Consider the following 57,671-nt stretch of genomic DNA (forward strand, 5'->3'; position numbering starts at 1 on the left):
AAAAGAAGAGAAACGATCCCAATATTTCCACAAAGCAAAACCAGCAGCCATGATCACCGCCACAACAGCAGCAACCAAGTCCCTATTGGGGTAAAAACACCCCCCACAACAGAGGCAATACTTGCCCCAACCACTTCGATCACTGTCCCAATAAAGCCAAAAGAGGCAGAAAATGCCGCACCTGAAACCGCAACCCCTCGAAACGCTGCCACAAGTAAAGTCATCGAGCGCGAAAAGAGAAATTTTACAGCATCACAAAACATCAATTTTTTGAAGATTATAAGTAAAAAAACTGGTCGAAACAAAGAGCTTTCTTTATGAAAAGGAATAGAATTGCACACGCGTAGATATTACTGACTCTAACCACGGGTATAACTTAAATAATTATAGTGCAACAAAACAATAGAAACAGCCTTTTTGGTAATTTTGGACAATGTATGCTGGCAAAATTATCAATGTTCACTGAATATGCTCCCCTTCTTTTTAAAGACGAAACCCTTAAAAAAATAGAAAAATAATCACATAATCACTATTCTGCTTTGTATTAAAGCTCAGTTCACATTAAACCATTGCACTTAAGAGCATCCTAAAACCTTAATAGTTTTTAAAAAAATATCTGACTTTTTGTTCTATTCTTAAGTTACACTTACCCCCTCTATTGCTTCTGTAAATCGGCACACACAACGCCTTTATTTCTCATGCTTTAAAACAAAGAGAAAAAACCCTATTATAACTTACTGCAACTTGCAGAAAATTTTGTATCTTTCCCTATAACACCAAGATCTTTGATTAAAAGCGGTTTTCCTATTTCTCCATTATAGGCTTTAACGTGAATGGTCTTTCCTTTCACATCTATGAGGTAATAATCTCCATTAAAAAGCGCCCCAGCTGTATAGACAGGAATATTTCCAAAAACCTTATCATTTTTTGCACGGCAATAGGACTGATAATGTGTGTGCCCTACAAATATTGCTCTGACATTATGAGAGGTAATAATTGACTTAAAGGCCGACAAATCTCTAGCATTCTCTTTACGAATAAAAACGGATTTACCATCAATGGAAGCTGCGCGAGCATCGTGAAAATTAATGATTGTCACTTTACCTCTTGCATCAGCAGCAGCTAAATCGTTCTTAAGCCAATCCAAAGATTTATTAATTCGCACTTCTGTAGACTGCTCCTTCAAACGAACCGTATAGCTTGGATGATTGTGAAGCTGTACATAGTGAACATCTCCATAATCCCAAGAATAACTCAAACTCCCCCTTATTGAGCGAATATTTCCACCCGAAGTGGAAACCAAATTTTCAGTAACGTCTGCATTAAAATGCGATAATTGACTACGATATTTTTTGATTTCCGATACCATTCTTGAAACTGCGCTTATAGCACAGGCATCTTTGTAAAAATTGAATTCTTGAGGATTCGTACACTTACCAACATTATTGGCATAATCGTGATTCCCTAACCCCTCATAGACAGGCGCTCCAAGGGTTTTATAAACATTTTTATAATCATCATAGTTTTTTTGTTCCCCAAACTCCGTCAAATCACCATTAACAATATGGAACGCAGCTTTGTGCGCTTTTATAACACCAGCAACCTGCTCATTTATCTTTAACCATGGCTCTCTGTTTGATATTCCATTGGCATCACCAGAGTTTAAACGCCACGGTTGCGGATCAGCCATGATGATAGCCGTATAATTTTTTGCAAGAGACTTTTCTTTCAGAGACCAATCCATGAATGCATCATGATAAAGCCTCTCGTCCTTTTTTAATTTTTCAGAATCAAGATTAAAACAACCAGAGACAGTAAAAGCAATCACAGTGATTACCAATTCAACTTTATATCTCATAAATACATCTCCACCCATCAAACTTTACGTATTTTATTGTTATAAAAATCGCTCAGAAGTGATTTTTTAGATTTTTTTTGTCAAAAATGTGTCAAAAATTCAAAATAATGAAAGCAATATTCCTTCAATGAAAGTACAATTGGATGATATAAAAGTACTTTCGATTTCAAGTTTTCAACTTGAAACACTTTAATTAATTGAGATTTATGAGCTTGGACTCTGGCTCTTTCAAATGCCATCGATACATCAACAGCTTATCAAAAACTAAGCATTTAGCAGAAATCTAGCAAGTGTTCGTATATTATAAAAATATCCCCACCAGGAGAAAAAATGCATTCTGGATACTAGAGCAGCCAACTTCTTTGGATATCAAGATCAAATACATTAGAATCTTATGCTAAATCTAGAAAAAGTGTTTGAGTATTACCCTCATCACTCACTTTAATAAAATATAAAACTATAGAATTGTCACATAAATATTATCATTAATTTTATAAAAAAATAATATAATTTATATAAGTATTATAATAATATTTAAACTAAAATATTATATATTTATATTAAATTTAATTATATAATATAAATAACTATAAATACATTATGTTTTTAAATATAAATTCATACAGGTTTAATATAAATTAATTTTTAATTTTGACAATTAATCAAAAATATCTTACTAAACAAAAACAATTATCGAAATTAATAAAGACTATCCATTTTTCACTTCTTTTTATGAAGTTTTCGGGGAAATGAATATTTGGGAACTCTCATAAGGAGATACTAGTGTACAAAATATCCCTTTCATCATGCGCGGCTGCAACCGCTATCATCCTATTCAACATCCAGTTCAGTGCACAAGCTAAATCTCTTGTAGTTTCTGGTGAAGAAACAAAAGAAGTCTCTAACGAAACCTATGATATTCTTCATGCAAAAGACGGTGGAAAAATAATCGGTAAGCATTTAACTGTGATCGGAAATAAAGACACAAGCCCTCCTTTAGGCACAGCGAGTAGATCTGCTGCAGTAACAGCTGAGGGCTCTAACAGCGGGATTGAGTTATCGGAAACTACCATTAAAGGGACTGACGATATTCATTTCGGTCTAAGAGCAAAAGACGGTGGTACAATCCAAATGACCGGAGGATCCATTACAACTGAGCTAACGTCTGTTTCTTTTGAAAATAGCAAAAGTGACAAAAACAAACTGGAAAATGTAAAGATATCAGGCATTAATGATAACGTAGCCGCAGGAATGTACACCAAAAACAGCAATGTTATTGTGAAAAATGTAACTGTTACAAAAGTGTGGAACGGCATACGGGGTGATGATAATTCTCAAATAACGATTTCTGGTGGAATATTTGATACAAAAAGCGAAGCGATATATTCTACCAGCAGCACCATTACTTTAAACGACAATGTCACAGTAACATCTGGTACTTTTGGCCTCTGGGCGAGATATGATAATGCAACGATCACAATGACTGGGGGAACTGTAAAAGGGCAAAAAAGTGCTCTGTTGACAGAAAATGCCGGATATATTGATGTCATGGATATCACTCTCACCACAGATAACAAAGGAACTGGCGCAAAATCCATTGGTCCTAACAGCATGATTAATTTGCATGATAATGCAACCATTAAAGAGGCTATCATCGGACTTGAAGCAAACAGTGGTGTCATTCAAATGACAGAAGGATCTATCACTGTTTCCGGCACAGGAGCTTCTTTTGAAAACAGCAAGAGTGACAAAAACAAGCTAGAAAATGTCGTGATAACAAGTAGCAGCGATGATAAACCGATAACCACAGGTGTCAGTGCTGATAAGGAAAGCACGGTTATTTTAAAAAATGTCACCGTTAAGAACGCAGAAAAAGCTCTCTTAGCTAATGATCACTCCACAATAACAGTCTCTGGAGGATCATTCGATGGGAAAAATGATGGGGTATATGCTGGGAACGGCAGCACTATTACTTTAACCGGTGATGCTAAAGTTACATCAACTGATGGTTATGGAGTCCGTGCAGAGGGTTCAGGATCTAAGATCACAATGGCAGGAGGAAAAGTAACAATAATAGGGAATAAACAAACTGCATTATTTGCAGAAAATGGTGGACAAATTGATGCCACGAATGTTGATCTAACAACAGATGGTAAAGGAACCGGTGCACTTGCAATTGGTCCTGATAGCAGAATTGAATTGCATGGCAATACAACAATTAACAATACTTGGAACGGTCTTGGAGCAGCTGATGGTGGTAAAATCACCAGTGAAAATTTAACAATAAACGGTGGTGAAGTAATTGATAAAAACCCCAATGAAGCACGATCTGGTGTATGGACAGGGGACACTGGGAGTGAAATTCAGTTAACGGGAAAAACAACCATTCAAAATGTTGATGAAGGTTTTTATGCAGATGGTGGGGGTAAAATCATTAGCGGAGATTTAACAATAACCGGTGGTGAGTCCGAAAAAGCAACCGTTGGTGTAAACGTTGCGGAGCTTGGTAGTACAGTCGAATTAAATGGTAAAACAACCATTCAAAATTTTGATGTTGGTCTTTCTGCAGGAAATAATAGCACGATTAAGATGATTAATGGTGATATTAAAGCAACACAGAATACAATAAAAAATGAAATAGACGCAAAAAAAGTTGCACTATGGGCAGGAGCTAACGGACATATTGATGTCATGAATGCTTCCATAACAGCAGGAGTTGCTGGTTTGCAGTTCTTAGCTCTCCCTACTAACAAACCGGATGAATCAAATGATCTAGGAAAACATCATAGCAATGAGATCAATCTGACCAATGCAGAGCTTCATGCTGAAAATGGTACAGGGATTCTCATTGGGACTGTTGTTGAAAAAAGCATCGAAGATGCAGCAACTCCATCAATCGGCACAGTCAATCTTAAAAAATCAAAAGTCCATGCTGACGTGTTATTAGGAGATGGTATTTTTTGGGACAAAACATCATGGAAAGATAAAGATTTGTGGAATGGTAAAGAGGTTAAAGCGACCTCCAACGGCACCTTCACATTAAGCGCAGATCAGTCTACTCTAGAAGGCAGAGCGAATATTGCTAAAGATAGAAATTTACACTTTGATCTGAAAAACGATACAAAATGGACGTTGAAAATCAGCAAAAACGAAAAAGATGCTGATGGTGATCTCCTTGATATTTCTCAAAGATCTCGTTCTGATGTTTCTGTGCTAAACCTCAACAACAGCTCCATTATTTTTGATAAACCAACAGAAGATCATTACCAAACATTGCATATAGGTTCTGGGAAAGCAAACACACAAGCAGTCTACAATGCTTCTGGTGATGCAAAGATTTCTTTTAATATTGGATCTGTTGAGAGTTCTGATATAACCGATCAAAAAAATGATCGACTTCTGATTCAGGGGGATGTCTTAGGCACCACAACAGTTTATGTTATGAGTGATGTCAAAGATAGCAATAATATAACAGAAGCTTTTCGCCCTTCTTCCAATACCAGTGGATTTTCGCTCATTCAAGTTTCTGGAAATGCAGATGAAAATTCCTTCAAATTAGCCAATAGTTATATCCAAGCAACTGGTTCACCTTATAAATATAAGCTTACCGCTTATGGACCAACATCCAGCTATGGTGCTGCAAATGAAACTCAAAACCTGTTGGGAGAAAATGATAATTTCTGGGATTTCCGTTTGCAAAAATTGATTTTACCACAAGTAGCAAGCTATTTAGCCGTACCTAATACTCTCTTCTACGCTGGTTTTATCGATATGGCCCAACAAAGTACTCTGTTAGCTGATCTGAGAACAACAGATTTGGGAAAAGAAGAGGATAAAAAGAAGAAGGGCTTCTTCTTGTCTTCATATGGAAGTATAGCAACTTTATCATCTCAATATGATTATGAAACAAACATCCGCTATGCTGCTACACAAGCAGGTTTTACGGCTTCTGCACAAAATGGCCAAAACACAACCCTATATTGGGGACTTACCGGAACCTATGGGCAATTATCTCTCACCCCAAAGGATATAGAAGATGCAGACAAGAGTACGTTTAACAAATGGTCAGCCACAGCTTACAGCGGTATAGAGCATAATAGCGGTTTCTATATGGATACACTCTTCTCTTATGGGATATGGAAAGGAAATATCTCTACAGCCATCGCTAAAAGTACCACTAAAGTCGATGATATAAAAATGTTAATTGCCTCAACAACAATAGGTCAAAAATTCACAACGGGTATTAAAGGGCTCACGTTTGTACCCCAGGCACAGCTTGTTTACCAGCGTCTAATCTTTAACGCCTTTTCTGATGCCGATAACCTTAAAGTTGATATCGGCGAACCTTATCAATGGCTGGTGAGAATTGGTGGACATTTAACAAAAACCATTGTTAACACCAAAAAAGATCGCACTCTTTCCTTTTATGGGAAAGTAAACTTACTTCAAACCTTTGGTGATGATCATAGCATACAAATGAGCGACACCTTTTCCCTTGATCCAACGGGGTTTGCCATTGAAGGTGGGCTTGGCATCAATGCAAAATTGTCTCGCAGTTTAGCCCTCCATGGTGATGTAAACTATCGAAAAAAGCTGCAAAAAACCGGTATATCCGGAACAAACTTTTCAGGAGGAATACGCTATCAGTTTTAAAACAAAACTGTTAAAATAGCCTATTCATTCTATTTAATTTAACAAAAAAGGCAGTATACTGTACTGCCTTTTTTGTATATGAAATCTATTTTTAAGAATAGAAAAAATAGTTAAGTAATTATCATTTATTGTTGATAAAGTTTTCAAAAAAATGCTTCTTTTGAAAAGAATAAAACTTAGTATTTTTTGATAAATAAGAGCTAAAACTGTAAAAAATATTAAACAAATCAAAAATAATAAAAATTAAAATATACCCTAAAGAATAAATTTTCTTAGAAAACATAGCATTATTAATCACCTATTATTTCTTACAAGCTTAATGCTCATCTACAATGAAAACTTCTAAACATAAATTTATAATCAACAAACTATGCAAAAAATACATAATGCGCGTTATGAGTCATGCAGATGACTCATAACGTTGTACGCCTAATAAAGTGAAAAATATGAGAGCTAAAATTTCTCTTAAATAAATTATATTGATAAATATCTTACACTATAAAAAATACAAAAACTCTCTATTACAACAAAGATACTAAATACTTCTCGAAGTCTAAAACAGAAAAATGTATTTTCTCTTTTGAAAAATCGATTATACTCTTTGCTCTCTATAAACGATAGGCTCTATACTTGCTTCAAAAAACTCCTTTGTATAATCGTGTTGCGCATGTAAATTACGCAATTCATCATTGTTAAGCTCTTCAAGAATAATCCCTTTATGCATAATTCCAACACGTTCACAAATATGTGCAACAACAGCAAGATCATGGGATACCATCAAATAAGTAAGCTTTTTTCTCACGCGCAACGATTTCAACAAGTTTAAAATTTCAGCCTGTACCGACACATCCAATGCAGATGTTGGCTCATCAAGCAACAAAACCTCTGGCTCAATAATTAAAGCACGTGCAAGAGCAATACGCTGACGCTGCCCTCCAGACAGCTCATGAGGATAACGATAAAGAAATGAAGAATCTAAACCAACGGAATCTAAAGCATCCTCCACCCGCTCCTTTTGATTATCCATCCTATGGATTTTGATAGATTCAGAAAGAACCGTATGGACCATTTTTCTTGGATGAAGTGAAGCATAAGGATCTTGAAAAACCATTTGAATACGGCGTAAAAAATCCTTACTTCTTTTCTTTTCGACTTCTTTTCCAGCAAAAAGGAACTTTCCACTATAATCTGGAATAAGCCCCACCAACGTATTCAAAATAGTTGATTTTCCACATCCGGATTCACCAATCAAACCATAAGCTTCACCACGCTTAATATGAAAATTAACATTTTTAACAACTGTTACTGCCTTATGCCTATGACCAAAAGTTACAGATAAATTAGAAACATCAATAATATTCTTACAATTTGTCATGAGGAACCTCCTCAACACCATTAACAATCGTAGGATTATACAACCAATCAGGATCACGCTCAGGAACAGCCAAAACATCAACAGGATTATCAAGCCGTGGCAAACTCGCGAGCAATGCCTTCGTATAAGGATGACAAGCGTGAGACAAATCAGAAGCAGGCAATTCTTCTAACACACGGCCCGCATACATCACCAAAATACGATCACAAAAATCAGCAATCATATTCAAATCATGACTAATGAAAATAAGTCCCGTTCCAGATTTTGTCACAAGTTCATCTAATACAGATAAAACTTGTCGTCTGACCGTAATATCAAGTGCAGATGTTGGCTCATCAGCAATAATTAAATCAGGTTTTGGAATGAGCATCATTGCAATCATCACACGCTGCCCCATCCCCCCTGATATTTCATGAGGAAAGAGGCGCATCACATGTTCAGGATCACGAATATGAACAGATTCTAACATAGATATAGTCCGTTCCTGCGCTTCAACTTTTGAAACGCGGTAATGAATACGGTAAGCCTCCATAATCTGCTCACCAATTCGTATTAATGGATTAAGTGAATATTTGGGGTCCTGTAAAATCATTGAAATACGCTTCCCACGGATTTTTCGCATCTGAGGTTCACTTGCGGTCAATAAATCAACATCCTCAAAGCGCATTTTTTTAGCTTTAACAATGGCTGCTCTTGGACTCAACCTTAGTATTGCGCGCCCAGTCATCGATTTGCCAGATCCGGATTCACCAACAATTCCAATTTTTTCTTTTCCAACAGAAAAACTAACGCCACGCACAACTTCTGAAATGCCGCGCGTTGTAGGAAAAGAAATATGTAAATCTTCTACTTCTAATAATTTATTACCCATTGCGTGGATCCAATACATCACGAAGACCATCACCTAAAAGGTTGAAAGCAAGACTTGCAAATAATATTGCACAACCTGGTATTGCCGCCAACCACCAATTTGTCATCATAAATTCCCGCCCTGAAGAAAGCATCACCCCCCATTCAGGACTTGGAAGTTGAGCTCCCAACCCTAAAAACCCAAGACCAGCAGCCGTTAAAATAATTCCAGACATATCTAAAGTTAATCGTACAATCACTGAAGGAATACACATGGGCGCAACATGAAACAAAATAATTCGCCAAGCAGAAGCCCCTTGCAAGCGAACTACAGAAACATAATCAGAAGAACGTATTGTCAAAGTCTCAGCACGTGCTAAACGTGCAATTGGCGGCCATGCTGCAATTGAAATTGCAATAGAAGCATTTTCAATCCCTGGTCCCAATACGGCTGAAAATGCAAGAGCTAAAATCAAACCTGGAAAAGCAAGAAAAATATCGACAATGCGCATGAGCACAGTATCAACCCATCCCCCCATATAACCAGATACAGTTCCAACAATAAGCCCTATTGGACCTACAATAACTGTTGTAAGAAAAACAACATAAAGAGTAATACGGGAACCAAAAACAAGGCGACTAAAAATGTCACGTCCTAATTCATCTGTTCCAAAATAATGCGCCATAGAGGGTGGCTGCAACCGATGCCCTAGATCATTGCTAAGAAAATCATGCGTAGCAATCCAAGGAGCAAAGAATGCACATATGATAATAATACAAATAATAAGCAAACCAAATACAGCCGAAAAGTTATGAAAAAACTTAACCAGCGCGTGATAAATTCTTTGTATGTTCGCTTGAATTATGGAGCTTGGAACAGGGTCGTTTAACCAACAGCCCCCAAAAGATGATGATTGCGATTTATGATGATTACTTACTGTCATATTCAACGTGTCCTTGGATCAAAAATGCGATAAAGCAAATCAGAAAATAAATTAATGGCGACAAAGATAAATCCTACAAGTAAAGTACACCCTACAACTGCATTCATATCTCCGGCTAAAAGAGCATTTGTCAAGTAATGTCCAAAACCAGGCCAAGCAAAAACTGTCTCCGTTAAAACAGCCCCTTCTAATAAAAAAGCATAAGAAAGAGCAACAACGGTAATAACCTGAACAGCAGCATTCTTAAAGGCATGTCTCCATACCGTTCGCGCCCACGATAAACCCTTTACACGTGCAGTAATGATATATTCCTGATTAAGCTGCTCAATCATAAAACCACGAGTCATACGGCTAATATAAGCCATAGCACCGAAAGCTAAGATTAAAGCAGGCATGATAATGTGACTAAAAACATTACCAAAAGCCTCCCATTGTCCTTGGCTTGCCGTATCCCAAAGGAAAAATCCTGTTTTTGGTTCAAAAGAATATTCATAAAGAAAATCAATACGTCCTGGACCACCAACCCAGCCAAGCTTGGCGTAAAATATTAACAACGCCATTAATCCAAGCCAAAACGTCGGAGTAGAATAACTTACAAGTGTGAAAACACGGACAACATAATCAATAAATGAATCGCGATACATTGCTGCAAAAACACCAAACGGAATTCCAAGACTTGTGCCAATAACAATAGCAACGGTTGCAAGCTCTAATGTTGCAGGAAATACACGCATAATATCGTCTAGAACAGGACGCCCAGAAGTTAAAGCATCTCCAAAGTCAAATAAAAATACATTATGAAGATACTTCCAATATTGGACAATCAACGGCTTATCAAGACCCAACTTATAATACATTGCATCATAAGCTTCCTGACTGATATTATCACCAAGAATAGACAGAACTGGATCTAGAGGAAGAAGATGACCAAGAAAAAAAGTAATCGTTACCAACCCAAGCAATGTGATAAAAACTGAAATAAGAAGTTTCAATCCTTTGCATAAAAAATCCCATAAAAGTAATTTTTTCTGCTTTTCTGATACATCTCTTTCAGTCTCTGAAAATGGCAAAACCATTATAAAAATCCCCTCTGTAGTGACAAAACATAAAGCAAATACCTTTTTATATAACGAAACAATCTCTTACTAAGCATGTTCTACAATCCTTCTCTATAACATGCTTCTTTTTATTTTTCTGCTTCATTGTAATAAAGTCTATAACTGTTCCAAATCCATTTTTTGACATCAGGTCCCATACCAACGGTATAATATGTCTGAAATAAATAAACCATAGGACCATGCTCTAGCACATAATGCTGTAAAGTACGATATTGCATGATACGCTTATCGGGGTTTTTCTCAAACAAAGCATCCATCACCATGTTATTAATATTTTCATCATAATACCCAGCGCGCCAAGCTAAATACATATTGTGCTTTTTTGTAAATGTTGGATCAGGATTAAACACGTGATTTAATGAAGCGGGATGTCCATCAGGATCGGCACTCCCCCAACCCATAATAGCAGTATCATAATTTCCACCACGTACACGGCTCAACAATTGATTTTGTGCCATTTTTTCAATTGTCAGTTCAATACCAATTTTACGTGCATTGGCTTGAATAGACTGTGCAACAGACGACATATAACTAAGGCTTCCAACTAAAAGATTAGCTTTAAAACCGTTCGGATAACCAGCCTCAGTAATCAACTGTTTTGCTTTTTTCAAATCCAACTTAAAAGGCAGACCTTCTTTTTCATCCAAAGCACCTGGAACACCCAAGGACATATAAGTTGCCCGCGGAATAGCAATCCCCTTCAAAACAGTTTTTCCAAGACCTTTATAATCAACCAAATAACGAAGTGCCAATCTGACCTTTTCGTTTGCAAAAATTGCATTCTTATTATTTAATGATAGATAAATAATCTGGGGGCGCAAAACACGACTAATTTTGACCGGTCCTCCCTTTTTTTCAAGATCTAAAATATCCTCTGAAGAAAGATCACGCGCTATATCCACATCACCTTTTTCCAAAAGAAGTCTTTGACTTGATGAATCTGCTACATGCTGCACAACAATCTGTTTAATTTTAGGCACATCGCCCCAATAATGCTGTGTAGCCTCTAATACAACTTTATCTCCTGGAAACCAGCTCACCAATTTATAAGGTCCAACACAAGCTGAATGTGTCGCTAAATATTTATTCCCCATATCACCGTTAATACTCTGCGCTTCAATTGTTTTCCGATCAAGCAAAGCAGAAGCATAAGATTGTCCAATAACAGTCAATATGAGCTGAATGGGATAGGATTTATCTAATTTTAATTGTAAAGTCTTATCATCAAGAGCCTGAATATTTGTTTCAACATTTTTTTTGGTAAACCCATAATCCATTAAAGATTGGGCATAGCTCAATCCTAATTTAATAATCCGCCGCATCGACCACACCAAATCTTGTGCCGTTGCTGTTCTTCCATCATTGAACTTTAAATCATCACGAAGATGAAAAACTATTCTTTTGCCATTATCTAAAACATCCCAAGATTTGGCCATAGCAGGGCGAATTTTTGTAGGGTCATGCTCATCATATTGCACTAACGCGCTACAAATATTCGTCAATAACTCACTCGTCACAACCTCAACAGTTTGCGCTGGATCAAAACTATTAATTGAATCAATATTCCATGCCATTACCAATACATCTTTAGATGAAGCACTGAATACTGATATTACACCCCCATTTAAAAAAGCTATTATGCCTAATAAAACAGTAAATTGTTTCAACATTTTTTCCCCATTTTCCTTCCTATTGTATTCTTGTGCCTTTTCACACATAGCGGTTGTGATTTTGCTCTTTCATCTTTTAAACAGCATAGTATCAAACATCAACTTCATTTAATCAAACTAAGCTTCTATAAAATAATTCTCTCATACGTTAATCTATATTCGGGATGCAGAGAATCTGTAGCCACAAACAAAGATCCTCTCCAATATAACTTTCTATATTCATCCCTCCTTAACAAACGACCTCCATCATATATAGAACAAACATCCCTCACAGTTTCATCCTTTAAAAAACTGAAGGACTTTTATGTGAAAAAATATTTTCATCATGCAATTATGATCAAGCTATTTTTACCTTTGACAATACGAAAAGACACTCTTATTTTTCAATTTTACTATAAAAAATACGCGGTGCACTATTCCAAACCCATTTTTTGACATCCGGTGTCATCGCTATAACGCTATATTGCTGGTAAATAAACGCATAAGGTCCTTTTTGCATAAGTTCACGTTGTAAATCAGCGTATATTTTCGCCCGTTTTTGCGGATCTTTTTGAAACAACGCATCTTCAACTTTTTGATTCATCTTGGCATCAAAATACCCATGCTTCCAGCTAGGATAAGCAGTGTTTCTAGCTTCAAAGCGATTATTTGGATTGTAAATAAGACGTGAAGCCATTGTATGAGGATCCGCAGAATCATTATTCCATCCGACAAAAGCCGTATCAAAAGCCCGTGCATTCACTTTTGAAAACAACTGTGTACCTGCCACACGTTCAATTTTAAGACGCACCCCTGCCTGCGCAGCACTATCTTGGAGTGACTGAGCAAGTAACAAAGTATAAGGAGTGTTTGATACGAAAAAATTTGCCTCAAATCCGTTCGGATAACCGGCCTCTGCTAAAAGTTGCTTGGCTTTTTGAATATCAAGCTTAAAGGGTTGTCCTTCTTTTTCATCCAAAGCCCCAAAATTGCCAAGAGGAATAAAACTTGCCCGTGGAATACCAATCCCTTTGAGAAGCTTCTTGCCAAGACCTTCATAATCTATGAGATAACGCATCGCCAAGCGTACTTTTTCCTTAGCAAAAATCGGATTCGTCGTATTGAATCCCCAGTACATCATGGATGGTTCTAACACTTCTTTGATTTTAACATCTGTTGTTTTTTGCAAATCTGCAAGATCTTCAGGCGTCAAATTACGAGCAACATCAATATCATGTTTTTGCAATAACAAACGCTGAGTTCCAGGCTCTGCAACATGACGAATTAAAATCTGCTTTAGTTTAGGTGCTTGTCCCCAATAGTGAGAGCTTACACGCAATAAAATAGCTTCTCCAGGGCGCCAACTTTTTAACTGATAAGGACCAACACAAGCGGCATGAGTTTTCAAATACTGATTTCCCAGATCACCGTTTTTTTCATGCTTCATAATCGTCTTACGATCAAGTAAAGCTGTTGCAGGACTTGCAACAATATTATTAAGGATGAGCTCTGCTGGATAAGGCTTATCAAATTTCATCACCACCGTTTTCTCATCAAGAGCTTGCAAAGCATCATCAACATTTTGTTCTGTAATTCCATATTCATTAAAAATTGCCGCATTAGCCATCTGCAATTTGACAACCCGCTTCATACCCCAAACAAGATCATTAGCCTTGGCTGGTTTGCCATTATTAAACTTCAAACCATCACGCAAATGAAACGTAATCACTGTACTGTGATCATCACCTGAAACATCCCAATGCGTTGCTAAAGCGGGAACCATTTTAGCAGGATCATCTGTCGCAGTACTGACCAAGTTATCACAAACATTGCGAACAATTTCACTTCCATAAACATCAGTGAGCTGCGCAGGATCAAACGTACTGATTGCATCAAGATTCCAAGCCATCACAAGAGTATTAGCCGGTGTTTTTGCTGGAACCTGTTGTACAACTACCCCCAGTGCCATAAGAGCAGAAACAAGAGATCCGCTACTTTTCAATATTTTTCTTTTTAAATTCATAAACTTTTCCCTTTATTTATTTTTTATTAATTAATTACACTAAAATAACATAGTAAATTTATAATTATACACATTGAACAAATACATTCTAATCGCCTATACAGAGTTATTTACTTTATAAATTCATTGTCCCACGTCTCAATCAAAATATAGCGAACATGCAATATATGTTTTGCTAACCAATATTACATTCTTTTCATAACCTTTCTTTGCATACGATAATGCAGTATATCAGCCCCCATTAATCATCAAAATGATAAGCCTTGCAGCCCCCCAAATGGTAAGTTTAAAAAAATCATTGCACAAAGATTTATGAATTCACTATTCTATTCCTTTAGGCAGTATTTAAAATAAAATATGTACACTTTAAAAATCGTCATTCTCCTCAAATGCTCAATTTCAAGATGCGGCGCATCTTTACTACATGATCAAGACTGCACTAAAACAGCAGAAAGACATAAGATAAAGATCTTTTCTAAAACTCTATCCCTTACAAAAATCTGCTTAATCTTTTGAAAACTAAGTGTCAAAAGTCTTACGTTTTTACCAACAAAACCAAACACGTTAACAAAGATAAAGGAACAATAAGAAGAATCATCCCTTCCAAGCTTTATCTTTTGAGAGATAAAGCTTGGAATAAAAGAATACACACTAAAATACACTTCTCCATCGATAAAAACAAAATTCATTAGACCACCACCCCCCAAAGACATAACGAATATAAACCCTTCTAACCTTTAGTGTGCTTCATTGCTTTAACACTATAAAAATAGAACAGAAAACAACATACTGCAACAAAACTCTCGTTTCCAGCAGAAACATAAAGAGATTCAACTAAGCGATGTAGTGGATACAAACCTGCCTGAGCTTAATCATCTTCCAAAAAATTGGAGCGCACACGCGGCAAGATCACTCTCTAATAGAAGAAAGTTATCAGATAATAAAACCCAACACAAGCAGCTTGAGTCATTTAATTTCAATTTTTCGTCGCTGCATTTCATTTTATATTGCCTAGGTAAGTATTGAGCAATCGACCTACACACAAATAAACCAACAGTCATATAACCCAAGTAAAATATAACAATGCAACAACAGCACCCCATCTAAAAACCACTTTGCATTCGCCAATAAACACGAATAAAATATTCATTACTTATTATAACGGTCACGTCATTAACAGAAATAAAAACACCTCTTCTGAACCATTTCAAATGCCAAGGACTGTTGCACAACATTAAGAGCTCGTAAAGTGTGTGATGGTGACGATTTTCTCCTTCATAAGTGTAAAGATGGAGTGCACAATGGATTTACTATTATATCATTCACGGGCTGCATCGCAAAATGAGCTTTGGTACACGAGATGTTTCTTTAAAACATACAAGACATTACTATTATCTAACTTCAGATATATGACAGTTAAGGTATCACTCCTTTTTGCATCTGTTTTTTCATCCTCAAAATTATACCTTTATCGGTTTGAGTGCCAACAACATTAGAAAATCATTAATATTGTATTGTATTGTATAGTATAGTTTGTATATTTCAATTATCTTATATAGTGGAGTTGTATAATCTATACATTTGTTAAACAATTTGATTATTATCCTATTGATCATTCCCTTTACAAAAGAAAGTTTGCCAATTTATCGACAAAAACATCCTTCAAGATGATCATTAACAATCCCTACGGACTGCATAAAAGCATAACAAATTGTAGGACCAATAAATGTCCAGCCACGTTTCTTCAAGTCTTGAGAAAGACGAAGAGAAGCAGGGGTTATAGGATGAGCCGACAGTGTTTGAAAGTCTATCTTTTCATAACGCTCTGATTGTGGTGGTTGAAAAGACCAAAAATAGTGGGATAAGCTCCCCCACTTTATTATAATTTCCTGTGCTCTAAGTGCATTGTTAAGCACTGATTGAATTTTTCCTCGATGACGAACAATGTCTTTATTCTGCATTAACATTTGCACCTTTAGCTCATCATAATGAGCAATCTTTTCAAAGTCAAAGTGATCAAATGCAATACGAAAAAAAGAGCGTTTTTTCAAAATTGTAAACCAAGAAAGCCCCGCTTGGAAACCTTCAAGACAAATTTTTTCAAACAAACGGATATCCTCAAAAACAGGTTTTCCCCATTCGTTATCATGATAAGCACAATAAAGTGGATCCGTTCCAGCCCATGCGCAACGAACTTTTCCATCCACTCCCTTAAGAAGCCCTTCTGCAAGCATGGCATTAACCGTATTAAAAGAGAGTTCCTTGATCATCGCTTGGCGACTTTAGCTGCTTGTATTTTGAACGTTTAGAAAAAACAGGTTCTTGTATTGCAACACTGATATCACCATCAAAAAAGCGTAAATTTATTTTCCCTGTTTCAGGAAACTGAATCAACCGTTTAATGGGCTTATTATCCTTTCCCAAAGCCAAAACAAAACCACGCTCTAAAATATTTTGATAAGAAGTGCTTTTTAAAAGCCTAAATGCAAGCTCCATTTGAGCCCGTTGTTTTTCCACACTACGCACAAAAGCACGATGAAGGCGCGCCGTATATTCCTTTGTATTGCGTTGTGCTTTTTCACTATTTAACAAGCGTAGCGAAAGACGTAAACAAAGAGTATGAAAAGAAAAACGTTTTTTATCGTAGCTCACACAAAGAGCACGCTGTAATCGATTTGAAATTTCATCAAAACCACGCCGTGGTAAAGCAAAAAGTTGGTCGACAGTGGGAAGACCACGTCTGGCTGCACGCAACTTTTGTTGATGAAAATCAAAAGAACGCACAAGCCCCTTGCGCAAACGTGCCCCAAGAGACGCAACACACACTTCAAGATCAAGCCTAACGGGAACAGCCTTTTCTGCCGCTCCTGTAGGAGTTGGAGCACGCCAATCAGCGACATAATCAATTAAAGTCCAGTCCGTTTCATGCCCAACAGCAGAAATAACGGGAAGAGCAGAGGCATAAACAGCACGAACAACAGCTTCATCATTAAACCCCCACAAATCTTCTAAACTTCCCCCTCCCCGTGCAATAATAATAAGATCAGGCTTTGGAATAAGTCCTCCTGGAGCAAAAGCATTAAAACCTTCAACAGCAACAGCTACCTCTCTCCCACTTGTTTCCCCCTGAACACGTACAGGCCAAACCAAAATATGTAACGGAAAACGATCGGATATACGATGAATAATATCACGAATAACAGCACCTGTTGGTGATGTTACAACACCTATAATTCGGGGCATATAAGGCAAAGGTTTTTTCTTTGCTTCATCAAATAAGCCTTCTTCCACAAACTTTTTCTTACGATTTTCAAGAAGTGTCATCAAAGCACCAACCCCCGTTGGTTCAAGAACCTCAATGACAATTTGATATTTCGATGACCCTGGATAAGTTGTAAGTTTACCAACAGCAACCACTTCCATCCCTTCTTCAGGAGGAAATTTGAGCTTTTCCATCACTCCACGCCAAATAACAGCTTCCAACCGTGCCTTATCATCTTTTAAAGCAAAATAAGCATGTCCCGAAGCATGAGTACCACGATAACCTGATATCTCCCCACGCACCCGTACATAACCAAACTTTTCTTCAACAACACGCTTTAGAGCCCCTGCTATTTCGGAAACAGTAAATTCTGCCACATTTGTTACACCTGTTTTTTCGCTAAACAAACTTACCATTGTTCAATTCTTTACGCCCGTTTCTGTGAATCTTTTTGAAACAACACATCTTTAAACTTTTTATTTATAGCTTCATCAAAATACTCATAACACCAGCTAGAACAGCTTATATTTTCAATTTCAAACGATTATCAGGGTTGTAAAAAAGCTTGAAGCCGTTGTATGGGGATCTCCAGAGTCATTATTCCATCCGAGAATTGTATCAATAGAAGTTAAAATATTCAATCTTAACCTCTACACAAACACACCTCTAATGAGAATGAAAAATCTCCTTAAACAAATGTCTTGAAAAGACATTCAACAATATATCACGCATTACCTATTATCTTCAACGTATTGCAAAGCTTGAAAATTTATACAATACGCCGAATATATCATGACGATGTCCTGTATCTATTGAACAGCATTGAAGACACGTTTATTTTTCAATTTTACTATAAAAAATATGTGGTGCACTATTCCAAACCCACTTTTTGATATCCGGTGTCATAGCGACAACGCCATATTTCTGATAGATAAACGCATAAGGTCCTTTTTGCATAAGTTCACGTTGTAAATCAGCATATATTTTCGCCCGTTTTTGCGGATCTTTTTGAAACAACGCCTCTTCAACTTTTTGATTCATCTTAGCATCAAAATACCCGTGCTGCCAACTAGGATAGGCTGTATTTTTTGCCTTAAACCGATTATCTGGATTGTAAATAAGACGTGAAGCCATTGTATGAGGATCCGCAGAATCATTATTCCATCCGACAAAAATTGTATCAAAAGCCCTGGCATAAAGTTTGGAAAACAACTGTGTACCTGCCAATCGCTCAATTTTAAGACGCACCCCTGCCTGCGCAGCACTATCTTGGAGTGACTGAGCAAGTAACAAAGTATAAGGAGCATTTGACACAAGAAAATTTGCCTCAAATCCATTCGGATAACCGGCCTCTGCTAAAAGTTGCTTGGCTTTTTGAATATCAAGCTTAAAGGGTTGTCCTTCTTTTTCATCCAAAGCCCCAAAATTGCCAAGAGGAATAAAACTTGCCCGTGGAATACCAATCCCTTTGAGAAGCTTCTTGCCAAGACCTTCATAATCTATGAGATAACGCATCGCCAAGCGTACTTTTTCCTTAGCAAAAATCGGATTCGTCGTATTGAATCCCCAGTACATCATGGATGGTTCTAACACTTCTTTGATTTTAACATCTGTTGTTTTTTGCAAATCTGCAAGATCTTCAGGCGTCAAATTACGAGCAACATCAATATCATGTTTTTGCAATAACAAACGCTGAGTTCCAGGCTCTGCAACATGACGAATTAAAATCTGCTTTAGTTTAGGTGCTTGTCCCCAATAGTGAGAGCTTACACGCAATAAAATAGCTTCTCCAGGGCGCCAACTTTTTAACTGATAAGGACCAACACAAGCGGCATGAGTTTTCAAATACTGATTTCCCAGATCACCGTTTTTTTCATGCTTCATAATCGTCTTACGATCAAGTAAAGCTGTTGCAGGACTTGCAACAATATTATTAAGGATGAGCTCTGCTGGATAAGGCTTATCAAATTTCATCACCACCGTTTTCTCATCAAGAGCTTGCAAAGCATCATCAACATTTTGTTCTGTAATTCCATATTCATTAAAAATTGCCGCATTAGCCATCTGCAATTTGACAACCCGCTTCATACCCCAAACAAGATCATTAGCCTTGGCTGGTTTGCCATTATTAAACTTCAAACCATCACGCAAATGAAACGTAATCACTGTACTGTGATCATCACCTGAAACATCCCAATGCGTTGCTAAAGCGGGAACCATTTTAGCAGGATCATCTGTCGCAGTACTGACCAAGTTATCACAAACATTGCGAACAATTTCACTTCCATAAACATCAGTGAGCTGCGCAGGATCAAACGTACTGATTGCATCAAGATTCCAAGCCATCACAAGAGTATTAGCCGGTGTTTTTGCTGGAACCTGTTGTACAACTACCCCCAGTGCCATAAGAGCAGAAACAAGAGATCCGCTACTTTTCAATATTTTTCTTTTTAAGTTCATAGACTTTTCCTTTTAAAGTTTATTGTATAAATTCCCCACGCAACAAGAATGCGCAAAATAATAAAATTAGACGAACCATCGGCTCTGAGAGATAAAGTATTAAAACTTTCAAACAACACCACTTACCAACCACTCCTCCTGCCATAGTTATAAACAACCCTCAATATGCACCGAAAAATAATCTAATATATGATGAATGACATAACCCATCACAAATCTATTGATAATATTACAACATCTACCATTGAAAGCTATACGACAAAGATTTTTTCTCTCTTGTCGGACAAGTTTTCCTCTTCATTTACTCTAGCGTTTTTATGCCATTAAAGGACTATCCCCTGTTAGCTCAAAAAACCTTAAGAACAAAGAGCTTTCATAATAATTTTATATTTCAACAAAACAGAAAAATTTGCCCATCGACCAACATCAACCACCTCTACCCCTTCTGTAAAAGGAATTTTGAATTTTTCCATAATTCCCCACTAAATAACGGCTTCTAATTATATTTTATTTCCAAATAAAAGGAGCACAGTCACCATAAACCTCTGACATTCCCTCACGTGTCTGTACATAACAAAACTTTTTTCAATATCGTATTTTAAATACCTTTGCTCCTTTAACAACACTCAATTCATTGCTTGCATTTTTTCAGAAAAAAAGATCTTTCCAATGCACTAAAGTTGAAATACCTAAATATAATACCTATCTAAACACACCCTAATCAGAATAGATAGTCTTTTTTTAAGTAAACTGTCTTGAAATATTATTTCTATACACAACAACAATAAGTCGGTTGCAAAATCTTCAACGAACAAAAACTCTCACCCTGACGCGACATATCGCAACGTTATAAATTTCTCTACAAATTCTCAGAAACAAAAGGATATCCCTTCATTTAATGAAAGAAGCGCCATAAAAATATCGCGAAAATGCAATAAAATACGCGTATATTTCAAAAAACAGCACTGTTATTACACCAGTACTAAGGTAGTGAACTCAAAAAAGTAAGAAAAAATAAAAAAATGTTTTTATTTTATGATAATAACATCGCTGTACTATGATATATAATAAAAACACGATCTTCGAAAGCATATTAAAATGAACCGAAAGAAAAAATTGTTGTATTCTTCTCATGCTTTTCTTGGAGGAACATTAAGCAGTGTTAGTCTAAAATTGCTTATCCTTTCATTCTTCATTGGCATCGTAATGAATTTTTTAGAATGGACACCTCAAAACCTCATACAAAAAATAGTAGATTTTTTTCAATCACTATGGGAAGCAGGATTTATAACACTTACAAATTTCTTCCATATAACTATGACGGGAGCTATTATTGTTGTGCCTATTTTTCTTATCTTACGAATTTTTCATAAAAAATAAGCGCCTTAACATTTCCTTGCACTAATCTTTTCGAAAAATCAAACGACATAAAAATCCTGTAGTAATAGCAACAATCACTGCAACAATACCATATAAAAAAGGATACTTGTGCGCCGCATAAAAAATTGTATAAGCGATATGTGCTTTAACAATTTCAAGAGTCGTTGTCGCACTATCAATAAACTGTCCATCACGAAAAAGATAAGCACGAACTTTATAATGTCCAACAGGAATATTTGCTGGCAAACGAAAATGTGCTGTGAAAAGCGTATCTGAACCAAAACGAACACCACCTACTTCCTCATAATAAAGGCTTTTAGCTTTTTGCAATTTTATAAGTTCATCGCGAAAAATTTGTATTTTTTTCTGATCTTGTTCATCTGTCTGCAATAGCAAATAGAGTAATCCTAACCCCAAGCGTTTATAGTCTTCAATGCTCGTAATATCGCCAATTTCACGTGTTGTGACCATAGAGTAAAAAAGAGGAACCTTTTTAAAAATAAGAGAATCTGTATTAACCCATACACCGGCATTGCGTTTTTTTTCTCGCATCACCATTGTCCGATCTTGTCCCTCCAAGCTTACAATAATATCATAACGGTTCTGTCGAGAATATAACGGATCAATATTTTCCAAAACACCAGCAATATAAAGATCACGACCAGCAAAATTTGCATCCACAGTAATCGTATTCGTTGTTACGATAATTTGGACAGTTTCGTGATCAACTTGATTAATGAGTGTAGCCGGCGTCCCAACATGTGACCATGTAGAAAAAGGAATAAAATAAAAGCAACTTGCAATGATACATAAAGAAAATAATCTACCCATTTTTATCTCATAAGAATATCCAAAGAGAAAAGATTATCAGGGCGTATAAATAATTGAAAAGCAAGACGCATACATACAATCAACACTAAAAATGCAAGTGCCATACGCAATTGTTCAGCCTTTAATTTCCGTCCAGCTCTTATTCCATATTGCGCACCAATACTTCCTCCAAGCATTAACAAAAAAGCCAAGACAATATCAACGGACTGATTTGTCATACTTTGCAAAACTGTCGTGAAAGAAGACACAAATGTAATCTGAAAAAGTGAAGTCCCAATCACCACACTGGTTGGAACACGCAGAAGATAAATCAATGCTGGTATCATAAAGAACCCCCCGCCAATTCCCATAATAGAAGACAACAACCCCACAACGAGACCAATCCCTAAAACTGGAATGATGCTAACATATATCATAGATGTCCGAAAACGCATTTTTAAAGGTAAGCGATGAATCCAGTTATGTCGACCAGCAAGACGAATATTGGCTTTTCCTGCCTTACGCTTGCGCATCATATCATACCAACTTTCAACGATCATTAAGCTTCCTACACTTCCAAGAAGAATCACATAAAGAAGCGAAATTATTAAGTCTAATTGACCTAACTTTTTCAACAAAGAGAAAACCTGAATCCCGATTAAAGAACCAACCCCTCCTCCAATCGCCAAAAGAATACCAAGTTTAATATCGAGCGTACGTCTTCTAAAATGTGTAATCGCTCCTGTTACAGATGACGCAATCATCTGGTTAGCACCTGTTCCAACAGCAATAGCAGGAGGAACATTATAAAAAATCAATAACGGTGTGATGAGAAACCCACCACCGATTCCAAAAAGGCCTGAAAAAAAACCAGCAACGACTCCCATACCAATCAAGATCAGCATATTGAGTGACATTTCAGCAATTGGTAAATAAATACTCACTTACAGAACCTTCAAGATAATTTGAGGTTTTTTAACAATTAGAGAATCCTTCTCCAATTATCCTCTTTTCCAATAATCTCTATTGCGTGTTTAAAAAGATAATTTTAGTTGCTATAGCTTTCGCACAAACACGAATGCGCAATACATTTCACATCTATTAACATCAACATCATAAAAATTAAAAAAAACAAACCCCTTTTAAAAAGCTATAAAAACATAACGTTATCGCTACCACAAATACAACGGTTAAAAAACAGAGAACACTTTTTTTACCAAATAAGATAAAAACGAGACATGTTCCCGAGACTGCGCCTTTAAAGAAGAAAAATCATTCTCAATGCAATGATTAGATGCCTGAACACCCATCATACCCTTTTCTTCTATCACAGCACGCTTCACTACTCCCTCATCCTTTTTAAAAGAAGATTTCAGAGCATCACTGGGCAAAGAGCTTCCATTTTCTTGCTGCAACGTATTTTCAACATTTGTTTGGAGTGGAATTATATCGTTTTGTTTTGAAAAATTTTGCACCTTTTGAAGGAATAAACCTTCTTGATTTCCCTTACATTCCATATGAGCAAGTTTTTGTACAACAGAATCAGGTGATTTTGAACGAGACACCCGTCGTGTGACCGTTGCTTCTTCTAAGCTTTTTTTTTCACTCTGCAAACTTTGAACAATTGTTTTAATCTGCTCTAAAGACTCAAAAAGCTTTTTTTCTCTTTGACGACGTATATAATGTTCAGCCAAAATGGCCCGACTAATATCATCTAAGTAAGATTTAAAATGCTCTTCTACAGAACTCTGCTGCATCAAAGAACGAGGCGAAGGCTTCATTTGCATTTGCGCATAAACGGTGCGTAACTTTTGAGCAATATCCGACATCGTTACTTCTACAGAAGTATCCATTCTCTCTTTCTGTTCAACAAAAGAAAAGAATTTACCGTTCCTAACCTGATTGGTCGCCTGATCGATCGTATGACCCTTCGTATTCACAAACGCCTACCCCTCATAACTTTTTTGAAAAGAATCGCAACAAATGATAAGAAAGTGTGCTCTATTTTAGTAAATAGAGCTTTAAGAACTCCCAAAAACTTTTTTGTTAGAAATATTTTCCCCCAATCTTTATCCAAAATATTTGAAAGAAAGATCTTTAATTTTTCTGTCTTCAAGATTTGAAGAGCAAAATCATTCCCTCATTTTTATCTTTTTCACTCAATTTTTCATTGCATAAAGAATCTATTGCTTCATCATAGACAAAGCATAAGAAACTAAAAAAGAATATTCTCATAAGAGAGATTGTTTTTTACTTCTTATTCACTTCTTATTCAAGCAAATAAGACCAATTATGGAAATGCAAAAATATGAAGATTGAAAATGACGACGAGAAAGTACAAATAAATGTAGAAAAAGCTTATATGAAAGAGAACACAAGTTATAAATGAGACTTCATTCTAAACAATTTGGTTTCTTATGAGTATTGCTATAAACTTGTGATTATACAAACAAAGAGGATCATTATGAAGATAATTGTCGCTGTCAAACGTGTTGTTGATTATAACATCAAGATACGCGTCAAACCCGATAGTACAGGCGTTGATCTGTCTCACGTAAAAATGTCTATGAATCCTTTTGATGAGATAGCCGTGGAGGAGGCCATTCGCCAGAAAGAATCCGGTAAAATTTCAGAAGTTCTTCTTGTTTCAATTGGCCCAGAAGCAGCCCAAGAAACTCTACGAACAGGACTTGCAATGGGAGCTGATCGCGCACTTCTTGTTACAACGGATCAAACACTTGAACCTTTAGCAATTGCTAAGGTTCTCAAAGCTCTTGTTGATGAAGAAAAACCCGATATGGTCTTTTTAGGAAAACAAGCAATTGATGACGATAGCAACCAAACAGGACAGATGCTCGCTGCTCTTCTTGGTTGGGGACAGGCAACTTTTGCCTCACATCTTAACATAGAAAATGGGCATGCTACAGTTATTCGTGAAGTTGATAATGGAACACAAACCCTTTGTCTTCCCCTTCCCATGGTTATGACCGCCGATCTACGGCTCAATGAACCGCGTTACACCTCTCTCCCCAATATCATGAAAGCAAAAAAGAAAATCATTGAACAAAAATCTCTTGCTGATCTTGGCATCAATACGGAAGCACGCTTAACAATTTTAAGCGTTGAAGAGCCAAAACCTCGTCAATCCGGTATTAAAGTGGCGAATGTAGTAGAGCTTGTCAGTGCACTAAAACAAAAGAACTGCATTTAATATTCTCACCACTAGAGTAAAAGCAACACTCACATAAAAGGGCAAAAACTTATGGCAATTCTTTTATTGGCTGATCATAATACAGACGAAACAGCAAAAGTGCTCACCGCTGCACGCGCACTCAGTAATGATATCGATATTCTGATTTGCGGAGAAAAAATTCAAACTATAGCGAAAAATAATGCTAAACTTAATGGTGTGCGGCAAGTTCTTATTGCAAAAGCAGACTATTTAGCCCATCAACTTGCCGAGCCTATAGCAGATACAATTCTTACCTTAGCAAATGATTATGATGTGATCATGGCTGCATCCAGCAGCACTGGGAAAAATGTGATGCCACGCGTAGCAGCCCTTCTTGATCTTATGCAAATTTCAGATATTACCGCCGTTCTTTCACCCGATACCTTCAAACGCCCCATCTATGCAGGCAATGTACTTGAAACTATACGCACCAATGATCATAAAAAAATTATAACAGTTCGCACAGCTTCTTTCACACCAACGCCTTCCCAAAATAATTCTGCTCCCATTAAAATAATAACACCAGCTCCCAATCCAAATCTTTCCTCTTTCGTAAAAGCAAAAACCAACAAAAGTGATCGTCCTGATCTTACCTCTGCACGTGTTATTATATCAGGCGGGCGTGGTCTTGGTTCTCAAGAACAATTTATGGCACTTCTTCTTCCCCTTGCAAACAAGTTAGATGCCGCTTTAGGTGCCAGCCGCGCAGCAGTTGATGCAGGCTATGCTCCCAATGACTGGCAAATTGGACAAACAGGAAAAGTTGTTGCCCCTGAACTCTATATCGCCGTTGGCATTTCCGGTGCAATCCAGCATTTAGCCGGTATAATGGATGCACAAATTATTGTTGCCATTAATAAAGATGAAGAAGCTCCCATCATGAAAATTGCCGATTACACCCTTGTAGGTGATCTCCACCAAATTATTCCAGAATTAGAGAAAGCTTTATAAGCCATGAAAGCACCTTTGCATAACCAACGTGAAAGTATGGAGTTTGATATAGTCATTGTCGGAGCAGGACCTGCAGGGCTTTCTGCCGCAATTCGTTTTAAACAAATTAATCCTGAGCTTTCTGTCACAATTGTTGAAAAAGGGACCGAAGTTGGTGCACATATTCTCTCGGGCGCAGTTGTTGACCCCATTGGTATCGATACACTCTTACCAGAATGGAGAAATGAAAACGACCATCCCTTCACAACCCCTGTCACCCAGGACCAATTTTTTTTTCTAAAGCCTCAAAAAGCGACACTATTGCCCAATATTTTGCATCCCAGAATCTTATCAAATAACGGATGTTATATCGTTTCGCTTGGGAACGTCTGCCGCTGGCTAAGCAAAAAAGCTGAAGCATTGGGTGTTGAAATCTATCCTGGTTTTGCAGCAACAGAGCCTATCATCCAAAAAGATAACGGAGCTATCATTGGTGTTCTCACCAGTGATATGGGGCTTAACAAAGATGGAACCCCTGGAACAAATTATATGCCTGGTATGGCTTTATTGGCAAAATATACTCTGATTGCGGAAGGAGCACGCGGCTCAATTGCAAAACAACTGATACAACATTTCAATCTTAGCAAAAATCGTGAACCACAAAAATTTGGTCTTGGCCTCAAAGAACTCTGGGAAATTGATTCCAACAAACACCAACGTGGTTTAGTGCAACATTTCACTGGTTGGCCCTTAGAGAATAATACCGGTGGTGGTGGCTTTCTTTATCACCAAGAAAACAATGTCATTTCTGTCGGTTTTGTTGTGCACTTAGATTACAAAAATCCTTATCTTTCTCCTTTTGACGAATTTCAACGTTTTAAAACACATCCAAAACTCTATGAAATCTTCAAAGGTGCAAAACGTCTTTCCTATGGTGCACGTGTTATCAGCGAAGGAGGTTGGCAATCTGTACCAAAACTCACCTTTCCTGGTGGAGCACTTATTGGCTGCTCTGCTGGCTTTGTCAATGTTCCTCGTATCAAAGGGTCACACAATGCCATCTTATCTGGCATATTAGCTGCCGATAAAATCGCTACCGCTCTCGCGCAAGGACGTGCCCATGATGAGGTCAAAGAAATCGAAGAACAGTGGCGAAAAGGTCCCATTGGCAAAGATCTTTATAAAGTGCGAAATGCCAAACCGCTCTGGGCAAAATATGGAACAAAATATGGAATTAAACTTGCCGGTTTTGATATGTGGTGGCAACAGCTGTTCGGGTTTTCCTTATTTAAAACATTCCCCCACAGAAAGGAAGATTATGCATATCTTGAACCAGCAGAAAAATTTCAACCCATTGCTTACCCAAAACCAGATGGTGTTGTAACTTTTGATCGCCTTTCAAGTATTGCGCTTTCCAATACGCACCATGAAGAAAATCAACCTTGCCATTTAAAAATAGCCTCATTAAGAAAACAAAAAGACTCCGAATATGCAATCTATGGAGCACCTTCCGCACACTATTGCCCCGCCGCTGTCTACGAGTGGCTAGAATATAATAATCATCTGACTTACATTATCAACGCTTCAAATTGCATACATTGTAAAACATGCGATATCAAAGATCCGAACCAAAATATCACTTGGACCTGTCCGCAAGGCAATGAGGGGCCCTTCTATCTCAATATGTAATGCCCCAATATATAATCATTGTTCATTCTCCCAAAATTGAAATATACAAAACGCAATGAATAAAAATATTTTCCTCAGATCACAAACCTCTCAATCACCTTCCTGCATACGTTCTTTCACAATGTAAAAAGAACTCTATTCTTATATAAAATACTCTTCCTACCACATAACTTTTTTCAATAGAAAAACAAACATATCTTCATTAAAAATTTTTTATCTAGATGACAAAACAATAATGAATATATCTTGACAATTCTGCGATAAAGAAACAGTCGTGGTTCTCGAAAATATGAAGGAAAATAAGCTTGCTCTACTTTACCCTCTCTGCCACATGATCGAAAATGCTTTTAGCCCCCTCATAAAAACATCAATCGTTTTAACTAGCCAAAAGCACAACCCACGAAGATGCGCTTCAAGTTTATTTTTTCTCCTACACTTTACCAAGTAATGCTCACTAAAGAAAACCACAGACAAATGTAGAAAAAACATTGCGAGATACAGAACATGCTTGTTCAAGCCATTTCAATGTTTCTACTAATAATGACACAAAAAAATCTTTAATCTCACATTAACCTTTTATTTTTGCATCAAGGATAATCGCCTTGCATCTAATCTTTACCAATATACAGCAATGTATGTGCACAAACACCATAAGAATAAGCAGATGCCAAACCATGGAGACTATCGCTATTAGCAAAACATTTGATAAAAGCCAAATAGCTTTCATGACCACTTTATGACGCGTTTTATAGGGTTGTTTTTCTTATAACGCTTGTGCTTTCGTTGTTGTTTGTAAATCAACATCCAAATGTAACACAAGTGGTATATTTAAAAGAAAGATTAAGGTAAGTGAAAGCTCTGTGCGCCGTTCCAGCTTTTGTAGCTGTAGCTAGAGCAAAAATATTGCGTATTCTATTTGAGTAATCTCTGAAACGAAAATACAACTTCATTTAGCAAGAACAAGAATATGAAATCGGAAAGGAATAAATCTGTTTTCCTCTTTACTATTATCTGTCCATTCAGTTTTAGAACTTTCAAAAGCATCACAATATCTTTTAAAAAGAAGAGATTACGGATTGTCCTCGCTTTTATTACTTACGTTTTTTATGGAAGCATATCCTTCAGAAAAAATAAGGCATCCAAAATTAAAACAGACTTGTGTTTTTCATTCATGGACTTGTTTTAAGAGATAGCTCTCAACACATATGGAACAATTATTTTACGACACTATCCCAAAAAGGTATAACGTACTCCTTTGAATAAACACTTCTCATATTTACGAAATAAAAAGTACAAGCTAAAAGCGTCATTTTCTCTGCGAGCCCAATGATGCGATAATCTTTGTTTTGAGAAGGTTTCAAAACGCACGAAAATGATTTTGATTAATTGACTATAAATTGACTATAAGAAGAGTAGAGATGGAATAATTTTACGATATTTAAAGCTCCTAATCAATATGCAAATAATAAACTCTCCATTATAAATCAAATCTTTAAGATAAAAATTCGCCTCAAATATTTCTAAGGTGCTCATTAGACTGTTAAATCTGTAGAGAATATGACAAAATGAAGTATTTTGCTGATAAGGGCTTATATTTGATCAATAACAATACAGTTAGCTGTTTGTGTTTAAAAAGGAGCTGTTTACATTTGTTCAGAAAAACAGTTTGGATATCAATAGATATATTTGAAAGATCGGCGTTATGGAAATAATCTAAAAAGCTTAGCTTTTAAAAGAGCACAGCCAAGCGCGAGGTGATGTCATGAGTAATATTGTTTTTTGATTCTCGAAGAAAAAACTTTATAGAAAATCATGGGGCTGATAGAATATTGGTTACATCTGGAATTTGTTTTACTGGAAAAGATAACGCGGATCAAAATAGATAATCATGTTAGATTAAGACGTTAAATATGAGATTATCTTATTGTGGTGTAATCGACTATTCGAGTAAGGTAAGCCTTTATAATGATAAAAAAAGAGCCCAAATGGCTTATGAGTATGGATAAAAAACTTGTGGTAAGGGGAATTTGATGAAAAGAAAAGAGCATGTGTGAAAAAGCATATTTTATAGGTACGCATGCTTATTCTGCACCCGTCATAGAATCAGGGCTTTATCTTGTGGCAACGCCTATCGGAAATCTTGCAGATATTACGCTTCGTGCTTTGCAAGTGCTTGCAGGAATTGATATTTTAGCGTGTGAGGATACGCGGGTAACGCGTGTTTTGTTGGAACGTTACGGTATTCAAAAAAAACCTTTTCTCTATCATGAATATAATGCACAAAAAGCGGGTCCGAAGCTCTTAGCAGCTTTAGCAGAAAACAAAACAGTAGCGCTTGTTTCAGATGCAGGAACACCACTTATTTCTGATCCCGGATTTCGATTGGTGGAAGAGGCCCGTAACGCTGGTCATAAAATTATTCCTATTCCTGGAGCATCCGCTCTTTTAGCCGCTCTTATACCGACAGGGCTTCCTACTGATAGCTTTTTTTTTGCAGGTTTTTTGAGTGCACGCAAGCTACAGCGCCGAAAACGGTTGGAACAATTAAAAGAGATTCCAGCAACTTTGATTTTTTATGAATCACCGCATCGTCTTGTTAAAACTTTAGAGGATATGGTTACTCTTTTTTCGGCTGATCGACCTGCTGCCATTTGTCGTGAATTAACAAAGAAGTTTGAAACAGTAGATGTTTCCAATTTGGGGAATTTGTTGGAAAATTACAGAAAACAAGCACATATTCGTGGGGAAATTGTTCTGCTTGTTGGAGAATTATCTTCTTCTTTAAATGCGATAAGTGATCAAGAAATTGATGAAATGCTATTAGAACGCGCACGGACACACTCCGCTGCTCAAGCAGCAGCTTTGGTTGCAAAAAAGACCGGTTTTAAAAAGCAGAAACTTTTTCAGCGATTAATTTTTTTAAAAAATGCGTAAGATGATACAAAAAAAACGCAGACAAAAGTCTTTTTATCGAGGGATTCGTGCAGAAAAATTGGCAGCTTGGTGGCTACGTTGTAAAGGGTTTCACATTGCCGAAACGCGTTTTAAAACAAAATGTGGAGAAATTGATTTAATTGCACGACGCGGAAATCTTGTGTTAATTGTTGAAGTTAAAGCACGTTCAACGTTGGCTGAAGCAATGGAAGCGGTTTCCCGAATGAATGAAAGGCGAATTGAAGCGGCAGCCGATATTTGGCTCGCACGGCAAAAAGATTATGCCCTTTTGTCTGTACGCTTTGATTTGATTGCAATTTTACCTTGGCGCTGGCCACAGCATATCCCTGCATTTTTTACATCTGATCAATAAGAGGCAGCCCCCATTTTAACCATGCTCAATAAAAAATATTTCGTTTTTATGTGCATATGCGTTAAAAAGTGTGTAACTGTTTGAGCGCTATAAGGAGTGGAATATGGATGATTATGAAAAGTTTGCAACAGGTTTACTTATTGTTTTTGGAGCGCTGATTATCGGTGGTTTAATGGCAATGCATATTGTGCTTATGAATAAACCAGGTTTTTTATTTGCATTAGCCGCCGCTATTGTTGGTTGGTTTTCTGCTTTTTCCGTTCTTTTTGACAAACCAAAAATCTATTTGGGCTTGATTATTCTTGCTATGGTATGTGTTGCTTCTTCAATTAGCGTTTATGTTAGTTAAAACACCTAAGACGTTGATTGAGATTCCTTTTAAAATATAAAACTGAGAAATAGAAATGAAACTTGGCTTTTTGGGAACGGGTACAATCGGTGCTTCAATAGTGAATGGACTCATGAAAAGCACCTTTGATGTTTCTTCCATTATTGTTTCACCTCGCAATGCACAAACAGCAGAGCGCCTTTCAAACACTTATGATAAAGTGATAATTGCTGAAAATAACCAAACGTTGCTCGATGTTAGTGATTGTGTTTTTCTTTGCTTGCCCAACCAAGTTGCAGGAGGCGTTTTGCGCTCTCTTCGTTTTCGTCCAGAACAGCTGGTTATTTCCGTACTTGCTATGGCAAAAGCAGCAGAAATAGAAGAGTGGATTAATCATAAAGTTTATCGTGCTGTTCCATTGCCTTTTGTTGCAGAATGCAAAAATTTGACACCAATCTATCCCGATCATCCCTTTTTACGCACTTTATTTGATGCATTGGGAGGCACATTGGTGCTGGATAAGGAAGAGCAATTTAATCTTTTTATGACAGCTGGTTCTCTGATGGGAGTATATTTTAATTTTATAGAAACAGCCCATCAGTGGTTTATAACACAGGGATTAAAAAAACAGCAATCAGCAGAATTCCTTACCATGATGTTTGGAAATCTTACGGATGAAATGCATAAAATTATAGCAACGAATCGTTCTGCATTTCTCGATTTTGCACTGCTTGAAAAAGAATTTTCAACAAAGGGTGGAACAAATGAATTTTTGTCAAATTACTTTTCTCATCAAGGGGGAAGAAATGCTTTAACAGCGGCTCTTGAGGCTACTTTGCAAAAAATGAATGCTTCTAAAAAGACTTGACCAACATTTTTTATCATCTCAATAAGAAAGAGCTAAATGTTGAAGATTTATATCAAAAAAAACTCATAACGAAAAATGCTTTTTTACACCTGAAAAAGATACCATTTTATGAAAATGATTGATTTTTTAAATATTTTTTATAATCTTTTACAATTTTTTTAAATTATTTTTATTTTCTATCTTCTTCTTTTAGCCTCAATACCAATATTTTTTCTACCTGATGACTCTATCTCTTCAATTTTATTCCCCTTCAAGTTATCCAAACACATGAATAATTTTTTGTTTATTTAACTTACCTACTCCACTCACATATTAACACTTCCCCTTACAAAGAAGCAACTATTTTTATGTCTTCTATGATTGTGCTTTAATAAACTCTCTTAAACAAACATCCATTCAAAAGAGTTGATTTTTTATTTGATCAACAATTTTACGATACAGTTTAGTATGCTCTTTACTAGGCTTAGCAACAAAAATAGGGATCCCCTGATCTGAAGAAAATCGTAAAGATGCATCAAGCGGTATTTCCGCTAAAAAAGGGACTTCTCGACGTTCCGCTTCTGCCCGTGCACCACCATAGCCAAAAATATCATAGCGTTTTCCCGTATCCGGGGCGATAAAATAACTCATATTCTCAATGATTCCTAAAATAGGAACATTGACTTTTATGAACATTTCTATTGCTTTACGCGCATCCACTAAAGCAAGATCTTGGGGCGTAGAGACAACCAACGCACCTGTTAATTGTACCTGTTGAGCAAGCGTTAATTGTGCATCCCCTGTCCCAGGCGGCATATCAACGACTAAAACGTCCAGAGGTCCCCATACAACATCTCGTAACAATTGCGTTACAGCTGCCATAACCATGGGACCACGCCATACTACCGGCTTTTTTTCCTCAACCAAAAATCCCATCGACATCAATTTAAGTCCGAATTTTTCAAGAGGTTGAATCTTTTTTTCTCCAATGAGCTGTGGTTTTTGATTAACAAGCCCTGTCAAACGTGGCAAAGATGGACCATAAATATCAGCATCCATCACCCCCGTCTTGAAACCAGAATCTTGTAAAGCTAAGGCGATATTTATTGCCATCGTAGATTTTCCGACTCCTCCTTTTCCAGAAGCAACAGCAATCACATGCCGCACACCTTCTATAGGCATTTTGATAGGTAAGAGATTTGCTCTCCGTCTAGGTGCTGCCTTTGTTTTTTTTTCTGCTGTAAGTGTGACAACAACAGATTCCACTCCCTCCAAAGCACATACCACCTTTTCAGCAGAACGACGCAATGATTCCCATTCTTGCACACCTCCATCAGGAACTGTAATGGAAAAGAAAACCTTACCATCAGCAATCAATATTTCTGAAAGAAGCCCCAACGACACAATATCGCTTTCAAGATCTGGTCCTTTGATTTTACGTAATACGTTGCGGACAGTCTCACTTGTGATAGGATCCACGTTCTTTCCTCTCTATAAAAATACCAGCAAATACAAGCATAAGAACGAAAAATACTTACAGGTTCATCAGCTGACAATTTTCTACTTTACTCAGAAGTATAAAGTATAAATTACTTATATCTTATCTCTTTAAAAATATGAAACCATCCTTGAAATAAAGAAGCTCAAACATAAAACCTGTTATAAAATCCTATCAATCATGTTTGTGCTACAACCACTTTAATGAATGTTCTGATAAAAATTTTGTAAAAACAAAAACTGAAAAAAACTCTTAATATTAAAGGATATTTTAAATTGGGCATACAGTAATCAGTCACACTTTCTTTAATTCTTTAACGCCCTAATCATATATTTTCTGTAGACTCAATCGTTATTTCTGAAACTCTTAACAGTATCGCAAAAAAGTTCACAGACAGTTATAAGGTGCTTTGTATTCTTTCAAGAGAGAGAAAAACAATCTAAGATTGACTTTTTTTATATTTTTCCTTATGGGTTAACAGCCGTATGATAGGATAAAATTGTTCCTCTCACGCATAACTGCCATAAAACGAAGATTAAGAAGGGCCGCACTCCGCGGTATTTAAATAAATGAAACGTACTTACCAACCCTCTAAACTTGTCCGTAAACGCCGCCATGGGTTTCGTGCACGCATGGCTACAGCTGGAGGACGTAAAGTTATTGCTGCAAGACGTGCTCGTGGACGTAAGCAGCTCTCTGCTTAACCATTTAAATTTTCACAACCGTTGAGGATTGCTCTCCATTTCTTCGTTGTGAAGCTTTTGTCATGAACTTCTAATGCCTTCTTGCAGGCATTTAGTGAAATTGCGAAATGTTCTTTTATGAAGAAAAAACATCCCTGCCGTATTCGCAAAAGAGCAGACTTTTTGGCTGTCCGTACAGGAGAAAAACGACGTGGTCCTTTATTTTTGCTCGAAGTTAAATCTCGTGAACAAATAACAGAAAGAAAAGATTCTCTTGTTGCACGTGTAGGCTTCACTGTTACCCGTAAAAACGGTAATGCTGTGAAACGTAATCGTATCAAAAGGCGCTTGCGTGAAGCCGTAAGAGTTGGTGTAACAAACCACATGGAAGCAGGAACAGACTATGTCATTGTGGCGTATCGCGATGCGTTACATGCGCCTTTTACATCCTTGATTAGTGAATTAAATCGGCGAATAAAACCAAAAATAAAACATCAGCAACAACAAGGGTGTACGGATGGAATATAACCGCAATTTCTTTATCGCTATTGGCTTATCTTTCGTAGTGCTCATCGCATGGCAATTTCTTCATGTTGCTCCCAAACAAGCAAAGTTACAAAAACAACAAGTCATCACGCAGCAATTGTCAAAACAGCAATCAGCCCTTTCTACTACCACAACGAATTTTTCTGACGATACCTTAACGCATCAAGCAACATCTATCATCGAACAGCCAATGACACCTGAAATCCGGAAAGCTGTATTGGCCAAAACAGAGCGTATTGCGATCAAAACCAATGAACTGGAAGGCTCTATTAATCTTGTTGGTGCACAATTCGATGATCTTCACCTCAAAAAATATCGTTTAACAGTCGATAAAAAATCACCGGAAATCGATTTGCTGAATCCTAAAGGTTTCAAAACGACCTACCTTGCTGAATTTGGTTTTGCAAGTGCATCTTTGCCAGCAAAAGCCTTGCCACAATCGGATACACAATGGCAAATAGAGGGAAACAATACAATCCTGACCCCTTCAACACCCATCACTTTAATTTATAATAATGGACAGGGACAAATCTTCCGGCGTATCCTTTCTGTTGATGATCATTTCATGTTTACCATTGAGGATTCTATCAGCAATGAAAGTGATCAACCAATATATCTCTCATCCTATGCCCGCGTTGCACGTGCAGCACCACCAGAACATACAAATGCAACTTATTTACTTCACGAAGGTATGATAGGTATTGCAGGAGATTCGCTCAAAACTGAAAAATATAAAACCTTAGCAGAGCTTGATCCAAATCCTGCTAATGGGCAAAAGAGCATGACTTTTTCCAAAGTAACAGGAGGTTGGATTGGTATTACCGATAAATATTGGGCTGTAGCAGTTATTCCCCCGCAAAATAAAGAATATACAAGCCGTTTTATTTATTTTGATCGTTTGCAAACGCATTATCAGTCTGACTTGCTAGGATCACTTTTAACGATTGCTCCAAATGAAACAAAAACTATTACAAATCGTCTTTTTGCTGGTGCAAAACAAGTTGAAATTATTAATAACTATCAAAATGACCTAAAAATCAAAAAGTTTGCTCTTTTAATTGATTGGGGCTGGTTTGATTTCATCACCAAACCAATGTTTTCTCTCATTGATATTCTTTATAAACAAACAGGAAATTTTGGTATCGCCATCCTTCTTGTCACAGTGCTCTTAAAAACTCTTCTTTTCCCTCTAGCCAATAAATCTTATAAATCTATGGCACGCATGAAGCTTTTACAACCGCAGTTGCTAGAAATAAAAGAAAAACATCCTGATGACCGAACTAAACAACAACAAGCAATAATAGAACTATATAAAACCGAAAAAATTAATCCCCTTGCAGGTTGTTGGCCAATGCTGATTCAATTCCCAATATTCTTTGCTCTTTATAAAGTTCTCTATATCACCATTGAAATGCGCCATGCCCCTTTCTTTGGCTGGATTAAAGATTTAGCGGCACCCGATCCAACTTCTCTTTTTAACTTGTTTGGTCTCTTGCCATATACAACGCCAACATTTCTTATGATTGGTGCATGGCCTTTGATTATGGGAATAACGATGTTTTTACAAATGCGTATGAATCCCGCTCCTCAAGACCAAACCCAAGCGATGATATTCACATGGATGCCTGTTGTCTTTACTTTTATGCTCGCCTCTTTCCCTGTTGGTCTCGTCATTTATTGGGCATGGAACAATATATTGTCAATCATTCAGCAAGGTATCATGATGAAGCGCCAAGGAGTTAAAATTGAGCTTTTTGATAATCTGAAAGCCATGTGGAGAAGATCACCTAAAAAAGAAGTGCATGAATGAAAAGAGATTCTTCCCTTTCCGGAATTTTTTCTCACAATTGGATTTTTATTCGTGGTGTACCAGCGATACGCTTTCTTCCCCCTGAAGGACCACCAGAAATTGCATTTGCAGGACGTTCCAATGTTGGAAAATCATCTTTAATTAACGCACTTGTCCAACAAAAAAGCTTAGCACGTACCTCAAATACACCAGGACGGACTCAAGAGCTTAATTATTTTGTCCCTGATGGCTGTAGTAAGCAACTAGGAGAGCTTCCCCCTCTAGCATTAGTAGATATGCCTGGTTATGGTTTCGCTGCTGCTCCTAAAAATCTGGTTGATGCGTGGACAAATTTGATTTTTAGCTATTTACGGGGGCGCACAACGTTAAAACGTGTATATATCTTAATTGATTCACGGCACGGAATCAAAAATAATGATGAAGATGTTCTTGCTCTCCTTGATAAAGCAGCCGTTTCTTATCAAATTGTTTTGACAAAGAGTGATAAAATCAAATCAAATGCCTTAGAAAAATTAATTATGAGTACACAAACAAAGCTTCTCAGACGTCCGGCAGCTTATCCTGAGCTTCTTGTAACCTCTTCAGAAAAAGCTCTCGGTTTAGAAGAATTACGTGCTGCCATTTTGCAAACCATTACATAAAAGAACAATTCCTATTATTAATAATTTATTAATTATAATTGCTAGCAGCTGCTAATGATCTTGTACTTCTAGTCAAGCATCTTTATAAAAATGATTACTTGAAAGAATTCTCATCAACTCTATCTGATAGTGTAAATTATGCTGACACTTTTTCACTCTCCTCTATCCTCTGCCTCGCGCTTCATACGCCTCATTCTTGGGGAATATGGTGTGACCACTCAACTGATTGAAGAATATGAATGGGCAAGAAGACACGAATTTCTAGCCCTCAATCCCGCTGGTCATGTTCCTGTTTTTCTCGATGAACACGAGGTTCCATTATCAGGTCCTCTTGTTATCTGCGAATATTTAGACGAAACACATGGAAGTTTACGACAAGAAAATAAACTCTTTCCAGAAAATCCTTTAGATCGTGCAGAAGTACGCCGTCTCAATGACTGGTTCTTAAATAAATTCGAAAATGAAGCAACGCGCCATATCGTACGAGAACGAATCCACAAACGCGAAATGCCACTTGCCATTGGCGGTGGTGCTCCTAATTCACAAATTTTACGCAATGCACGTGCCAATATTTTACCACATATGAACTATCTCAATTGGCTCTGTGCCTCTCGCGATAGCTTAGTCGGTTCTGCCTTGTCCTATGCAGACTTAGCAGCAGCAGCCTCTATTTCTGTACTTGACTTTCTAGGGGAAATTGACTGGGAACAATCTCCTGCTGCCAAAGACTGGTATATGAGAATTAAATCACGCCCTTCTTTTCGTTCTCTTTTAACAGATCGCGTCCGCGGAATTGTTGCAAGTGCTCACTATGCAGATCTTGATTTCTAGCCTTCTCTCACAAACAAAAGTAAAAGCGATATTTTATCTAAAGGATATTTATAGATTTATGAATTTTGCGTATAAACAATATAATAATACATTGACTTATAATCATATTAAACAGAGAATAAGACCCCACCATAATATTTTCTTATTTCACCACCCCTTATAATGCATTAAAAAAATCACTTTCTCGTCATGTTACAAAAAAGATTGGCACAAGGATAGAAAGTATTTAAGAAAGGATTTTAAAGACTCTCTTTAAATACAAGAACTGTAGTATCATTGAAAGCTAAGAAAATAAAATAATAATACTTAACGCATGTTATCCTCCATTCTTTCCAATATATGAAAAAACGCATTGCATAACATATATACTATTTTCTCTATAATAAACAAAGCCTCATTATGCGTTTTTACAACATAACAGTTTTTCAACTGACTTTCTTAAAAGATGAAGAATCCAACCAATTCTCGAGTGTAAAAAATTCAACTTCTTGTTAGTCCCTTGTTTCTACCCCCTTTTACGTAATTTTATTGATGAATAACATATTGATATACAATGATAAATAATCGTTTTTTTTAACTTAAATCATCAATTTCAAATACCTTTTTTTATTACCTTCATCATATTTAAAACAATCAAAATCGCTTTCTTATGCGTTACAAATGGAATTGGGGCGTGAAAAAATATTAAAGAAAAGAATGAAAATACCTAAGTGCTAAGGATTGTTAAAACATTAAAAGCTAACAAAACGTATGATAGTGCTGATTTTCTCTTTTATGAAGCATAAAGATAGTGGCGCAGAATAGATGTTATATTATTCATGGATATTCTCTCGTGATACCACTCACGAGCACTATCATAAAATAAGTTTAGAAGTATTGAGAAATATTTCTTTAAGACAAGCGCATGAATTGACAAGATAGGTGTATTTTGTTTGGCAGATCTTGTTTTGCATGAAGAACGCTCCCCTCCTTAAAGAACGAAAGAAACAAAAGCGTAAAATAATACACAATCTCTATTAGGTTTCATAAGCAAACCTTACTTAGGAATATTCATCACACACTCTAACGAAAAACATCTCTGTTTAAATTTGTATAGATCTTAATCACTTGCTCTAAACAACAGTGTTTTAGAGATAACAGGATAAATTAAAGCAGGAAAAATTTTTTCCTATAAAGAAAAAGAACCATTGGAAAGAAGGAAAAAATTTGTTTATACTGCACAGTGAAGTATCATAAGGAGATAAGAATGCGCCTTACAGTTGTTGCTGCAAATGGGAGAATGGGACGTGAACTCATTACAGCAATCCAGCAGAGGAGAGATGTAGAGCTTTGTGCTGTTCTTGTACGCGAAGGCTTACCGTTTGTAGGAAAAGATGCCAGTGCCTTAATTGGTTCAGATTTTCTTGGGATTGGCATCACTGACGATCCCGAAAGTGCCTTTTCTAACACAGAAGGTATTTTAGATTTTTCACAACCAGAAGCCAGTATTCTTTATGCTAACTACGCTGCTCAAAAAGGTCTTGTCCATATTATTGGCACTACAGGATTTAGCAAAACAGAAGAAGAAAAAATTGCAGATTTTGCGAAATATACAACAATTGTCAAATCCGAAAATATGAGCCTTGGAATAAATCTTTTAGCCAACCTTGTAAAGAAAACCGCTAAATCATTAGAAGCCGATGATTTTGATATTGAAGTTTATGAAATGCATCACGCTAACAAAGTTGATGCCCCTTCTGGAACAGCCCTTCTTCTTGGCCAAGCAGCAGCTGAAGGGCGCAATGTTATGCTTAAAAATGTGCGTGTCAACGAACGCAATGGTTATATAGGTAAACGCGAAAAAGGCTCCATTGGCTTTTCTTGTTCACGTGGTGGAACAGTTGTCGGAGAACACAGCGTCATTTTTGCCGGTTCCCATGAGCGCATTGTTCTTTCACATACAGCGCAAGAACGCTCTATCTTTGCCAATGGCGCATTAAAAGCAGCTTTGTGGGCAAAAAATCATGAAAATGGTCTTTATTCAATGCTCGATGTTTTGGGATTGAATGATGAATTTTAAACAATCAATAGAATAAAAGCAATTCATAATGGGGCGCATACTTATACTAATTCGTCATGGACAAAGTGAATGGAATCTCAAAAACCTTTTTACCGGTTGGAAAGATCCCGATTTAACAGAAAAAGGCCATGCAGAAGCGATAGCAGCAGGAAAAAAACTGAAAGAATATGGTGTGAAGTTTGATATCGCTTATACATCTGCCTTACAGCGTGCTCAAAAAACGGCTCAGCACATTTTAGAGCAAATGGGACAATCAGATTTAGAAGTGATAAAAAATCCCGCATTAAATGAACGTAATTATGGTGATCTTTCTGGTTTAAATAAAGATGAAGTACGCCAACAATGGGGGCAAGAGCAAGTGCAAATGTGGCGCCGCTCCTATACGATTGCGCCCCCGAATGGAGAAAGCCTACGCGACACCGGTGCGCGCATCTGGCCTTATTATCTTTACCATATCCAACCTCATATTTTGCGCTCCCAAACTGTTTTGATCGCAGCGCATGGAAACTCTCTTCGTGCTCTTATTATGGCGCTTGAAGGTCTCTCTAGTGAGGAAATTATATCTCAAGAATTAGCAACCGGCATTCCTATTATTTACACATTTAATCCGGATTCAACAATTTTATCAAAGGCAGTCCTCACATCTTAAACTTCTAAAATCATGATGTCCTCCAAAAATTCAATTCAATCGTTTTAAGCTGAAAAAATAAATTCTATAATTTTATTGACAGAATTTCTTCATACGTTTAGATGAATTTTATGAGCCCAGATGGCGGAATTGGTAGACGCGCAGGTTTCAGGTACCTGTGCCGCAAGGCGTGGAGGTTCGAGTCCTCTTTTGGGCACCATTTTATGTCTTTAACATATTGAAATATATAGATTTTTTCTTTAAATAACAATTTTCAGACCACCTTTTGGACCACCTTCTACAGTTTATACAATTTTACCTAATTTTTTCTTATTTGCTCCTTATTTTTCTTTGGAGTGAAGGCTAAGATCTCTTTTTTTCTCCATCTCACTGCTCTCCCTAGCTTATACCGCTCCGGAAACAACCCCTGAATCACCCAATTGCGAATCGTTGTTGTGGATACACTAAAAAGCTGTGCACACTCACGTGTCGTTACATATCTATCGCCATCATCAAATATCATCTCATTACCTTTCTCTTTTTTATGTTATGTAAATGGGTGGGGGTGCTGGGAGGAGAGAGCACCCCCATAGGTTTAAGCAGCTTTTGTCAAAATCTTTTGCATCTCTTCTTCTATTTCCCCTAAAAAGATTTCGACTGCTTTATTGATCTCTTCAATGTGTTTCTCATCACGGTGGATGCGTTTGATTTTCATTCTCAAACCAGTAGATTTGCCTACAAAGTTTGGATTATAGCTCATGAAATGACACCATTTGCGTCCTGTGCATGCCATTTGGAATTGCATCTGTGCGTGATATTCAGGCTTGATTTTGCCATCCATAAAGAAGCGCAAATGCGTGGTTGATTGTGGACATTTGACTTCGATTAAACCGTCCTCTCCAATGAACCCATCAGGACTTGCACCAGCCATTTTCATTTTTGGGTGTGGGATAAACCCGCATCTTGTGACTTCTGCGTCATAAATGAATTCATATTCTCTCAAGGCATTCTCTTCATGTTCAATGCCCCATTGCATAGCAAGTGTTGTATAAGATTGGCTTATTTCCTCTGTTAAGCGTTCTGCTGTCCTTTGTTCCATCTCACACCGCCGTTTGTTGCTATTGTTGTGCTTTATTCATTTGCGAGCGTTGCTTTTTTTCAAAGAAAACAAAGTGGTTTGGGCTTATTTATAAGACATGTGTGTTAAATTTTTTACTCCTATGAAAGAGGTTAGCTTACTTTTTCTTCAGATTGTGTCTGCTCTATTAATTCTCTGGTTTCATTCATCTTTTCAGGAGAGATACCTGAAAGAAGCGTGTTGCCATCTGTATCGTCTTCTTTTCTTGCGACATTAAGAAGCATGCCTAAGAGATATCCTACGTGCGTAGGTGAGAGTAGAACCAACCGCTTGTATGTTATTTTTGCTACCTGTAGCGTCAAAAGGAAATGTTCTTTTTATTTAGTGTCAATCAAAAACATCTAACCACAAAGAGTTCTTTATAAACAATCTTATAGAAATTAAAGAACAGGTTATTGATCAGGAAGCTGTTCAAACAGTAAACACACGCGAGTTGCATACATTTTTGAAAATAGGAAAACGTTTTGCTACTTGGATTACAGATCGTATTAATCAGTATGAATTTTAAGAAGGAAAAGATTTCATAAAAACACAAAATTTGCGTGGGAAGCGCAAAATCTAGGGCTATTACAGCAATCAATTATTACCTTACATTAGAATATGGCAAAAGAGCTCTCAATGGTTGAACGCAATGAGAAAGGACGTCAAGCACATCGCTATTTTATTGAATGCGAGAAAAAGTTGAAAAGCCAATCTGTTGATTATGAATTATTTTCTTATGAGTGTTAAAAAAAACTGCCGGTGTTGGAGAAATCTTAGGGTTGATGATGAGGTGTTTGTTAGATGCAAATGGACTCTAAAAAGAACTTGAACATTATAAAGCTCTCATTAAAGAAGCAAAACAGGTCTTAGAAAGATCTGTCATGAAAGCTGTATAAGTAAAAAACAGAAATCCCCTCCCCTTTCTCAAAAATGGGAAGTGATTTTGTTTAGCAACCGCTTGCTTTTTTTAAGACTTCCCCTATACGCATGCGCCAATCTTTTCCCTGTTTCTTAAAAGAGGCAATAACGTTTGGGTCAAGACGTAGAGTAACCGCCTGTTTGGGAGATTTAACTGGTGAACGCCCACGTTTGCAGCGTTCTTATGCTACATATTAAAAAAAGAAGCAGATAAAACTTCTTTAGCTGGCTTTAGGTGTGCAAGTTCTTCATCTGTTAGTGGTGAGGAATCCACAGCGCTCCAATCTTCTTTTGTGTAGCCACATCCTGTTTCAAAGTTTTTTTTGATAGTCATTGAAAACCTCTCTTTCTTAATTCGCTTGATGAAAACTGATAATGGATAGCGCTTCATTGCCAAGCTTTGCAAAAACAAAAACTATTATGCCATCAGCAAAATGTCCAATAGCCTTCATGCGGTTTGAATGTGTTGCATCAATAAGAGTATGTTCCCAGTAAAAGTAAATAACATCAGCAAAATCAGGCTTATGTTTATCAATGTTTAAAGCTCTTTTTGTTTCATCCTACACTATCTTTATATATTTTATGTACACGAAAAATATAACACCGTCAATAAAATTAAAGTGTACAATAATTCGCACAAACCATTCAAAATAGAGAAACTATGAATAAACAAGAACGGCAGGACATATCGGTTCATGCGTTTGCGAAAAAGATGCGCGTCTCTCCTAAATACAGTTGTTTCACGATTAAAAATAGGCAAATTTGATGAGGCTCTTTTTGAAGATTGTTCTATCAATGAAGCTGTTGCAACGGCCATCTGGAATGAGAATCCAACAAAGTGCCCTGCTTCACTTTTAGCGACTGATAGACAACTGCAGACAAAGATAAAACAAGTCTCCATAGATGGAGCCAATGAATACAAGGTAAAACTGTAGCAGATGCAGGTTGCGCTTAAAAACAAAAAGTTTGCCCTTGAACGACTACATGAAACAACTGTTGACCGTGAGAAATAAAGAGAGCAACCCGTGAATTTGGCAGAGCGCACCGTGATGCCATGTTGAATTTTCTTTATTTTCTAATTTTTTAGATAGAAAAACTATCTTTAAGTTTACTTTTTTAACGCTATAACGATATTATCATGTGATAATCGTAATAATACAAAAAACGAATCACTCCTCCTTTGCAAATAAATATTTCAACTATACCTTGTGAACCAAAGAATTTTCATTCTTAACAATTAAGAATTTGAATAATTCTTTCCTATCTCCTCATCATCACTTAAAGTCAAAGCCCCTTTCTTCACCATAAAATAGCACTTACAATGCATAACATTAAAAAAATAAAGGCCCTATCAAAGAGATAGGACCTCTTAAATTTAAGCTTCTTTATCCTACAAAACTAGAATTTGTAAGCTATTCCTGCGCGAAAATCATTCGTCTTATACTTAACTTCAATCTCGTCTTTAAATTTCTTTTTACCAAAATCTGAGTAACGATATTCCGCACGCACGACAAGATTATCTGTCATTGCAAAATCAACACCACCACCGAGAGTATAACCAATCATCGTTTTTGTTGCATCCAATGTCCTGTTAAAGGGCTTACCTCCGGTAATTACTGTCGACAAAATATCTTGAAACTGTCCATAAGCAACACCACCAGCAATATAAGGCATCACACGCCCCGTAGAAAACCCAACACGCCCCCGTGTAGCACCTGTCCATTTTTGTTTTAACGTATGACTAAAAGTTAAACTGTCTTTCTCTTCTTTATCCTCTGCAACAGAGCGAAAAAAGCCTCTACTCTGTTTCGTGACATGTTTTGCCTTTTTTCGACTTTTTTCTTCTTTACCTAGTTCCTCAGTATCAGTACCCGATCCTTCAGTGCCCGATCCACGAATATCAGGACCACCAGCACTCGATTCATCAGCCTGAAATTTTGTTTTCGTATCCTTTTTTTCCGTTAAAAGCATATCCGTATCAATCCCCACAATAAAATTATTACCGAGATCAAAATTGACACCCGCATAAAAACCACCTATAAATCCAGAAAGCTCAGGTATATACTGTTTCTCGACGGGTACCCATGGTTTACTTTTACTCTCCTCATCAGGATAGAGAGGAATATTAACATCACGCGTTATTGCAGAAATCTTACTTGAAAAGCCACCAACTTGCCCCCCAAAATAAACACCTCCCCAAGAAAAAGGTGAAGAAGCAACAACTTCTGAAGCAACATGTACTGGCTCTTCATGAGCCACCACATCTGCAGCCTGTACTATAGAAGGTGAAATTAACGAAAAAACAGATGCTGTTATAAATTTTGTATTCATAAAATTATACCCCATTGCTAAATTTAAATATAATCAAAAATTACATTTAGAAAAACAAAGTTTTATAAAATCTTATGCCGCAAAATCGCATATACTCCTTTATAGTTACATTTAAATCTATCACTATATTAATATATCATTACATCAAAATTTAATATTATCAAATAAATTTTAAAATATTAAAATAATGAATACTTTCAATAATAAAATTTAATAAAGACAACTATTATATCTTGAAAAGAAGGAAATATAAAACATTTTGTATCAAAACTACCGCAAAAAATTACAAAATAGTATATTATATACCTTTTTTCATGAGAAAAATTCTAAAAATGATGTAATTATTTTTAAAAAATCGATATTCATTAAAAAGATTATAAATACCTCAATATTCTTACATCCAAAATGCATACTTTAGATTCTACATAGTATAAAAAATTATACCTATTTTATATTAAAATTATATCTTTTTTCTACCATTTTCTAAAATATGAGATTATTAATACGACAATATTATTATCGTTCTAAATCTTGTCTCCAAACAAAAGTTCTCAATCATTTTATTTAAAAATTGCTCTTTCCCTACTGATTTCTATATTATCATCTGCCTTTATTGCAAAACGGTCTTTATTAGGAATAAGTTATAAAACATCCCTTCATACAAATTATAATCGTTTGATGAGTATTTAAAAAAAATTTTGAAGGTATACTTCCCTCGACAACAACGAGAGATTGTACCTTTAAATCTGTATTCTTCACTGTTGCGGCAAAAGCTGTTATGGTAAAAATACTTAACAGAATAACCGTAATCAAAGCATAAATATATTTCAGCATTCTAAGATTCCTTCCTCAGAAAAACGCTTATATAAAATAAATCGAAGAGCATTGGTTACATGAGAAGGTGAGGTAATATTAGGCACATAAATAGCTAAATTAAAGGAAAAACTCTTACAATCAAATGCCGTAAAACTCACCTGCGGAATAGGATTTTTTAAAACGCCTTCTGTCGTAAAAGCAATCTCCAACAAAATTTCAGCAACATGCTCTGGAGCAACCTTAGATGATACAGTAACTGGTATATCAATTCGTCCTACTTTATTACGTCTAGTCCAATTACTAACGTTGTTATTAATAAGGCTTGAATTGGGAATAATAATTGTCTTACACTGAATGGTCTCAAGTTCCGTTGCACGCACACTAATACGCTTAACAACACCACCTACTGATCCAGATTCTATATAGTCTCCTATTTTAAATGGTCTTCCAACTAAAATAATAAGTCCAGAGACAAAATTTTGGACAATATTCTGTAAACCAAAACCTATACCAAGCGAAAGTCCTCCAGCAATAAGTGCGAAATTTCTAAGATCCAAACCTGCCATTGACAATCCCGTCAAAGCAGACACAACAACGCCTCCATAACTTATCACTGTTTTGATAGAATTACGTATACCAGAATCGAACTCTCCATGAACCAACACCACACTATCTAACCAACCAATAAATCGGCGAATAAGAAACCAGCAAACACAAAAAGAAATAATTCCTGTTACAAGAGAAATCAAAGAAAGAGTAATATTTCCAATCTGAAAACCGGTAACCAATTGCCACAATACTGCTTTCAAATCAGAATAGGAAAATCCAAATTGTACAGCAATTGGCATTGCACAAAATACAACAACAAATAAATTGAGAAAAACGCTCACAAAAACTCCTAATTGATTCATCGTTTTTTCTTCTAAATGAAACCTCTGCATCAAAAGATGACCAACCGTTGTTTTCATAAATTGGCCTTTAGTTCCAAGTGCTTGAGCGCTTTGTATTCCTAAATACATAAGAACTAAAAATGCTCCACCCATCATAATTTGCTTCATAATAAAATGTGCAAGACCAACATAGCCCAAAAAATTCAACACAAAGAGCAGTAATCCCAAGCAAATAAGAGGAATGCGTATATAAAATGGCCAAAAGTATGGCTCTTTTTTTTCTCCTTGAAAACGCCTACGTCTAAACCGCAAAGGTACAAGTGATATTATAAACAGCAATATCGCTACAAGAAAAACAGCAATAAAACTTTTAGCAATTGTCAAAGATAGAGGCGCTGAAATGATTTGATAAATACTATCAAGAACAGCGTCAAATGCCAAAACACCTCCTAAAAAAGTGAGTAAAATCACTAATTGATATGCAGACGACGGTGCAATACTGAGAAGACGTACATGGGGCATATTCGATGATAAAAGAACAATCGCTAAGCGATTGATTAGAAATACTAAAATAATTTGACGACCTATCATATCAAAAACTGTTGTAAGCTTACCTAGATCTAAGTTAAAATTACGAAACAAAAACAACACAAGATAAACGCAAAGAGTACATACAAGCGAAGGTAAGAGAACTGAAATAAAGGCGATCAATAAGCGTTGTAAATAAGATATTTCCTCATTAGACTTCGTAAAGTGGCAATACACATGAACAAGAACTTTTTGAGAAAAATACGAAAGTCCCAAAGTAATAAAAAGTGGAATTAAAAAGCAAAGAAATAGTTGTAAAAACTTGAAGTAAAATATAAAATTCCACCAAGAATTTAACAACACAAGAAAATCTGATGAAGCCTCTTTTGTTTTTTGGGCGAGATGTTTAAGCATCGGAATCGAAAACTCAAGCCTATACGTAAGCGTGCGTTTAAAAAGCTCCCGAGACTGAGAAATAGAAAGTTCAGCTATTCTATTTGCCGCTAAGAAAATTGCTTCAAAACGAAGCATGATACTGTTAATTTTAGCTTTTTGCTCTATCAAGCAAGAATATTCCTTCACTGAGCTTTTCAGTTTTTTTACGTCACGATGGAGCTCCGTTAATTGATCAAGAAGTGTATTAATCTCATTAAGAGGAGGACGCAAAACAAATGCTGCCTCAATAGCACGTTCACTGATATCTTGTGCACGTAACCGTAATTCTTCTAAAGCACGATCATCTTCTGACTTTCTGTCAAAATCTCTTTTTAAAGTTTCAGTATTTTCTTCAAGAGTCTCAATAATCAACTGTTGTTGCTGAATAATTTCATCAACTGAATAAGAAGCTATCGTTTGTTCGACAATTGTATTTTGTGCCCCCCTATTACCCCATGCACCAGAATTAAATACAAAGATAATCCCCAAAAGAAGGAAAAGTATGTGGATGTTTTTTCTACAAAATGAATACATATCTACCTTATGAGCACAAAAGGGATTTTATTTCTCTCTTTTAAATATGGTATAAAGTAGATATTTTCAACTTTTATAGAATAATCTTATAAAAGCTTTCCCTTATCCTATAATACTGATAATAAGATAAAAGAATGATAAATAAGCTGAACTCAATAAGATTAAAGAAGGCACTCTAGCATGTTTTTTTTGCACCTTTATTGCAAAAAAGAAGATTTTCTTCCTTTGACAACCTGGATTTTTCTATCCAGTTTAGGTGTATTCTTGACGAGCAACCTAGGAACGCGTGCTTATTTAATCAAACAATTACACACCAATAATATCATTAAAACGAATAAATTTGATTTACACAATAAGTGTGATCATGTGAATGTTACCACAATTGAAAATAAAAAACTTGTAACACTTCATACAGAATCTATTTTTATGAGGACCTTTCAAAAAATCCTAACATTAGATTTCTTTTTAATAAAGATTCTAGCTATTGACACAGGATTTCGTAACGTTAAAACGCAATATTTCTCAAATAAACGCGCTCCTCCCAATGAACAAACTTAATTTTCTTCTTTGAATTATAAATTGATCATCTCATTTTACTTGTGCTTTTAACTTTGAATAACTGTTAGATTGCCTATTTACGGAATATATCATGCGTACACCTGGTTGGTTAACTACCCTTTATTGTTTTATTCTTTTAAGCAGCATTTATGTTGCCTTACCCAATTTATTTTCACACGAACAAGTTAAAAACTCAAAATTCTTACCCGACACCCGTGTAGCACTTGGTCTTGACCTTCAAGGAGGCTCTTCTCTCCTGCTCGAGGTTGATAGCAAAACGTTAAAACGCGATCAGTTACATATAGTTTTAAGCAATGTGCGCAATGTATTGCGTGAAAAACAAATCCGCACCTCAAGTGTGCGTATCGTTGGAGATAGCGTTATTGCCCTTATTTCTGACCCATCGCAAACTGAAAAAGCACTCTCTGCTTTGAAAACATTAATAACCCCCATACACAGTAGCTTTGGCACAACAGAACATAACATCACGATCAGTGCTCAAAATGAAACTCTCCGCGTCACATTAACAGAAGCTGGTATAAAAGACCGTGTCAGCAATGCTATTGAACAAAGCTTAGAAATCATCCGTCGTCGTATAGATCAAGTTGGTGTTTCAGAACCAGCCATCCAAAAGGTTGGAAATGATCGTATTATGGTCCAATTGCCTGGACTACAAGATCCAAAACAACTGCGTGATCTTTTAGGAACAACCGCTAAGATGAGTTTTCATCTTGTTCCTTCTAATGTGGACCCCAATAATCCCCCTATAGGTGTTTCTATTCTCCCTGGATACACTGATGCAACACAACATTATGCAATTTATGATCAAATTGCTTTAGATGGAAATGTCCTGAAAGATGCCCGTGCAGGTTTTGACCCCCAAATACCAGGACGTTCCATTATTTCATTTACGCTAGATTCCGCTGGCGCAAAAATATTTGCTGATATAACACGACAAAATATTAACCGTCCTTTTGCAATTGTTCTGGATAATAAGGTTTTAACCGCTCCTACCATCAATAGTGTCATTCCCAATGGAAAAGGTCAAATTACAGGAAACTTTGACCCCAAAGAAGCCTCAACTCTGGCTGCTCTGCTTCGTGCTGGTTCCCTCCCCGCACCACTCACGGTCATTGAAGAGAGAACCGTAGGTCCAAATCTTGGTGCTGATGCCATCCAAATGGGACTGTACACCGGCATAATTGGCTTTATTCTTGTTGCAATTTTTATTTTTCTTCTCTATCGTATTTGGGGATTAATTGCCAATATAGCGCTAGCTCTGCATACAATTTTAACATTTTCTGCACTGAGTCTTTTGGGAGCTACGCTTACGCTGCCTGGTATTGCTGGTATTATTTTAGGTATCGGTATTGCAGTTGATGCTAATATTCTCATCAATGAACGTATCCGTGAAGAAAGTCGAAAAGGTGTGAGTGCTTTTGCAGCCTTAGATCGTGGATTTAAACACGCTTTTGCAACCATTGTTGATGCAAATGTTACGGCAATTATAGCGACTATCTTACTGTTTTGGTTCGGTACCGGTCCCGTTCGTGGTTTTGCCGTAACAATGTTGCTTGGTATTATCATCTCCATGTTTACAAATATCACCATTGTACGCATCATCATGATTTGGATCGTTCGTAAATGGAAAATTAAAAAATTGCATATTCACTCTGCTTTCAACATCATGCCACAAAACACAACTTTCCACTTTATGAAAGCACGCTTCATTGGTATTGGCGTCTCAATTGTTTTATCAATAGCTTCAGTTTTTCTCTTTTTTAAGCCTGGATTGAACTTCGGAATTGATTTCATTGGCGGAAGCCAAATGAGTATTACCACGAAAGCACCAGCAGATCTAGCAACTCTGCGTTCCAAGCTTTCTACTCTTAATATTGGTGAAGTTACCTTACAAAATATTGATAACGAAAACACCGTATTAATTCGAATGCAGAAACAAAGCGGTAGCGAAGCACAACAAACCATCGCCATTGATAAAGTCAAAGCAGCTGTACGAAATATCTATCCCGATACCACATTCGATCAAATAGAAATTGTTGGTCCCAAAATTTCAGGCGAGCTTGCCACAGCTGCTTTTACTGCTGTTATTCTTGCGGCTATTGCCATGTCTCTCTATATATGGTTACGCTTCGAGTGGTTCTTTGCCATTGGAGCAATTATCACTCTTATTCTAGATACCACAAAAATGATTGGCTTTTTTGCTTTATTTCAATTTGATTTTAATTTAACGGCTATCGCTGCGCTCTTAACAATTGTTGGATATTCTATAAATGATAAAGTTGTCGTTTATGATAGGATGCGCGAAAATATGCGTCTTTATAAAAAAATGCCGTTGCGCGAGCTGATTGATCTGTCCATTAATCAGGTTCTTGTACGTTGTTTTTTTACATCAGCTACAACAATTCTTGCTATGCTCCCCATGGCGATATGGGGTGGAAGTGCTGTTCATAATTTTGCATTGCCCATGGTTTTTGGGATTATTATTGCAACATCATCCTCTATCTTTATTGCTGCTCCTATTTTACTCCTGCTAGGAACTTGGTGGCATAAGCGAAATAATCGTGCAAATACCAAAGTGAAATAAAAATGCCCTTTAATACGTATGATACATTTCGCCTCTCTTCTTATAGAAATATAGTCATTTTCATTCATTCGCTTTTTGATTAAGAATAGTAAATAATCTATGCTCCACGACACACCACTTATCACAACTATTGTTGCAGGTTTATGTTTAGCATTTTTCCTGGGAATGATTGCTAGCCGTTTGCGTATTTCACCACTTGTAGGCTATTTGTTAGCTGGTGTTATTGTGGGACCCAATACAGGCGGATTTAAAATAGATTCCGTCATCATTAATCAACTTGCTGAAATTGGCATTATTTTGCTGATGTTTGGTGTTGGACTCCACTTTTCATTAAAAGATCTTTTATCTGTCAAAGCTATTGCTGTCCCCGCTGCTATTGCACAAATGGCATTTTCTACTTCTCTAGGTTTGTGCCTTGGTCTGATTATGGGATGGGGCTTTAGTGGTAGTGTGATCTTCGGGCTTGCTTTATCCATAGCAAGTACTGTTATCCTGCTACGTGCTTTGCAAGAGCGTCATCTTATTGAAACAGAAAAAGGACGCATTGCCGTTGGATGGTTGATTATTGAGGATTTAGCAATGGTCCTTATACTTGTCCTCATCCCTTCCTTGGCAAGTGCCCTCAGCAATACCAAAAAAGAAGCGTTGGATCCTCTTGTTCAATGGTTGGATTTAAGTATTTTGGGTGTTTTTGGTCTTACCATCCTGAAAGTGATTGTATTTATTGCACTTATGCTTGTCATTGGGCGACGCATTATCCCATGGCTTTTAAAAATGAGCGCACAATCGGGATCACGTGAATTATTTCGTCTTAGCGTCTTTGCTATTGCATTAGGAGTAGCTTTCGGAGCCGCTCATTTATTTGGTGTTTCTCTTTCTCTTGGTGCTTTTTTTGCTGGTATGGTCATGAGCGAATCAGAATTAAGCCACCGTGCCGCGGAAGAATCTTTACCACTGCGCGATGCCTTTTCTGTTCTCTTTTTTGTTTCTGTAGGCATGTTATTTGACCCGGAGAAACTCTTAACCCATTTTTTCCCTCTCTTAGCAACCTTATTCATTATCGTAATCGGAAAATCTGCTGTTGCTTTTTTCATCGTTAAGGCTTTTCGCTATTCTAATGCAACAGCTTTGACTATTTCTGCAAGCCTTGCCCAAATCGGAGAATTTTCCTTTATTCTTGCTGGTTTAAGTTTAAGCTTAGGACTTTTAAACAATGACGCTCATGATTTAATTCTTGGAGGAGCAATTTTTTCTATTTTGCTCAATCCTCTTGTTTTCATTGCCTGTAATAAAATTAAAAAACGTCTAGAAAAAAATTCTGCATCTTCACAAAATACCCAAACAATTATTGATATTGATCCACAAGATCCTGACCAAGATTTTTTACCGATAACCTTAAAAAATAACCATATCGTAATTATTGGCTATGGTCGTATCGGTAAGTGTGTTGCATTATCTTTAATAAATAGAGGTAAACCTATAGTGATCGTAGAAGAATCAAAACGCCTCTCTGATAAAGCGATTGCAGATGGCTTTGAGGCTATTTGCGGCAATATCATTCAAAAAGAAATAATGAACGCAGCAAATATAAATAATGCACATAAAGTTGTTATTACAATGCGAAGTACCATTGAAGTAGGAGAATGTATCGTGAATATACGTGATATGAAGAAAGATATCCAGATAATCACCCATGCATTATCCGACACAGAAACAGCATATCTCATTGATTTAGGTGCTGATGTTGTAGTAACGGATAATGAAGAAATTGCCAATGGCATTATGGAGTATATAACGGAACGAAGATCTGTAAAGAATATGCTCAATCATGAAAATTTACAGAAAACATAAAATGGATAAAGAATCGTGAAAATAAAGCAATTTATATGGCCATTGATTGGTATCTTAGCAATGCTGATATCTATTCGGATTCTTTATATGAAACTCTCTGCCATTTCATTTGGGGATGTATTGGAACGCTTGAGCGATTTAAATGCACAGCACTGGTCATTAGCCTGTTTATGTTCTCTCCTAGCTTATGCTGCTCTTGCTGGATATGATCGAATTGCCTTGCAACATCTAGGCCATAAAATTTCTTGGATTTTTATCGCTATATGTTCATTTACAACCTACGCTCTTTCACACAATATCGGTGCTTCAGTTTTTTCTGGTGCAGTTGTGCGCTATCGCGCCTATAAAATGAAAGGATTAAATGGAACAGAAATCGCAATATTAGTAGGTTTTTGCTCTTTTACTTTTGTAATCGGCACAATCTTACTTTTAGGAATCGTTTTGGTGCTACAACCCGAAATTATCACCCTCATTCATAAAGAACTTCCTGAATGGCTAGGAACAACGGGTGGAGCAATTTTACTCAGCTGTATAGCACTTTATACGTTTGGCAGCTGGCTTCAGTTAAAACCCTTGCGCTTGGGTAAGAAAATTCAACTTTCCTATCCACGGCTGAAAATTGTTATTCAACAGCTTCTCATTAGCCCTCTAGAGCTTTTAGGAGCAGCAGGAATTATATATGCTGTTCTCCCACACAACGCAGATATTCATTTTATCTCTGTTCTTGGTGTTTTCCTCGCATCTTTTACGATAACTCTTCTCTCCAATGCTCCAGCAGGAGGAGTAGGAGTCCTTGAAGCTCTCTTCATAACAGGCATGCCCAATATAAATCCAACCGATGTTATTGCAGCACTTATTGTCTTTAGAATGTTTTATTTGATTATACCGCTCATCATTTCATTATTTGTAGTCGCCATTTTTGAAGCGCATCAATATTGGAAAAGAGCCCCCAAAACACCACCTGAATAAATAAAAGGCTATCAAAGACTTCTTTTTTGTGTGCCTATAAATGATTATAATCACCATAAATTCAATTGTATATGTAAATTAATACAATCATTATTTGTATTTATCTTTTTTACATTAAAACTTGAAGGTCCCCTTTTATAAAAATCTTACTTTACGAAAAACATAGAACTATTTATCTATTTTCCTTCAAAAAAACTCTCATAAACTTGAATATTAAAGGTATTATTTCATTGTGTAATCAATCCTTAGGATAACGCATATGATTACAAAATTTTTTGCAGAAAATAAATGCTCAAAATTAAAAACTTCTATCTGAAAATAATTTCATTTTATTGTTTGAAACAAAGAATTATTATACATAAAGAATAATTAAAGAACCCTTTAATAAAAGAATTTTCCCTAAACGATCATACAAAAATACAAGAAAAAACTTTACGAAATTTTCATCTCTCAAAAATATAGGAATAATGTGTATACATATTGCGTTACGCTTTTGTTTGTCACGTTCTTTAATAGAATTAAGTCTCTCAAAGAACAGAACACCATCGTATTGGTAATCTACATACCTTTTTTAAGAAATCTCTCTCAGTGCTATTCCCCATTACACAATAACACCTGTAAATGGTATAGTAGTAAAGCCATTGTTGCACCATCATTTTTATACTTAATAAAAGAGCAAGCCTGCACCATTATACTATTTTTTCAATGTTGCTATAACTTTTGGCGCTTAAGAACGTTAATAAGAATCATTTTTATGCTTTTCTTCAATAGTCTTTGTCCACACGTTAATCTCATTTATGATGAAAAAATAATAATTTTAATTGTTTCATTATAAGATGGATTAAAACAAAAGTTTATGACAATAAAGTTTTTTCAAACAAAGAATAATTAATTATTATAAATCAATATATTATAATGATTCTGAGCGGCTTTCTTAATGTTTGTATTTTTAGCAGTCAAGCTAACGGGAAGACAGCATAGCGTAACTGCACGGTTTAATATTTTAAAACTTGAAGCCTTATTAAAACTTATTTTCTGTCGTTTAGCAGGTATTAGCTTTAAACAATTAAACTGATCTAATTTTATTCCTGTTATGTCCAGCTAACTACTTTGTTTTATCTTGATTTACCCTCTTGGAATACTGATGATTATTACAGAGATTTTTTGTTTAAGTGAGAGAGTTATAAAAAAATATCCAAGCTGCTAACATAACTAAAATATAAAATTCCTTCTGTCTTTAAACAATATGCCAAAAATCAAAAAAAATTAATCAATTTATATTAAAAGAAGTAAAAACTGTTGATTTTTATATCCTTTTAAATAACACAATTGTCGGTAAGAAGCTTCTCCTTACCAATTGCGATTTAAAAAAAAGAAACAATACGCATTAAAAGATCTTTAAATGTCCTTTGGAAGTTCTTTAAGCCCCCTAAAAAGTATACAACCTGATGACTAAGCTATATCAACAATCTTCACTTTTAAACAAACGCATATGGGGAAATCCTACTCCCCAATTTTATTTAGCAACTCGTACCTTAAAAAAATTTACGCAATCAATAAGTTATTATGGTATAAAATCGAATGGTGGGTGATGAGGGGATCGAACCCACGACCCGCTGATTAAGAGTCAGCTGCTCTACCGACTGAGCTAATCACCCATAAGCTTCTCACAAGATGAGAATGAGCGTTTCTATAACGCTCCTAAGGATGGATGTCCAGATATTTTGTTGTTTGTTATATAGACTCATTGTCTGTAAGGTTAAAAATATGATATTCACCACTTGATCTTATATAAAAATAAACCCATTATAAGGAGCTTTATAAATAAATGTTCTGATTGTTATACAGAACCTATAGTTGGAGGATTATCGGCATAATGCCCGAGCAAAATTTAGAGGAACCTTCTTGTGGTTGTAAGCGGGATGGGGCATCATTTTGTTTTATCAATAATCACATGCATTCAAGCAATATTTTGCTGTTTTTTTCTTTGAATATAAGTTTTTTTACATTCAATGTTCATGATCCAATATACGAATAAAAGCCTATGAATTTTTTTTGTCAATCGCGCGCTTTTAAGCTTCTAAAAGGTAAGGAATGATGGAATGGATCACTGATCCCCATGCGTGGTTTGGTTTGATCACGCTGGTTTTTCTCGAAATTGTTTTAGGAATAGATAACCTTATCTTTATTGCAATTTTAGCTGAAAAATTGCCACTGCGTTTGCGTGACCGCGCACGCTTTCTAGGTCTTACTTTAGCATTAATTATGCGGCTTTTCCTTCTTACAGTTATTGGATGGGTTATGAGACTCGATAGGGTAATTCTTTCACTTTCATCTTTTGTATTTAGTTGGCATAGCTTTATTTTAATCGGTGGTGGAGCCTTTTTGCTAGCAAAGGGAACGCTAGAATTGCATGAAAGGTTAGAAGGAGTATCACATGAAAGAAAAACAGGCGTTGCTTATGCTGTTTTTTGGCAAGTAATCGTTCAAATCGTGGTGCTGGATGCCGTTTTTTCACTAGACAGTATTATTACCGCAACAGGTATGATTGCAAAAGAGCAGGCAGCAGTTATGTATATCGCAGTCATAGCTGCTATGGGAGTAATGATGTGCGGATCTGGTACTCTTATGCGTTTTATTAATCGTCATCCCACTATTGTAATCCTCTGTCTGGGTTTTTTGATGATGATTGGTTTTACTCTCATT

General features: G+C 36.4%; 39 protein-coding genes, 2 tRNA genes and 8 pseudogenes (1 of these 49 running past the window's edge). 25 read left to right on the forward strand and 24 right to left on the reverse strand.

Translation table 11 applies throughout. The features are described from left to right. Nucleotides 1-53: 53 nt before the first annotated feature. Nucleotides 54-305 carry a hypothetical protein gene (locus ACFIJS_RS03500; protein ID WP_375650002.1) on the reverse strand — a complete coding sequence of 84 codons (252 nt, stop codon included), beginning with the start codon at nt 303-305 and terminating at the stop codon, nt 54-56. Between the two features lie 422 nt (nt 306-727). Continuing rightward, nucleotides 728-1,858 carry a metallophosphoesterase gene (locus ACFIJS_RS03505; protein ID WP_375650004.1) on the reverse strand — a complete coding sequence of 377 codons (1,131 nt, stop codon included), beginning with the start codon at nt 1,856-1,858 and terminating at the stop codon, nt 728-730. A gap of 783 nt (nt 1,859-2,641) precedes the next feature. On the opposite strand from ACFIJS_RS03505, the gene ACFIJS_RS03510 reads away from it, so the two are divergent. After that, a complete protein-coding gene (locus ACFIJS_RS03510) occupies nt 2,642-6,511 on the forward strand; it encodes an autotransporter outer membrane beta-barrel domain-containing protein (RefSeq protein ID WP_375650007.1) in 3,870 nt (1,289 codons plus the stop codon). 592 nt (nt 6,512-7,103) lie between these two features. On the opposite strand, the gene ACFIJS_RS03515 is transcribed toward ACFIJS_RS03510, so the two are convergent. The 9 genes from ACFIJS_RS03515 to ACFIJS_RS03555 all read right to left on the reverse strand — a co-directional run bounded on the left by ACFIJS_RS03515 (nt 7,104) and on the right by ACFIJS_RS03555 (nt 20,191). Continuing rightward, the gene (locus tag ACFIJS_RS03515) at nt 7,104-7,886 is read right to left on the reverse strand and encodes an ABC transporter ATP-binding protein (protein ID WP_375650009.1); all 783 of its coding nucleotides are present in this window, start codon (nt 7,884-7,886) and stop codon (nt 7,104-7,106) included. Next, a complete protein-coding gene (locus ACFIJS_RS03520) occupies nt 7,873-8,757 on the reverse strand; it encodes an ABC transporter ATP-binding protein (RefSeq protein WP_375622445.1) in 885 nt (294 codons plus the stop codon). The genes ACFIJS_RS03515 and ACFIJS_RS03520 overlap by 14 nt, the downstream gene beginning before the upstream one ends. Then, nucleotides 8,750-9,679: an ABC transporter permease gene (locus ACFIJS_RS03525; protein ID WP_375650012.1), complete on the reverse strand. Its 930-nt coding sequence runs from the start codon at nt 9,677-9,679 to the stop codon at nt 8,750-8,752. Before ACFIJS_RS03525 ends, ACFIJS_RS03520 begins: the two co-directional genes overlap by 8 nt. A 2-nt stretch (nt 9,680-9,681) precedes the next feature. Continuing rightward, nucleotides 9,682-10,755, reverse strand: coding sequence for an ABC transporter permease (locus ACFIJS_RS03530; protein ID WP_375650014.1), 1,074 nt, complete (start codon nt 10,753-10,755; stop codon nt 9,682-9,684). 110 nt (nt 10,756-10,865) lie between these two features. Next, a complete protein-coding gene (locus ACFIJS_RS03535) occupies nt 10,866-12,467 on the reverse strand; it encodes an ABC transporter substrate-binding protein (protein WP_375650016.1) in 1,602 nt (533 codons plus the stop codon). A gap of 376 nt (nt 12,468-12,843) precedes the next feature. Continuing rightward, nucleotides 12,844-14,469, reverse strand: a complete 1,626-nt coding sequence (locus ACFIJS_RS03540; RefSeq protein WP_375650019.1) for an ABC transporter substrate-binding protein — start codon at nt 14,467-14,469, stop codon at nt 12,844-12,846. Between the two features lie 1,643 nt (nt 14,470-16,112). After that, on the reverse strand, nt 16,113-16,739 hold the full coding sequence (locus ACFIJS_RS03545) for a DNA-3-methyladenine glycosylase I (protein WP_375650021.1): 627 nt from the start codon (nt 16,737-16,739) through the stop codon (nt 16,113-16,115). Next, the gene (xseA, locus tag ACFIJS_RS03550) at nt 16,717-18,147 is read right to left on the reverse strand and encodes an exodeoxyribonuclease VII large subunit (protein ID WP_375650023.1); all 1,431 of its coding nucleotides are present in this window, start codon (nt 18,145-18,147) and stop codon (nt 16,717-16,719) included. Before xseA ends, ACFIJS_RS03545 begins: the two co-directional genes overlap by 23 nt. 418 nt (nt 18,148-18,565) lie before the next feature. After that, complete coding sequence (locus tag ACFIJS_RS03555; RefSeq protein ID WP_375650025.1) at nt 18,566-20,191, reverse strand: ABC transporter substrate-binding protein; 1,626 nt, start codon at nt 20,189-20,191, stop codon at nt 18,566-18,568. Between the two features lie 1,098 nt (nt 20,192-21,289). On the opposite strand from ACFIJS_RS03555, the gene ACFIJS_RS03560 reads away from it, so the two are divergent. Beyond that, nucleotides 21,290-21,571 carry a DUF6460 domain-containing protein gene (locus tag ACFIJS_RS03560; RefSeq protein ID WP_375650028.1) on the forward strand — a complete coding sequence of 94 codons (282 nt, stop codon included), beginning with the start codon at nt 21,290-21,292 and terminating at the stop codon, nt 21,569-21,571. 21 nt (nt 21,572-21,592) lie between these two features. Here the strand turns inward: ACFIJS_RS03560 and ACFIJS_RS03565 are convergent, their stop codons facing one another. The 3 genes and pseudogenes from ACFIJS_RS03565 to ACFIJS_RS03575 all read right to left on the reverse strand — a co-directional run bounded on the left by ACFIJS_RS03565 (nt 21,593) and on the right by ACFIJS_RS03575 (nt 24,321). Next, nucleotides 21,593-22,402 carry a TIGR02186 family protein gene (locus ACFIJS_RS03565; protein WP_375650030.1) on the reverse strand — a complete coding sequence of 270 codons (810 nt, stop codon included), beginning with the start codon at nt 22,400-22,402 and terminating at the stop codon, nt 21,593-21,595. A gap of 2 nt (nt 22,403-22,404) precedes the next feature. Then, complete coding sequence (locus tag ACFIJS_RS03570) at nt 22,405-23,325, reverse strand: sulfite exporter TauE/SafE family protein (RefSeq protein ID WP_375650032.1); 921 nt, start codon at nt 23,323-23,325, stop codon at nt 22,405-22,407. A 178-nt stretch (nt 23,326-23,503) separates the two neighbouring features. After that, a pseudogene (locus ACFIJS_RS03575) lies at nt 23,504-24,321 on the reverse strand (hypothetical protein). Between the two features lie 524 nt (nt 24,322-24,845). On the opposite strand from ACFIJS_RS03575, the gene ACFIJS_RS03580 reads away from it, so the two are divergent. The 7 genes from ACFIJS_RS03580 (at nt 24,846) to ACFIJS_RS03610 (ending at nt 32,735) form a co-directional block, all read left to right on the forward strand. Beyond that, nucleotides 24,846-25,592 carry an electron transfer flavoprotein subunit beta/FixA family protein gene (locus ACFIJS_RS03580; RefSeq protein ID WP_375650035.1) on the forward strand — a complete coding sequence of 249 codons (747 nt, stop codon included), beginning with the start codon at nt 24,846-24,848 and terminating at the stop codon, nt 25,590-25,592. 51 nt (nt 25,593-25,643) lie between these two features. Then, on the forward strand, nt 25,644-26,564 hold the full coding sequence (locus ACFIJS_RS03585; RefSeq protein WP_375650037.1) for an electron transfer flavoprotein subunit alpha/FixB family protein: 921 nt from the start codon (nt 25,644-25,646) through the stop codon (nt 26,562-26,564). A gap of 3 nt (nt 26,565-26,567) precedes the next feature. Then, the gene (locus ACFIJS_RS03590) at nt 26,568-28,232 is read left to right on the forward strand and encodes a 4Fe-4S dicluster domain-containing protein (protein ID WP_375650039.1); all 1,665 of its coding nucleotides are present in this window, start codon (nt 26,568-26,570) and stop codon (nt 28,230-28,232) included. A gap of 2,046 nt (nt 28,233-30,278) precedes the next feature. After that, on the forward strand, nt 30,279-31,166 hold the full coding sequence (rsmI, locus tag ACFIJS_RS03595) for a 16S rRNA (cytidine(1402)-2'-O)-methyltransferase (protein WP_375650042.1): 888 nt from the start codon (nt 30,279-30,281) through the stop codon (nt 31,164-31,166). Between the two features lie 4 nt (nt 31,167-31,170). Continuing rightward, nucleotides 31,171-31,539 carry a YraN family protein gene (locus ACFIJS_RS03600; protein WP_375650180.1) on the forward strand — a complete coding sequence of 123 codons (369 nt, stop codon included), beginning with the start codon at nt 31,171-31,173 and terminating at the stop codon, nt 31,537-31,539. A gap of 103 nt (nt 31,540-31,642) precedes the next feature. Continuing rightward, nucleotides 31,643-31,888 (forward strand): hypothetical protein, encoded by a 246-nt coding sequence (locus ACFIJS_RS03605; RefSeq protein ID WP_375650044.1) that lies wholly within the window; start codon nt 31,643-31,645, stop codon nt 31,886-31,888. 55 nt (nt 31,889-31,943) lie between these two features. After that, on the forward strand, nt 31,944-32,735 hold the full coding sequence (locus tag ACFIJS_RS03610) for a pyrroline-5-carboxylate reductase (protein ID WP_375650046.1): 792 nt from the start codon (nt 31,944-31,946) through the stop codon (nt 32,733-32,735). 396 nt (nt 32,736-33,131) lie between these two features. Here the strand turns inward: ACFIJS_RS03610 and ACFIJS_RS03615 are convergent, their stop codons facing one another. Further along, nucleotides 33,132-34,193, reverse strand: a complete 1,062-nt coding sequence (locus ACFIJS_RS03615; protein ID WP_375650049.1) for an Mrp/NBP35 family ATP-binding protein — start codon at nt 34,191-34,193, stop codon at nt 33,132-33,134. A gap of 588 nt (nt 34,194-34,781) precedes the next feature. Here ACFIJS_RS03615 and rpmH point away from each other — a divergent pair. The 8 genes from rpmH to ACFIJS_RS03655 all read left to right on the forward strand — a co-directional run bounded on the left by rpmH (nt 34,782) and on the right by ACFIJS_RS03655 (nt 41,630). After that, on the forward strand, nt 34,782-34,916 hold the full coding sequence (gene rpmH / locus ACFIJS_RS03620; RefSeq protein ID WP_375650051.1) for a 50S ribosomal protein L34: 135 nt from the start codon (nt 34,782-34,784) through the stop codon (nt 34,914-34,916). Between the two features lie 117 nt (nt 34,917-35,033). Then, nucleotides 35,034-35,423 (forward strand): ribonuclease P protein component, encoded by a 390-nt coding sequence (gene rnpA / locus ACFIJS_RS03625; RefSeq protein WP_375650053.1) that lies wholly within the window; start codon nt 35,034-35,036, stop codon nt 35,421-35,423. Continuing rightward, nucleotides 35,413-37,251 (forward strand): membrane protein insertase YidC, encoded by a 1,839-nt coding sequence (yidC, locus tag ACFIJS_RS03630; protein ID WP_375650056.1) that lies wholly within the window; start codon nt 35,413-35,415, stop codon nt 37,249-37,251. Before rnpA ends, yidC begins: the two co-directional genes overlap by 11 nt. After that, nucleotides 37,248-37,892, forward strand: a complete 645-nt coding sequence (yihA, locus tag ACFIJS_RS03635; RefSeq protein WP_375650059.1) for a ribosome biogenesis GTP-binding protein YihA/YsxC — start codon at nt 37,248-37,250, stop codon at nt 37,890-37,892. The genes yidC and yihA overlap by 4 nt, the downstream gene beginning before the upstream one ends. A gap of 138 nt (nt 37,893-38,030) precedes the next feature. Continuing rightward, nucleotides 38,031-38,723 (forward strand): glutathione S-transferase family protein, encoded by a 693-nt coding sequence (locus ACFIJS_RS03640; RefSeq protein ID WP_375612254.1) that lies wholly within the window; start codon nt 38,031-38,033, stop codon nt 38,721-38,723. A gap of 1,246 nt (nt 38,724-39,969) precedes the next feature. Then, entirely contained in the window at nt 39,970-40,782 is an 813-nt protein-coding gene (gene dapB, locus ACFIJS_RS03645; RefSeq protein WP_375650063.1) for a 4-hydroxy-tetrahydrodipicolinate reductase, read from the forward strand. 28 nt (nt 40,783-40,810) lie between these two features. After that, nucleotides 40,811-41,431, forward strand: coding sequence for a 2,3-bisphosphoglycerate-dependent phosphoglycerate mutase (locus ACFIJS_RS03650; RefSeq protein ID WP_375650065.1), 621 nt, complete (start codon nt 40,811-40,813; stop codon nt 41,429-41,431). A 114-nt stretch (nt 41,432-41,545) separates the two neighbouring features. After that, a tRNA-Leu gene (locus tag ACFIJS_RS03655) sits at nt 41,546-41,630 on the forward strand. 99 nt (nt 41,631-41,729) lie between these two features. Here ACFIJS_RS03655 and ACFIJS_RS03660 read toward each other — a convergent pair. From ACFIJS_RS03660 to ACFIJS_RS03670, 3 genes and pseudogenes are all read right to left on the reverse strand, one after another. Continuing rightward, nucleotides 41,730-41,933 (reverse strand): helix-turn-helix transcriptional regulator, encoded by a 204-nt coding sequence (locus ACFIJS_RS03660; RefSeq protein WP_375650068.1) that lies wholly within the window; start codon nt 41,931-41,933, stop codon nt 41,730-41,732. Between the two features lie 72 nt (nt 41,934-42,005). After that, nucleotides 42,006-42,491, reverse strand: a pseudogene (locus ACFIJS_RS03665) (lambda exonuclease family protein); the annotation flags it as partial. Between the two features lie 37 nt (nt 42,492-42,528). Beyond that, nucleotides 42,529-42,860 (reverse strand): annotated as a pseudogene (locus ACFIJS_RS03670) (ERF family protein); the annotation flags it as partial. 49 nt (nt 42,861-42,909) lie between these two features. On the opposite strand from ACFIJS_RS03670, the pseudogene ACFIJS_RS03675 reads away from it, so the two are divergent. Then, a pseudogene (locus tag ACFIJS_RS03675) lies at nt 42,910-43,426 on the forward strand (antA/AntB antirepressor family protein). Between the two features lie 51 nt (nt 43,427-43,477). Here ACFIJS_RS03675 and ACFIJS_RS03680 read toward each other — a convergent pair. Both ACFIJS_RS03680 and ACFIJS_RS03685 read right to left on the reverse strand, forming a co-directional pair. Further along, nucleotides 43,478-43,782 (reverse strand): annotated as a pseudogene (locus ACFIJS_RS03680) (BrnA antitoxin family protein). 16 nt (nt 43,783-43,798) lie between these two features. Further along, a pseudogene (locus tag ACFIJS_RS03685) lies at nt 43,799-43,996 on the reverse strand (hypothetical protein); the annotation flags it as partial. 113 nt (nt 43,997-44,109) lie between these two features. On the opposite strand from ACFIJS_RS03685, the pseudogene ACFIJS_RS03690 reads away from it, so the two are divergent. Beyond that, nucleotides 44,110-44,514, forward strand: a pseudogene (locus tag ACFIJS_RS03690) (hypothetical protein); the annotation flags it as partial. Nucleotides 44,515-44,846: 332 nt separating this feature from the next. Here ACFIJS_RS03690 and ACFIJS_RS03695 read toward each other — a convergent pair. The 3 genes and pseudogenes from ACFIJS_RS03695 to ACFIJS_RS03705 form a co-directional block, all read right to left on the reverse strand. Next, on the reverse strand, nt 44,847-45,779 hold the full coding sequence (locus ACFIJS_RS03695) for an outer membrane protein (RefSeq protein WP_375650070.1): 933 nt from the start codon (nt 45,777-45,779) through the stop codon (nt 44,847-44,849). 560 nt (nt 45,780-46,339) lie between these two features. After that, nucleotides 46,340-46,613: pseudogene (locus ACFIJS_RS03700) on the reverse strand (hypothetical protein). After that, the gene (locus tag ACFIJS_RS03705; protein ID WP_375650073.1) at nt 46,607-48,982 is read right to left on the reverse strand and encodes a mechanosensitive ion channel domain-containing protein; all 2,376 of its coding nucleotides are present in this window, start codon (nt 48,980-48,982) and stop codon (nt 46,607-46,609) included. Before ACFIJS_RS03705 ends, ACFIJS_RS03700 begins: the two are co-directional and overlap by 7 nt. Nucleotides 48,983-49,162: 180 nt before the next feature. Between ACFIJS_RS03705 and ACFIJS_RS03710 the strand changes: the two genes are divergently transcribed. The 5 genes from ACFIJS_RS03710 (at nt 49,163) to ACFIJS_RS03730 (ending at nt 56,040) form a co-directional block, all read left to right on the forward strand. Further along, nucleotides 49,163-49,540 carry a hypothetical protein gene (locus ACFIJS_RS03710; RefSeq protein WP_375650075.1) on the forward strand — a complete coding sequence of 126 codons (378 nt, stop codon included), beginning with the start codon at nt 49,163-49,165 and terminating at the stop codon, nt 49,538-49,540. A 91-nt stretch (nt 49,541-49,631) separates the two neighbouring features. Continuing rightward, nucleotides 49,632-52,145 (forward strand): protein translocase subunit SecD, encoded by a 2,514-nt coding sequence (gene secD / locus ACFIJS_RS03715; RefSeq protein WP_375650077.1) that lies wholly within the window; start codon nt 49,632-49,634, stop codon nt 52,143-52,145. A gap of 99 nt (nt 52,146-52,244) precedes the next feature. After that, nucleotides 52,245-53,996 (forward strand): YbaL family putative K(+) efflux transporter, encoded by a 1,752-nt coding sequence (gene ybaL, locus ACFIJS_RS03720; protein ID WP_375650079.1) that lies wholly within the window; start codon nt 52,245-52,247, stop codon nt 53,994-53,996. Nucleotides 53,997-54,011: 15 nt separating this feature from the next. Then, nucleotides 54,012-54,965 carry a YbhN family protein gene (locus ACFIJS_RS03725; RefSeq protein ID WP_375622677.1) on the forward strand — a complete coding sequence of 318 codons (954 nt, stop codon included), beginning with the start codon at nt 54,012-54,014 and terminating at the stop codon, nt 54,963-54,965. A 937-nt stretch (nt 54,966-55,902) separates the two neighbouring features. Further along, nucleotides 55,903-56,040 carry a hypothetical protein gene (locus tag ACFIJS_RS03730; RefSeq protein WP_375650082.1) on the forward strand — a complete coding sequence of 46 codons (138 nt, stop codon included), beginning with the start codon at nt 55,903-55,905 and terminating at the stop codon, nt 56,038-56,040. 507 nt (nt 56,041-56,547) lie between these two features. Here ACFIJS_RS03730 and ACFIJS_RS03735 read toward each other — a convergent pair. Continuing rightward, nucleotides 56,548-56,623 (reverse strand) — tRNA-Lys (locus ACFIJS_RS03735). Between the two features lie 436 nt (nt 56,624-57,059). Between ACFIJS_RS03735 and ACFIJS_RS03740 the strand changes: the two genes are divergently transcribed. Beyond that, nucleotides 57,060-57,671 carry the 5' end (the start) of a TerC family protein gene (locus tag ACFIJS_RS03740; protein ID WP_375650084.1) on the forward strand. It continues 957 nt past the right edge of the window, so 612 of the gene's 1,569 nt are visible here — the first part of the coding sequence; its start codon is at nt 57,060-57,062; the stop codon falls past the right edge of the window.

The sequence above is a fragment of the Bartonella sp. OT172YNZD genome (assembly GCF_042193725.1).
In the GTDB taxonomy this organism is placed as follows: Bacteria; Pseudomonadota; Alphaproteobacteria; order Rhizobiales; family Rhizobiaceae; genus Bartonella; species Bartonella grahamii_A.

What these genes read in the sequence shown, in the direction of transcription:
- ACFIJS_RS03505 (WP_375650004.1), bottom strand. Translation starts at nt 1,858, where the DNA reads ATGAGATATAAAGTTGAATTGGTAATCACTGTGATTGCTTTTACTGTC.
- ACFIJS_RS03515 (WP_375650009.1), bottom strand. Translation starts at nt 7,886, where the DNA reads ATGACAAATTGTAAGAATATTATTGATGTTTCTAATTTATCTGTAACT.
- ACFIJS_RS03520 (WP_375622445.1), bottom strand. Translation starts at nt 8,757, where the DNA reads ATGGGTAATAAATTATTAGAAGTAGAAGATTTACATATTTCTTTTCCT.
- ACFIJS_RS03525 (WP_375650012.1), bottom strand. Translation starts at nt 9,679, where the DNA reads ATGACAGTAAGTAATCATCATAAATCGCAATCATCATCTTTTGGGGGC.
- ACFIJS_RS03530 (WP_375650014.1), bottom strand. Translation starts at nt 10,755, where the DNA reads ATGGTTTTGCCATTTTCAGAGACTGAAAGAGATGTATCAGAAAAGCAG.
- ACFIJS_RS03535 (WP_375650016.1), bottom strand. Translation starts at nt 12,467, where the DNA reads ATGTTGAAACAATTTACTGTTTTATTAGGCATAATAGCTTTTTTAAAT.
- ACFIJS_RS03540 (WP_375650019.1), bottom strand. Translation starts at nt 14,469, where the DNA reads ATGAATTTAAAAAGAAAAATATTGAAAAGTAGCGGATCTCTTGTTTCT.
- ACFIJS_RS03545 (WP_375650021.1), bottom strand. Translation starts at nt 16,739, where the DNA reads ATGATCAAGGAACTCTCTTTTAATACGGTTAATGCCATGCTTGCAGAA.
- xseA (WP_375650023.1), bottom strand. Translation starts at nt 18,147, where the DNA reads ATGGTAAGTTTGTTTAGCGAAAAAACAGGTGTAACAAATGTGGCAGAA.
- ACFIJS_RS03555 (WP_375650025.1), bottom strand. Translation starts at nt 20,191, where the DNA reads ATGAACTTAAAAAGAAAAATATTGAAAAGTAGCGGATCTCTTGTTTCT.
- ACFIJS_RS03560 (WP_375650028.1), top strand. Translation starts at nt 21,290, where the DNA reads ATGAACCGAAAGAAAAAATTGTTGTATTCTTCTCATGCTTTTCTTGGA.
- ACFIJS_RS03565 (WP_375650030.1), bottom strand. Translation starts at nt 22,402, where the DNA reads ATGGGTAGATTATTTTCTTTATGTATCATTGCAAGTTGCTTTTATTTT.
- ACFIJS_RS03580 (WP_375650035.1), top strand. Translation starts at nt 24,846, where the DNA reads ATGAAGATAATTGTCGCTGTCAAACGTGTTGTTGATTATAACATCAAG.
- ACFIJS_RS03585 (WP_375650037.1), top strand. Translation starts at nt 25,644, where the DNA reads ATGGCAATTCTTTTATTGGCTGATCATAATACAGACGAAACAGCAAAA.
- ACFIJS_RS03590 (WP_375650039.1), top strand. Translation starts at nt 26,568, where the DNA reads ATGAAAGCACCTTTGCATAACCAACGTGAAAGTATGGAGTTTGATATA.
- rsmI (WP_375650042.1), top strand. Translation starts at nt 30,279, where the DNA reads ATGTGTGAAAAAGCATATTTTATAGGTACGCATGCTTATTCTGCACCC.
- ACFIJS_RS03605 (WP_375650044.1), top strand. Translation starts at nt 31,643, where the DNA reads ATGGATGATTATGAAAAGTTTGCAACAGGTTTACTTATTGTTTTTGGA.
- ACFIJS_RS03610 (WP_375650046.1), top strand. Translation starts at nt 31,944, where the DNA reads ATGAAACTTGGCTTTTTGGGAACGGGTACAATCGGTGCTTCAATAGTG.
- rpmH (WP_375650051.1), top strand. Translation starts at nt 34,782, where the DNA reads ATGAAACGTACTTACCAACCCTCTAAACTTGTCCGTAAACGCCGCCAT.
- rnpA (WP_375650053.1), top strand. Translation starts at nt 35,034, where the DNA reads ATGAAGAAAAAACATCCCTGCCGTATTCGCAAAAGAGCAGACTTTTTG.
- yidC (WP_375650056.1), top strand. Translation starts at nt 35,413, where the DNA reads ATGGAATATAACCGCAATTTCTTTATCGCTATTGGCTTATCTTTCGTA.
- yihA (WP_375650059.1), top strand. Translation starts at nt 37,248, where the DNA reads ATGAAAAGAGATTCTTCCCTTTCCGGAATTTTTTCTCACAATTGGATT.
- ACFIJS_RS03640 (WP_375612254.1), top strand. Translation starts at nt 38,031, where the DNA reads ATGCTGACACTTTTTCACTCTCCTCTATCCTCTGCCTCGCGCTTCATA.
- dapB (WP_375650063.1), top strand. Translation starts at nt 39,970, where the DNA reads ATGCGCCTTACAGTTGTTGCTGCAAATGGGAGAATGGGACGTGAACTC.
- ACFIJS_RS03650 (WP_375650065.1), top strand. Translation starts at nt 40,811, where the DNA reads ATGGGGCGCATACTTATACTAATTCGTCATGGACAAAGTGAATGGAAT.
- ACFIJS_RS03660 (WP_375650068.1), bottom strand. Translation starts at nt 41,933, where the DNA reads ATGATATTTGATGATGGCGATAGATATGTAACGACACGTGAGTGTGCA.
- ACFIJS_RS03695 (WP_375650070.1), bottom strand. Translation starts at nt 45,779, where the DNA reads ATGAATACAAAATTTATAACAGCATCTGTTTTTTCGTTAATTTCACCT.
- ACFIJS_RS03705 (WP_375650073.1), bottom strand. Translation starts at nt 48,982, where the DNA reads ATGTATTCATTTTGTAGAAAAAACATCCACATACTTTTCCTTCTTTTG.
- ACFIJS_RS03710 (WP_375650075.1), top strand. Translation starts at nt 49,163, where the DNA reads ATGTTTTTTTTGCACCTTTATTGCAAAAAAGAAGATTTTCTTCCTTTG.
- secD (WP_375650077.1), top strand. Translation starts at nt 49,632, where the DNA reads ATGCGTACACCTGGTTGGTTAACTACCCTTTATTGTTTTATTCTTTTA.
- ybaL (WP_375650079.1), top strand. Translation starts at nt 52,245, where the DNA reads ATGCTCCACGACACACCACTTATCACAACTATTGTTGCAGGTTTATGT.
- ACFIJS_RS03730 (WP_375650082.1), top strand. Translation starts at nt 55,903, where the DNA reads ATGTTTGTATTTTTAGCAGTCAAGCTAACGGGAAGACAGCATAGCGTA.